The sequence below is a fragment of the Sphingomonas sp. S-NIH.Pt15_0812 genome, from assembly GCF_003951315.1.
Lineage (GTDB): Bacteria > Pseudomonadota > Alphaproteobacteria > Sphingomonadales > Sphingomonadaceae > Sphingomonas.
Map to the genome: position 1 here is coordinate 1 of NZ_QLJH01000017.1, position 54,333 is coordinate 54,333.

Annotated in this window: 58 protein-coding genes and 3 tRNA genes (1 of these 61 only partly in view); 21 read left to right on the forward strand and 40 right to left on the reverse strand. The window is 69.1% G+C overall.

The features are described from left to right. Positions 1-23: 23 nt before the first annotated feature. On the reverse strand, positions 24-866 hold the full coding sequence (locus BRX43_RS12225; RefSeq protein ID WP_125995250.1) for an RNA pseudouridine synthase: 843 nt from the start codon (positions 864-866) through the stop codon (positions 24-26). Positions 867-969: 103 nt separating this feature from the next. On the opposite strand from BRX43_RS12225, the gene BRX43_RS12230 reads away from it, so the two are divergent. Together BRX43_RS12230 and BRX43_RS12235 are read left to right on the forward strand one after the other, a co-directional pair. After that, positions 970-1,401 (forward strand): response regulator, encoded by a 432-nt coding sequence (locus BRX43_RS12230; RefSeq protein ID WP_125995398.1) that lies wholly within the window; start codon positions 970-972, stop codon positions 1,399-1,401. Between the two features lie 74 nt (positions 1,402-1,475). Beyond that, the gene (locus tag BRX43_RS12235; RefSeq protein ID WP_125995252.1) at positions 1,476-2,822 is read left to right on the forward strand and encodes an MFS transporter; all 1,347 of its coding nucleotides are present in this window, start codon (positions 1,476-1,478) and stop codon (positions 2,820-2,822) included. Positions 2,823-2,852: 30 nt separating this feature from the next. On the opposite strand, the gene BRX43_RS12240 is transcribed toward BRX43_RS12235, so the two are convergent. Then, on the reverse strand, positions 2,853-3,815 hold the full coding sequence (locus tag BRX43_RS12240; RefSeq protein ID WP_125995254.1) for a nitronate monooxygenase family protein: 963 nt from the start codon (positions 3,813-3,815) through the stop codon (positions 2,853-2,855). Positions 3,816-3,912: 97 nt separating this feature from the next. Here BRX43_RS12240 and BRX43_RS12245 point away from each other — a divergent pair, with 97 nt between their 5' ends. Next, positions 3,913-6,498 (forward strand): M1 family metallopeptidase, encoded by a 2,586-nt coding sequence (locus BRX43_RS12245; protein ID WP_125995256.1) that lies wholly within the window; start codon positions 3,913-3,915, stop codon positions 6,496-6,498. A gap of 27 nt (positions 6,499-6,525) precedes the next feature. On the opposite strand, the gene BRX43_RS12250 is transcribed toward BRX43_RS12245, so the two are convergent. Continuing rightward, positions 6,526-7,050, reverse strand: a complete 525-nt coding sequence (locus tag BRX43_RS12250) for a gamma carbonic anhydrase family protein (RefSeq protein ID WP_125995258.1) — start codon at positions 7,048-7,050, stop codon at positions 6,526-6,528. A gap of 134 nt (positions 7,051-7,184) precedes the next feature. Here BRX43_RS12250 and BRX43_RS12255 point away from each other — a divergent pair, with 134 nt between their 5' ends. After that, a complete protein-coding gene (locus tag BRX43_RS12255; protein ID WP_125995260.1) occupies positions 7,185-7,619 on the forward strand; it encodes a DUF3291 domain-containing protein in 435 nt (144 codons plus the stop codon). Positions 7,620-7,691: 72 nt separating this feature from the next. On the opposite strand, the gene BRX43_RS12260 is transcribed toward BRX43_RS12255, so the two are convergent. Both BRX43_RS12260 and BRX43_RS12265 read right to left on the reverse strand, forming a co-directional pair. Then, complete coding sequence (locus BRX43_RS12260; RefSeq protein WP_125995262.1) at positions 7,692-8,759, reverse strand: NAD(P)-dependent alcohol dehydrogenase; 1,068 nt, start codon at positions 8,757-8,759, stop codon at positions 7,692-7,694. 74 nt (positions 8,760-8,833) lie between these two features. Next, positions 8,834-9,262 carry an organic hydroperoxide resistance protein gene (locus BRX43_RS12265; RefSeq protein WP_125995264.1) on the reverse strand — a complete coding sequence of 143 codons (429 nt, stop codon included), beginning with the start codon at positions 9,260-9,262 and terminating at the stop codon, positions 8,834-8,836. 103 nt (positions 9,263-9,365) lie between these two features. Between BRX43_RS12265 and BRX43_RS12270 the strand changes: the two genes are divergently transcribed. Then, a complete protein-coding gene (locus BRX43_RS12270) occupies positions 9,366-9,815 on the forward strand; it encodes a MarR family transcriptional regulator (RefSeq protein WP_125995265.1) in 450 nt (149 codons plus the stop codon). A 22-nt stretch (positions 9,816-9,837) separates the two neighbouring features. Here BRX43_RS12270 and BRX43_RS12275 read toward each other — a convergent pair whose 3' ends face one another. From BRX43_RS12275 to BRX43_RS12310, 8 genes are all read right to left on the reverse strand, one after another. Next, a complete protein-coding gene (locus BRX43_RS12275) occupies positions 9,838-10,518 on the reverse strand; it encodes a response regulator transcription factor (protein WP_125995267.1) in 681 nt (226 codons plus the stop codon). A 7-nt stretch (positions 10,519-10,525) separates the two neighbouring features. Then, the gene (locus BRX43_RS12280) at positions 10,526-13,198 is read right to left on the reverse strand and encodes a sensor histidine kinase KdpD (RefSeq protein ID WP_125995270.1); all 2,673 of its coding nucleotides are present in this window, start codon (positions 13,196-13,198) and stop codon (positions 10,526-10,528) included. Positions 13,199-13,210: 12 nt separating this feature from the next. After that, the gene (gene kdpC / locus BRX43_RS12285) at positions 13,211-13,786 is read right to left on the reverse strand and encodes a potassium-transporting ATPase subunit KdpC (protein WP_125995272.1); all 576 of its coding nucleotides are present in this window, start codon (positions 13,784-13,786) and stop codon (positions 13,211-13,213) included. Positions 13,787-13,797: 11 nt separating this feature from the next. Further along, a complete protein-coding gene (kdpB, locus tag BRX43_RS12290) occupies positions 13,798-15,834 on the reverse strand; it encodes a potassium-transporting ATPase subunit KdpB (protein WP_125995274.1) in 2,037 nt (678 codons plus the stop codon). 14 nt (positions 15,835-15,848) lie between these two features. Then, positions 15,849-17,552: a potassium-transporting ATPase subunit KdpA gene (gene kdpA / locus BRX43_RS12295; RefSeq protein ID WP_125995276.1), complete on the reverse strand. Its 1,704-nt coding sequence runs from the start codon at positions 17,550-17,552 to the stop codon at positions 15,849-15,851. Between the two features lie 13 nt (positions 17,553-17,565). Continuing rightward, positions 17,566-17,655, reverse strand: coding sequence for a K(+)-transporting ATPase subunit F (gene kdpF / locus BRX43_RS12300; RefSeq protein ID WP_038665721.1), 90 nt, complete (start codon positions 17,653-17,655; stop codon positions 17,566-17,568). A gap of 117 nt (positions 17,656-17,772) precedes the next feature. Further along, positions 17,773-18,639: a TorF family putative porin gene (locus BRX43_RS12305; RefSeq protein ID WP_125995278.1), complete on the reverse strand. Its 867-nt coding sequence runs from the start codon at positions 18,637-18,639 to the stop codon at positions 17,773-17,775. 137 nt (positions 18,640-18,776) lie between these two features. Further along, complete coding sequence (locus BRX43_RS12310; protein WP_125995280.1) at positions 18,777-19,292, reverse strand: hypothetical protein; 516 nt, start codon at positions 19,290-19,292, stop codon at positions 18,777-18,779. Between the two features lie 82 nt (positions 19,293-19,374). Between BRX43_RS12310 and BRX43_RS12315 the strand changes: the two genes are divergently transcribed. After that, positions 19,375-19,451 (forward strand) — tRNA-Arg (locus tag BRX43_RS12315). 20 nt (positions 19,452-19,471) lie between these two features. Here BRX43_RS12315 and BRX43_RS12320 read toward each other — a convergent pair. From BRX43_RS12320 to BRX43_RS12380, 13 genes are all read right to left on the reverse strand, one after another. Further along, positions 19,472-19,882 carry a DUF2809 domain-containing protein gene (locus BRX43_RS12320; RefSeq protein WP_125995282.1) on the reverse strand — a complete coding sequence of 137 codons (411 nt, stop codon included), beginning with the start codon at positions 19,880-19,882 and terminating at the stop codon, positions 19,472-19,474. Then, the gene (locus BRX43_RS12325) at positions 19,875-21,428 is read right to left on the reverse strand and encodes a HAMP domain-containing sensor histidine kinase (RefSeq protein WP_125995284.1); all 1,554 of its coding nucleotides are present in this window, start codon (positions 21,426-21,428) and stop codon (positions 19,875-19,877) included. The genes BRX43_RS12320 and BRX43_RS12325 overlap by 8 nt, the downstream gene beginning before the upstream one ends. Then, a complete protein-coding gene (locus BRX43_RS12330) occupies positions 21,425-22,129 on the reverse strand; it encodes a response regulator transcription factor (protein ID WP_164523596.1) in 705 nt (234 codons plus the stop codon). Before BRX43_RS12330 ends, BRX43_RS12325 begins: the two co-directional genes overlap by 4 nt. Positions 22,130-22,161: 32 nt before the next feature. Then, a complete protein-coding gene (locus BRX43_RS12335) occupies positions 22,162-23,649 on the reverse strand; it encodes a DUF4173 domain-containing protein (protein WP_125995286.1) in 1,488 nt (495 codons plus the stop codon). 186 nt (positions 23,650-23,835) lie between these two features. Further along, positions 23,836-24,216: a hypothetical protein gene (locus BRX43_RS12340; protein WP_125995288.1), complete on the reverse strand. Its 381-nt coding sequence runs from the start codon at positions 24,214-24,216 to the stop codon at positions 23,836-23,838. A 199-nt stretch (positions 24,217-24,415) separates the two neighbouring features. Continuing rightward, a complete protein-coding gene (locus BRX43_RS12345) occupies positions 24,416-24,655 on the reverse strand; it encodes a hypothetical protein (RefSeq protein ID WP_206433199.1) in 240 nt (79 codons plus the stop codon). A 76-nt stretch (positions 24,656-24,731) separates the two neighbouring features. Next, positions 24,732-24,807: transfer RNA gene (locus BRX43_RS12350), tRNA-Lys, on the reverse strand. Positions 24,808-24,856: 49 nt separating this feature from the next. Continuing rightward, positions 24,857-24,932: transfer RNA gene (locus tag BRX43_RS12355), tRNA-Lys, on the reverse strand. A 92-nt stretch (positions 24,933-25,024) separates the two neighbouring features. Beyond that, entirely contained in the window at positions 25,025-26,134 is a 1,110-nt protein-coding gene (rodA, locus tag BRX43_RS12360) for a rod shape-determining protein RodA (RefSeq protein WP_125995292.1), read from the reverse strand. After that, on the reverse strand, positions 26,131-28,221 hold the full coding sequence (gene mrdA, locus BRX43_RS12365) for a penicillin-binding protein 2 (protein WP_125995294.1): 2,091 nt from the start codon (positions 28,219-28,221) through the stop codon (positions 26,131-26,133). The genes rodA and mrdA overlap by 4 nt, the downstream gene beginning before the upstream one ends. A 10-nt stretch (positions 28,222-28,231) precedes the next feature. Further along, positions 28,232-28,744 (reverse strand): rod shape-determining protein MreD, encoded by a 513-nt coding sequence (mreD, locus tag BRX43_RS12370; RefSeq protein WP_125995297.1) that lies wholly within the window; start codon positions 28,742-28,744, stop codon positions 28,232-28,234. Between the two features lie 39 nt (positions 28,745-28,783). Next, positions 28,784-29,590, reverse strand: a complete 807-nt coding sequence (gene mreC / locus BRX43_RS12375) for a rod shape-determining protein MreC (RefSeq protein WP_241214928.1) — start codon at positions 29,588-29,590, stop codon at positions 28,784-28,786. A gap of 116 nt (positions 29,591-29,706) precedes the next feature. Next, positions 29,707-30,750, reverse strand: a complete 1,044-nt coding sequence (locus BRX43_RS12380) for a rod shape-determining protein (RefSeq protein ID WP_125995299.1) — start codon at positions 30,748-30,750, stop codon at positions 29,707-29,709. Positions 30,751-30,891: 141 nt separating this feature from the next. Here BRX43_RS12380 and mutL point away from each other — a divergent pair, with 141 nt between their 5' ends. Together mutL and BRX43_RS20315 are read left to right on the forward strand one after the other, a co-directional pair. Continuing rightward, entirely contained in the window at positions 30,892-32,670 is a 1,779-nt protein-coding gene (gene mutL / locus BRX43_RS12385) for a DNA mismatch repair endonuclease MutL (protein WP_125995301.1), read from the forward strand. Positions 32,671-32,813: 143 nt separating this feature from the next. After that, complete coding sequence (locus BRX43_RS20315; protein ID WP_164523597.1) at positions 32,814-32,984, forward strand: hypothetical protein; 171 nt, start codon at positions 32,814-32,816, stop codon at positions 32,982-32,984. Between the two features lie 181 nt (positions 32,985-33,165). Here BRX43_RS20315 and rplI read toward each other — a convergent pair whose 3' ends face one another. From rplI to rpsF, 3 genes are read right to left on the reverse strand one after another with little or no spacing between them, the layout of a single operon-like run. After that, positions 33,166-33,753: a 50S ribosomal protein L9 gene (gene rplI, locus BRX43_RS12390; RefSeq protein WP_125995303.1), complete on the reverse strand. Its 588-nt coding sequence runs from the start codon at positions 33,751-33,753 to the stop codon at positions 33,166-33,168. Positions 33,754-33,765: 12 nt separating this feature from the next. Beyond that, positions 33,766-33,990, reverse strand: a complete 225-nt coding sequence (gene rpsR, locus BRX43_RS12395; RefSeq protein ID WP_007403456.1) for a 30S ribosomal protein S18 — start codon at positions 33,988-33,990, stop codon at positions 33,766-33,768. Then, positions 33,990-34,391, reverse strand: a complete 402-nt coding sequence (gene rpsF, locus BRX43_RS12400; protein ID WP_125995404.1) for a 30S ribosomal protein S6 — start codon at positions 34,389-34,391, stop codon at positions 33,990-33,992. Before rpsF ends, rpsR begins: the two co-directional genes overlap by 1 nt. A 196-nt stretch (positions 34,392-34,587) precedes the next feature. On the opposite strand from rpsF, the gene fabD reads away from it, so the two are divergent. The 9 genes from fabD (at position 34,588) to BRX43_RS12445 (ending at position 41,861) form a co-directional block, all read left to right on the forward strand. Next, positions 34,588-35,547, forward strand: a complete 960-nt coding sequence (gene fabD / locus BRX43_RS12405; RefSeq protein WP_125995305.1) for an ACP S-malonyltransferase — start codon at positions 34,588-34,590, stop codon at positions 35,545-35,547. Between the two features lie 292 nt (positions 35,548-35,839). Continuing rightward, positions 35,840-36,577: a 3-oxoacyl-[acyl-carrier-protein] reductase gene (gene fabG / locus BRX43_RS12410; RefSeq protein ID WP_125995307.1), complete on the forward strand. Its 738-nt coding sequence runs from the start codon at positions 35,840-35,842 to the stop codon at positions 36,575-36,577. Between the two features lie 116 nt (positions 36,578-36,693). Next, on the forward strand, positions 36,694-36,930 hold the full coding sequence (locus tag BRX43_RS12415; protein ID WP_125995309.1) for an acyl carrier protein: 237 nt from the start codon (positions 36,694-36,696) through the stop codon (positions 36,928-36,930). 116 nt (positions 36,931-37,046) lie between these two features. Further along, positions 37,047-38,306, forward strand: a complete 1,260-nt coding sequence (gene fabF, locus BRX43_RS12420; RefSeq protein WP_125995311.1) for a beta-ketoacyl-ACP synthase II — start codon at positions 37,047-37,049, stop codon at positions 38,304-38,306. Positions 38,307-38,343: 37 nt separating this feature from the next. After that, a complete protein-coding gene (gene mltG / locus BRX43_RS12425) occupies positions 38,344-39,309 on the forward strand; it encodes an endolytic transglycosylase MltG (RefSeq protein WP_125995313.1) in 966 nt (321 codons plus the stop codon). A gap of 134 nt (positions 39,310-39,443) precedes the next feature. After that, a complete protein-coding gene (locus BRX43_RS12430; RefSeq protein ID WP_125995315.1) occupies positions 39,444-39,782 on the forward strand; it encodes an iron-sulfur cluster assembly accessory protein in 339 nt (112 codons plus the stop codon). Positions 39,783-39,792: 10 nt separating this feature from the next. Further along, a complete protein-coding gene (xth, locus tag BRX43_RS12435) occupies positions 39,793-40,563 on the forward strand; it encodes an exodeoxyribonuclease III (RefSeq protein WP_125995317.1) in 771 nt (256 codons plus the stop codon). Positions 40,564-40,676: 113 nt separating this feature from the next. Beyond that, the gene (locus BRX43_RS20865) at positions 40,677-41,381 is read left to right on the forward strand and encodes a transporter (RefSeq protein ID WP_241214934.1); all 705 of its coding nucleotides are present in this window, start codon (positions 40,677-40,679) and stop codon (positions 41,379-41,381) included. A 174-nt stretch (positions 41,382-41,555) separates the two neighbouring features. Further along, complete coding sequence (locus BRX43_RS12445) at positions 41,556-41,861, forward strand: hypothetical protein (RefSeq protein WP_125995321.1); 306 nt, start codon at positions 41,556-41,558, stop codon at positions 41,859-41,861. 52 nt (positions 41,862-41,913) lie between these two features. Here the strand turns inward: BRX43_RS12445 and BRX43_RS12450 are convergent, their stop codons facing one another. Continuing rightward, positions 41,914-43,062 carry an N-acetyltransferase gene (locus tag BRX43_RS12450; RefSeq protein ID WP_125995323.1) on the reverse strand — a complete coding sequence of 383 codons (1,149 nt, stop codon included), beginning with the start codon at positions 43,060-43,062 and terminating at the stop codon, positions 41,914-41,916. A 124-nt stretch (positions 43,063-43,186) separates the two neighbouring features. Between BRX43_RS12450 and BRX43_RS12455 the strand changes: the two genes are divergently transcribed. Then, positions 43,187-44,266, forward strand: coding sequence for a fatty acid desaturase (locus BRX43_RS12455; protein ID WP_241214929.1), 1,080 nt, complete (start codon positions 43,187-43,189; stop codon positions 44,264-44,266). 13 nt (positions 44,267-44,279) lie between these two features. Here the strand turns inward: BRX43_RS12455 and BRX43_RS12460 are convergent, their stop codons facing one another. Further along, positions 44,280-45,653: a leucyl aminopeptidase family protein gene (locus BRX43_RS12460; RefSeq protein ID WP_125995327.1), complete on the reverse strand. Its 1,374-nt coding sequence runs from the start codon at positions 45,651-45,653 to the stop codon at positions 44,280-44,282. A 121-nt stretch (positions 45,654-45,774) separates the two neighbouring features. On the opposite strand from BRX43_RS12460, the gene BRX43_RS12465 reads away from it, so the two are divergent. Then, entirely contained in the window at positions 45,775-45,918 is a 144-nt protein-coding gene (locus BRX43_RS12465) for a lmo0937 family membrane protein (RefSeq protein ID WP_125995329.1), read from the forward strand. Between the two features lie 21 nt (positions 45,919-45,939). On the opposite strand, the gene BRX43_RS12470 is transcribed toward BRX43_RS12465, so the two are convergent. The 8 genes from BRX43_RS12470 to BRX43_RS12505 all read right to left on the reverse strand — a co-directional run bounded on the left by BRX43_RS12470 (position 45,940) and on the right by BRX43_RS12505 (position 52,216). Beyond that, complete coding sequence (locus BRX43_RS12470) at positions 45,940-46,839, reverse strand: SDR family NAD(P)-dependent oxidoreductase (RefSeq protein ID WP_125995331.1); 900 nt, start codon at positions 46,837-46,839, stop codon at positions 45,940-45,942. A gap of 90 nt (positions 46,840-46,929) precedes the next feature. Next, positions 46,930-47,355, reverse strand: a complete 426-nt coding sequence (locus BRX43_RS12475; protein ID WP_125995333.1) for a hypothetical protein — start codon at positions 47,353-47,355, stop codon at positions 46,930-46,932. 128 nt (positions 47,356-47,483) lie between these two features. Further along, the gene (gene lexA / locus BRX43_RS12480) at positions 47,484-48,155 is read right to left on the reverse strand and encodes a transcriptional repressor LexA (protein ID WP_125995334.1); all 672 of its coding nucleotides are present in this window, start codon (positions 48,153-48,155) and stop codon (positions 47,484-47,486) included. Between the two features lie 54 nt (positions 48,156-48,209). Beyond that, complete coding sequence (locus BRX43_RS12485; protein WP_125995336.1) at positions 48,210-49,391, reverse strand: molybdopterin molybdotransferase MoeA; 1,182 nt, start codon at positions 49,389-49,391, stop codon at positions 48,210-48,212. Continuing rightward, positions 49,388-49,858 carry a cyclic pyranopterin monophosphate synthase MoaC gene (gene moaC, locus BRX43_RS12490; RefSeq protein ID WP_125995338.1) on the reverse strand — a complete coding sequence of 157 codons (471 nt, stop codon included), beginning with the start codon at positions 49,856-49,858 and terminating at the stop codon, positions 49,388-49,390. Before moaC ends, BRX43_RS12485 begins: the two co-directional genes overlap by 4 nt. Beyond that, positions 49,855-50,631, reverse strand: coding sequence for an indole-3-glycerol phosphate synthase TrpC (trpC, locus tag BRX43_RS12495; RefSeq protein WP_125995340.1), 777 nt, complete (start codon positions 50,629-50,631; stop codon positions 49,855-49,857). Before trpC ends, moaC begins: the two co-directional genes overlap by 4 nt. Continuing rightward, on the reverse strand, positions 50,628-51,623 hold the full coding sequence (trpD, locus tag BRX43_RS12500) for an anthranilate phosphoribosyltransferase (protein WP_125995342.1): 996 nt from the start codon (positions 51,621-51,623) through the stop codon (positions 50,628-50,630). Before trpD ends, trpC begins: the two co-directional genes overlap by 4 nt. Beyond that, entirely contained in the window at positions 51,620-52,216 is a 597-nt protein-coding gene (locus tag BRX43_RS12505; protein WP_125995344.1) for an aminodeoxychorismate/anthranilate synthase component II, read from the reverse strand. The genes trpD and BRX43_RS12505 overlap by 4 nt, the downstream gene beginning before the upstream one ends. A gap of 94 nt (positions 52,217-52,310) precedes the next feature. Between BRX43_RS12505 and BRX43_RS12510 the strand changes: the two genes are divergently transcribed. Next, the gene (locus BRX43_RS12510) at positions 52,311-52,733 is read left to right on the forward strand and encodes a hypothetical protein (RefSeq protein ID WP_241214930.1); all 423 of its coding nucleotides are present in this window, start codon (positions 52,311-52,313) and stop codon (positions 52,731-52,733) included. A gap of 32 nt (positions 52,734-52,765) precedes the next feature. Here BRX43_RS12510 and BRX43_RS12515 read toward each other — a convergent pair whose 3' ends face one another. Beyond that, positions 52,766-53,032 carry an acyl carrier protein gene (locus BRX43_RS12515; RefSeq protein ID WP_241214931.1) on the reverse strand — a complete coding sequence of 89 codons (267 nt, stop codon included), beginning with the start codon at positions 53,030-53,032 and terminating at the stop codon, positions 52,766-52,768. Positions 53,033-53,124: 92 nt separating this feature from the next. On the opposite strand from BRX43_RS12515, the gene BRX43_RS12520 reads away from it, so the two are divergent. Continuing rightward, positions 53,125-54,333: the 5' portion of an acyl-CoA ligase (AMP-forming), exosortase A system-associated gene (locus tag BRX43_RS12520; RefSeq protein WP_125995348.1), read on the forward strand. The gene runs 288 nt beyond the window's last position; the window shows 1,209 of its 1,497 coding nt (coding positions 1-1,209); it begins with the start codon at positions 53,125-53,127; its stop codon lies off the right edge, out of view.

The window sequence follows — 54,333 nt, forward strand, 5'->3', positions numbered from 1 at the left end:
ACCTGGTCGCCTTCGCCAAGACGCTAACCGGGCCCCGGCGCGGCGATCTTGGGGGCGGGGCGCGCCTCGACCGTCACCAGCGTCGCCAGGTCCGCGCCCTTGCCGCGCCGGGGCCCGGTTAGCGTCTTGGCGAAGGCGACCAGGTCGTGCTGCTTCACCTCGCCTACCGCGCCGGGCGGCAGGTCGCCGAGGATGAAGGGGCCGTAGCGGGTGCGGATCAGCCGGCCGACCTGGAGACCGAGATGCTCCAGCACGCGCCGGACCTCACGGTTCTTGCCCTCGGTCAGCGTCATCTCGATCCAGACATTGGCGCCGGTCCGCCGCTCCAGATTGGCGTCGATCGAGCCATAGCGGACACCGTCGATCTCGATGCCGTGGATCAGCTCCTCCAGCATCGCCTGGGTCACGTCGCCATAGGCGCGGGCGCGATAGGTGCGCTCGACCCCGGTCGCGGGCAATTCGAGCTGGCGCTTCAGCCCGCCATCGGTGGTGAGCAGCAACAGCCCCTCGGTATTCAGGTCGAGCCGGCCGACCGGCATGGTCCGCGGCAGGTCGCCGGGCAGCCGGTCATAGATGGTCGGGCGGCCGACCGGGTCCCATTCGGTCACCAGCAGCCCGACCGGCTTGTGATAGAGGAACAGCCGGGCCGCCTCGGGCGGGGCGACGGGCTCGCCGTCGACGGTCACGCCCTTCAGGCTGGTCAGGATGGTGGCGGGCGTGTCGAGCAGCGTGCCATGGAGCGCGATCCGCCCCTCGGCGATCATCTTCTCGATATCGCGGCGCGAGGCGATGCCGGCGCGGGCGAGCAGCTTGGCGATGCGGTCGCCCTTGGGGCGATCGCCCCCGGACTTGGTCTCTTCGGTCATGCAGGGCCGAATACATCTGAATGACCGCCGGAGCGAAAAAAACTTTGCGACTTGCACGGGCCGGACGCGTTATGATCCCCAGGCGAAACGAATGGGCGACCTGATGCTATTCGGGAGGAAGAAAAGACAGATCGTCAAGCTGTTGGTCGTCGAGGACGAACCACTGGTGGCGTTCGATGCCGAGCATGTCCTGTCGGATGCCGATTACGAGATCGTCGCCACCGTCGACAAGGTGGCGGACGCGATGGCGTTGCTGGCGGACGGGGTGGAGATCGACCTGGTGCTGGTCGACGTCAACTTGGCGGACGGGTCGGGGGTCGATGTCGCCCGCGCAGCACAGGCGCGCGAGGTGCCGGTGCTGTTCGTCACCGGAGCCTGCCCGCCCGAGGCGATCGAATTGGCGGCCGGATGCCTGTCCAAGCCCTATGCGCAGCGGGACCTGCTCGGTGCGATCACCGCGATCGAGGACGGGATGCAGGGCAAGCCGCCCCGCCGTCTGCCGCCCGGCTTCCGCTTGTTCGTTCAGGCCGCCTGATCTTCCTTCCGCCTGATTACCCTCTATGATCGCTCGTTTCGGGTGCCTCGACGTCGCGGGGCCGGGGAGCGTTGATGACGGATCGGGTACAGGGTGGCTGGTGGCAGGGGATACGCCCTTATTTCGAACGCGAACCGGTCGCCGCCTTCGCGCTCGGCATCTCCTCGGGCTTTCCCTATGCGATGATCGGCGCGACGCTGACTACGCGGCTGGCGCAGGACGGCATCGACAAGGCGACGATCACCGCCTTCACGCTCGGCTTCCTGGTCTATAATCTCAAGCCGTTCTGGGCCTGGGTAGTGGACGGCGTTCGGCTGCCGCTGATCGGCCGGCTGGGCCAGCGCGTGTCGTGGCTGGTCTTCGCCGGCATGCTGGTGATGGCGGCGGTGGCCAATCTGGCCTTTGTCGATCCCCGGCTGTCGCTCGGCGCGACGGTGGTCGCGGCGGTGCTGGTCGGCTTCGCGGGCGCGACCTTCGATATCGTCATCGACGCTTACCGGATCGAGACGCTGAAACCCTATCAGCTCGGCGTCGGCTCGGGAATGACGCAATATGGCTGGCGCATCGGCTCGGTGCTGGCGGGGTCGCTGGCGCTGGTGCTGGCGGCACGGATCGGCTGGGGCGGAGCCTATCTGGCCTGCGCCGTCTTCGCGCTGCCGGCGATGCTGACCGGGCTGCTGCTCGGCGAACCGGAGCGGCACCGCGAGCCGACCGCCCGGCGCGGGGTGGGCGAGGTCGTCGCCTCCATCGTCGGGCCGTTCGCGGAATTCTTCCGCCGGCAGGGTGCGGTGGTGATCCTGGCCTTCATCCTGATCCACAAGATCGGCGACACGCTGGGGCAGCTGGTGCTGCGGCTGCTGCTCAACGACCTGGGGTTCTCGAACGACGAGATCGCGATCTATGACATCGGGATCGGCTTCTGGGCCTATCTGATCGGCATCTTCATCGGCGGCGCGATCTATGCGCGGTTGGGGCTTAAGCGGTCGGTCTTGATCAGCCTTCTGCTCATGGCCGTGTCCAACGCCAGCTTCGCCTGGCTGGCGGCGAGCGGCCACAGCAACTGGGGACTGGCCGGCGCGATCGGCTTCGAGAATATCGCCAGCGGCATCGGCGGCGTGACGGTCATCGCCTATTTCTCGGCGCTCTGCGACCTGCGCTACACCGCCTCGCAATATGCATTGATCTCGGCGGCGGCGAGCGTCGTCGGCAAGGCGCTCACCGCCACCACGGCGGGCGGGCTGGTCGAGCGGATCGGCTATGTCGACTTCTATCTGCTGACCACCGTCATCGCGCTGCCCGGCGTGGTGCTGTTCTGGTGGATGAGCCGCAGCGGGCTGATCGACCGGTCGATCGGCTCCGCCGGCACCGCCGGGCCGGGTGACGCGCGGAATACCGGGCAGGGCGACGTCATCGACGTGTGACGTCGCCCGCCGGGTCGGGAGCGGCCGGGGTCAGCCCAGCCGCAACCGCGCCCGCGCCGCGTCATATTCGCGCTTCAGCCGGGCGATGCGGTCGCCGACCGGCTCGACCCGGTCGACCGCGCCGATGCCCTGGCCGGAACCCCAGATATCCTTCCACGCCTTGGCCTTGGAGCCGCTGTCGCCGCCGAAGTTCATCGTCTTGAAATCGCCCTCGGGCAGCGCGTCGGGGTCCAGGCCGGCGGCGACGATCGACTGGCGCAGGTAATTGCCGTGGACGCCGGTGAACAGGTTCGAATAGACGATGTCGCGCGCCCGGCCGTCGACGATCCCCTGTTTATAGGCGGGGTCGGCATTCGCCTCGGTCGTGGCGATGAAGGGCGAGCCGATATAGCCGAAATCCGCCCCCATCGCCTGCGCCGCCAGCACCGCGCCGCCGGTCGCGATCGATCCGGACAGCGCGAGCGGGCCGTCGAACCATTGGCGGATCTCCGCGATCAGCGCGAAGGGGGAGAGGCGACCGGCATGGCCGCCCGCGCCGGTCGCCACCGCGATCAGCCCGTCCGCGCCCTTGTCGACCGCCTTGTGCGCGAAGGTGTCGTCGATCACGTCGTGGAGCGTGATCCCGCCCCAGCCATGGACGGCGGTGTTCAGATCCTCGCGCGCGCCGAGCGAGGTGATGACGATCGGCACCTTCCATTTGGCGCAGGTCTCCAGGTCCGCCTCCAGCCGGTCGTTGGAGCGATGCACGATCTGGTTGACCGCAAACGGGGCGGAGGGCGCGTCCGGATGGTCGCGGTCATGCGCCGCGAGCTCCTCGGTGATGCGGTGCAGCCATTCGTCGAGCATCGCCTGCGGCCGGGCGTTCAGCGCCGGGAAGGAGCCGACGATCCCCGCCTTGCACTGGGCGATCACCAGTTCCGGGCCGGAGATGATGAACATGGGCGAGGCGATCACCGGCAGTCGCAGCCGGTCGAAGATGGCGGGTAGCGTCATGGGGCGGGAGCCTAACGACGCCAAGGCCGCTGTCCAGCGCTTGCGAAGCCCGGTTGGCCGCCGCATAGGTCAGCCGTCCTGACGTCCGGAGTTCCCGATGAAGCTTGCCGTAGCGTTGCTGCTGTCCCTGACCGTTTCCGCGCCCGCCATGGCGGCGGGACAATTGTCGAAGAATGTCGTGCCCTTGCTCTATGACATCGACGTTCGGCCCAATGCGAAGGCGATGACCTTCTCCGGCCGCGAATCGGTGACGGTCGATGTGAAGGCGCCGACGACCACGCTGACCCTCAACGCCGCCGAGATCGAAGTGAGCCAGGCGACGTTCGACGGCACGCCGGTGAAGGTCGCCTCCGACGCGCAGGCGCAGACGCTGACCGTGACGCTGCCCCAGGCCGCCAGCGTCGGCCAGCACCGGCTGACCTTCGTCTGGACGGGCAAGATCAACACCTCGGCCGCCGGCCTGTTCGCGATCGACTACAGCAATCCGGACGGCAGCCAGTCGCGGGTGCTGGCGACCCAGTTCGAGGCGCCCGACGCCCGCCGCTTCGCGCCGATGTGGGACGAGCCGGCGTTCAAGGCCAAGTTCCGCCTGACCACCAGCGCGCCGGCCGGGCAGACCGCCTTCTCCAACATGCCCGCCGCCTCGGTGACGAAGCAGGCGGACGGCAGCCAGCTCTATCGCTTCGGCGAGACGCCGGTCATGTCCAGCTATCTGCTGTTCCTGGGCATGGGCGACGTCGAGCGCAAGACGGTCACCTCGGGCAACACCCAGATCGGCGTCATCACCCGCCGCGGCGTCGTCGACCAGGGCGACTATGCGCTGGCCTCGGCCACCCGGCTGCTGACCTATTACAACGACTATTTCGGCCAGCTCTACCCGCTGCCCAAGATGGACATGATCGCCGGCCCCGGCTCCAGCCAGTTCTTCGGCGCGATGGAGAATTGGGGCGCGATCTTCTATTTCGAGCCCGAACTGCTGTTCGACCCGGCGCGCACCACCGAAAGCGGCCGCCAGCGCATCCACACCGTCGTCGCGCACGAGATGGCGCACCAGTGGTTCGGCGACCTCGTCACCATGGCCTGGTGGGACGATCTGTGGCTGAACGAGGGTTTCGCCTCCTGGATGGAGGGCAAGGCGACCAACGACCTGAACCCCAGCTGGAAGGCGGCGGATGCCGCGATCGCCTTCGAACGGGAAAGCGCGATGGCGATCGACGCGACCCAGGCGACGCATCCCATCATCCGCCATGTCGAGACGGTGGACCAGATCAGCGACGCGTTCGACGGCATCACCTATGCCAAGGGGCAGGCGGTGATCGGGATGCTGGAAAGCTGGCTGGGCGAGGGGCCGTTCCGCGACGGCATCCGCCGCTACATGGCCAAGTACAAGTACGGCAACACCGTCACCGACCAGCTCTGGAGCGAGCTGTCGGCAGCGACCGGCAAGAACGTCGCCGAGGTGGCGCGCGACTATACGTTGCAGGGCGGCGTGCCGCTGGTCACCATGACCGGGGCGCGCTGCACGGGCGGCAACACGGTGGTCACGCTGACCCAGGGCCGTTTCGGCCTGGATGATGCGTCGCGCAAGGCGCAGACCTGGCACGTGCCGATCAAGCTGGCGACGCTGGGCGGCGGCACGACCGATGCGATCGTGACGGGCGCGTCGCCCAGCTCGGTGACGGTCAAGGGCTGCGGCACGCTGGTGCTGAACCAGGGCAAGGGGTCGTACACGCGCGTCCAGTATGACGATGCGGCTCATGCCGCGATCGTGCGCGACTATACCCGCCTGACGCTCGGCGACCGGCTGGGCACGCTGGGCGACGATTATGCGCTGGCGGCCGGCGGCTATCAGGACCTGTCGCGCTATTTCGCGGTGCAGGACCGGGTGGGCGTCACCGCCGATCCGCTCGAATGGTCGCTGGTCGCCACCAAGCTCGCCGCGCTGACCGGCCTCTACCAGAATACGCCGCTGGAAGCGAAGCTGCAGGCCCGGCAGGCGGCGCTGTTCAACCCTGTGCTGGCCCGGATCGGGTTCGAGGCCAAGCCGGGTGAGTCGGCCCTGGTCTCCAACCTGCGCGAGACGCTGATCGGCCGGCTCGGCTATCTGGGCGATGCGCAAGTCGCGGCGCGGGCGCGGCAATATGTCGGCCAGCTCGCGGCCAATCCGACCGCGATCCCGCCGGCAATCCGCACGCCCATATTGGCGACCTTCGCCACCAATGCGACGCCGGCCGAATGGGACCAGCTGTTCGCGCTGATGCAGGCGGAGCGTTCGCCGGTCGCCAAGAATCGGTTCGTGTCGCTGCTCGGTGCGGCGCGCGACGAGGCGTTGGCGAAGCGGGCGCTGGAGCTGCTGAAGGGCAAGGCGCTGACCGACCCGCAAAAGGCCAGCCTGTTGCGCGCGATCTCGAACACGCATCCCGACCTAGCGTTCGACTGGGCGGTGGCAAATCGCGATCTGGTCAACGGCTTTGTCGAGCAGAGTTCGCAGGCACGCTATATCCCGTCGCTGGGCGGCGGATCGAACGATCCGGCGATGCCGGGCAAGATCAAGGCCTATGCCTCGCAATTCCTGCCCGAATCCGCGCGCAACGTGGCGGAACAGACGGTGTCGCTGATCGCGGTGCGCAAGGCGGTGGCCGATCGCCTGCGCCCGGCGACCGAGCGTTGGCTGGCGCGCTGAGCCCAGCCTGGCAGATGCTGGTTCGGGTCAGTCGATCCGGACCAGCGTCTCGGCATAGGTACGGCCGCGCACCGCATAATGGGCGGCGGACCGGCGCAGCCCCTCCAGGGCGGCATCGTCCAGCGTCCGCACCGCCCGCGCCGGACTGCCGACGATCAGGCTACGCGGCGGAAAGGCCTTGCCCTCGGTGACCAGCGCGCCCGCGCCGACCAGACAGTCTTCGCCGATCACCGCATGGTTGAGTATGATCGCGCCCATGCCGATCAGCGCCCGCGCGCCGATCGTGCAGCCATGCAGGATGGCGTGATGGCCGATGGTGCAATCCTCCGCCACGCTCAGCGGCGCGCCGGGATCGGAATGGAGCATCGCGCCATCCTGCACATTGCTGCGCGCGCCGATCGTGATCGCCGTATTGTCCGCGCGGATCACCGCGCCGAACCAGATGCTGGCCTCCGCCCCCAGCACCACGTCGCCGATCAGCTCGGCGGAGGGGGCGACCCAGGCGGTCGGCGAAAGGGTGGGGCGGCGGTCGCCAAGGGCATAGAGGGCCATGGTCGATAGCGTGACATGGTGGCGGGGGACCTGTCGAGCGGCATCCGCTCCGCTCGCCGCTGCCTGCTCCATCTATCGGAATTGCTGGCGGATTCCTCCTTGTCGCCATCGGCGGAAGGGATCAGGCTGATGCCATGGCCTTTGTCAGCATCACCCGCCTGCGCATCCGCAGCGTTCGCTTCATGCCGGGTTTCGCCGTGCATACGCTCCGCTCGCTGCACCAAGCGCGGCGGGCCGAGGGGCTGCTCGGCGGATCGCTGCTGGCGGATGCGCGGCTGGTGTTCTGGACGTCGACGATCTGGACGGACCAGGCAGCGATGCGTCGGTACATGACGAACGGCGTGCATCTGAAGGCGATGCCGCATCTGCTGCACTGGTGCGACGAGGCGAGCATCGTCCATTGGACGACGAATGATATCCACGCTCCGTCATGGCAGGAGGCGGACCGGCGGATGCGGAGCGAGGGGCGTCCGTCCAAGGTCCGCCACCCGAGCGCCGATCATCAGGCCTTGCGCTTCGTTCCGCCCCGGCCCCGGCCCGGCGGCCCGATCCGGCCGGTCCGCCCCTGAGCACCGGGTGGCCGAAGGCCCCCCGGCACCATGGCCATCCGCCCATGGTGCCGGGGGGGGGGGGGAGAGTAATCAGGCAGATGTGTCCAACGTCGCCATGTCGATGACGAAGCGATATTTCACGTCGCTCTTCACCATCCGTTCATAGGCGGTGTTGATCTCGGCCATGTCGATCATCTCGACATCGGCGGTCAGGCCATGCTCGACGCAGAAGTCGAGCATCTCCTGCGTCTCTGCGATGCCGCCGATCAGCGAGCCGGCGATCGCGCGGCGTTTGAACACTAGGTCGCCGACCGAGGGGGAGGGGTGCGGCGTTTCCGGCACGCCGACCAGAGTCATGGTGCCGTCGCGCTTCAACAGCCGCAGGAACGGATCGAGATCGTGCGCGGCGGCGACCGTGTTCAGGATGAAGTCGAAGCTGTTGGCGTGCTCCGCCATCGCGTCCGCATCGCGGGACACGATCAGGTCCTTGGCCCCCAGGCGCTTCGCATCGTCGCGCTTGTTGGGCGAGGTCGAGAAGACATAGACCTCCGCGCCCATCGCGGCGGCTATCTTCACGCCCATATGACCGAGCCCGCCCAGGCCGACGATGCCGACCTTCTGGCCCGGCCCGACCTTCCAATGCTTGAGCGGCGAATAGGTGGTGATGCCGGCGCAGAGCAGCGGCGCGACCGCCGCCAGATCCTGTTCCGCATGGCCGACGCGCAGCACGAAGTCCTGGTCGACGATGATATGGTCGGAATAGCCGCCGAACGTATGGCCGCCCATCACCGGCTCCGGCCCGTTATAGGTGCCGACGAAGCCCGTCGTCTCACAATATTGCTCCTCGCCCTCGCGGCAGGAGGGGCATTCGCCGCAGCTGTCGACCATGCAGCCGACGCCGACCGTGTCGCCGACCTGGAAGCGCGTGACGGCGGAGCCGATCGCGGTCACCGTGCCGACGATCTCATGCCCGGGCACGCAGGGATAGAGCGTGCCGGCCCATTCGCCACGCGCGGTGTGCAGGTCGGAATGGCAGACGCCGCAAAAGCGGATATCGATCGCCACGTCGTTCGGCTGCGGATCGCGTCGCTCGAACGAGAAGGGGGCGAGGGGCATGTCGCCGGACTGGGCGGCATAGCCATGGGCAGTGCTGGTCATCGAAACCTCGGTCAATAAACGAAAAGGGGCGGCACCCGCGAAACGGGTGCCGCCCCTGCACGAACGCGCGAAGCTTAGGCGAGGCTCAGGCCCACATCCACATTATCGCGCGTCGCGTTCGAGTAGGGGCAGATCTGGTGCGCGGTCTCGACCAGCTTCTCCGCCTGATCGCGCTCGATCCCCGGCAGGTCGACGACCAGATCGGCGGTGATGCCGAAGCCGCCGGCCGCGCGGGGACCGATGCCGACCGTCGCGGTCACCGAGGTGTCGTCGGGCACCTTCACCTTCAGCTGCTGGCCGGCGACCTTCAGCGCGCCGATGAAACAGGCCGAATAGCCGGCGGCGAAGAGCTGTTCCGGATTGGTGCCGTCGCCGCCCGCGCCGCCCAGCTCCTTGGGCGTCGACAGCTTCGCCGTGAAGCGGCCATCCTCGCTCTTCGCAGAACCTTCGCGGCCGCCCGTGGCAGTGGCGGCAGTGCTATATTTCACATCGATCGACGGCATCGTCATTCCTTCACGCTGAAATTCTTATCGTGATATATATACGGGAACGGCAATCGTCCAGACGCATTTGAGTACCAGTGGCAAAAAGGTGTAACATACTCGAATGACCGCTCGATTGTCCCATCCCGTACCGCTGGACGACCAGCTCTGCTTCGCCCTCTACGGCGCCTCGATGGCGATGACGCGCGCGTATAAACCGCTGCTCGACAAGCTGGGCATCACCTATCCCCAATATCTCGTGCTGCACGCCTTGTGGGAGGAGGACGGGCGCACGATCGGCCAGCTCGCCGAACGTCTGGCGCTCGAATCCAGCACGATCACGCCGCTGGTCAAGCGGCTGGAGGCCGCCGGCATCGTCACCCGCTCGCGCGACCCCAAGGACGAGCGCCATGTCCATGTCCTGCTGTCACCACCAGGCGAGGCGTTGAAGGCGGATGCCGAATGCCTGGCGGAGACGATCTTCGCGCGCACCGGCCTGTCGCTGGCGGACATGCAGGCACTCAACCGTCAGGTGCAGACGCTGCAACGCGCGCTGTCCAGGGCGGAGGCCTGACCGGCCGCCGGGCCCCGACCGCTCAACCCTCGGCGAGCAGGCGGTAGCCGACCCCCAGTTCGTTGGCGATCAGCGACCCGACCGGGCCCGGCGCCTCCAGCTTCTGGCGTAGGTTGCGCACGACGATGCGGAGATATTCGATTCGTGCGTCCTCCTCGCCCCGCCACGCGGCGGCGAGGATGCGGTCGTGCAACACCACCCGCCCGGCATGATGGGCGAGCTGCGCCAGCACGTCATATTCCTTGCGGGTCAGATGCACCTCCGCCCCGTTCCGCGTGACGATGCGGCGGTCGAGGTCGATCGTCACGGCGTCGCGCCGCACCAGCCGGGGTGCGACCGGATCGCGGTGGCGCAGCGCGACGCGCAGCCGGGCGAGCAGTTCCTCGCTGTCGAACGGCTTGGTGACGTAATCCGCCGCGCCCAGGTCCAGCGCCGCGACCTTCTGGTCGGTCGATTCGCGGGCGGACACGACCAGGATCGCGACATCGCCCGACCGGCGCAGCAACGGCACCAGTTCCAGCCCGTCGCGATCGGGCAGGCCGAGGTCGAGCAGCACCGCATCCGGGGTCTCGGTGCGGAACTGATCCAGCGCCTCGCGCCCGTTGCGCGCCTCGACCACACGATAGCCGGCGCGCTCCAGCGTGTTGCGGAGCAGGCGGCGGATCGGCTGGTCGTCATCGACGACGAGAATGGTGGCGGGCATCACGGTCTCATATCGCGTTGGGCGGTGTCCGCACCACCAAGGCGGGCGGAAAGGACAGGCTGAACCGCGCGCCGCCGCCGTCCGGTCGGTTGTCCGCTTCTATGCCGATTTCCATCGCCTCGGCAAAGGCCTTGACGATGGCGAGGCCGAGACCCGTGCCGCCGACCGCGCGGTCGCCGCCCTCGAACCGGCGGAACGTCTCGAACACCTCCGTCTCGCGACCGGGCGGCAGGCCGGGGCCCTGGTCGAGGATCGACAGGCAGAGCCGGCCGAACCGGTGCGTCCCCTCGATCACGATCGGGGTGCCCGGATCGCCATAGCGCCCGGCATTGTCGAGCAGGTTGAGCAGGCAATGGTGGAGCAGATGCGGGTCGGCGCGGACCAGGGGCAGGTCGGGCGGCACGTCGAGCCGCAAGGGATGGCCCTCCAGCGCGCGGCGCGCGTCATGCGCCGCGCTCGCGACCGCGTCGCTCAGGTCGATCGCGTCGATCTGGAGCTTGAGCGCGCCCGCCTCCACGCGCGCCATGTCGAGCAGGTTCGCGACGAAGCGGTTGAGGCGCAGCGCCTCGGTCTCCACGGTCACCAGAAGCGGATCGTCATGGCGATGGCGCAGCTCGGCGGTGGCGGCCAGCACGGCGGTCAGCGGCGTGCGCAGATCGTGGCTGACCGAGGAGAGCAGCGCGCCGCGCAGCCGGTCGCGGGTGCGGATCGCCTCGAGGTCGCGCATCTCCCCCTCCAGTCGATAGCGTTCGAGGACCAGCGCGGCCTGGTCGAGCAGGCTGACCAGCAGCGGCATCCGGTCGGGCCGGATCGGATCGCCCGCCTGCGGATCGGACAGGCCCAGCACCGCCAGCACCCGCTCGCCCGCGACCAACGGCAGGAACAGCCATTCGGAAGCGGCGAGCGTGCCCGATCCCTTGCCGGCGGCGGCGCGCGTGTCGTGCGCCCAGGTCGCGGCGGCGAGGTCCATCGTGTCGAGATTGTACTCGCTGTCGCTGGCCGCCTGCACGACCATGCCGCGCCCCTCGGCGGGGGCGAGCAGCACGGCGCGCCCGTCGAACAGCCGCGCGATCTCCGCACAGATCGTCCGCCGCACCGGCTCGACCGCGCCAAGCGCGGTGAGTTCGCGCAGGAAGCCGGCCAGCGTCGCATTGGCATTGGCGCTGGCGGCGGCGAGATCGGCCTGCGCGCGCACACGGGCGGTCAACTGGCTGGTGACGATGGCGACGCCCATCAGGACCAGCACCGAGACGACATTCTCCGGATTGCTGATCGACAGCGTCCCGGTCGGCGGCAGGAAGAAGAAGTTGTACGCCAGGCACGAGGCGAGGCCGCCATAGAGGCCGGTGCGGAGCCCGAACAGGCTGGCCGCCGCCATGACCGGCAACAGATAGAGCAAGGCGATATTGCCGAGCGCCAGCACCTGGAACAACAGGGTGCCGAGCGCGGTGACGCCCGCGACCATCAGCGTCGTCCAGACATAGCCGGCGCGCGATCCCCAGGACGCCGCCGTGACCGGGCGGGCGACGCGGGCGGCGCGCGGCGTATCGGCGAGCGGCATGACATGGACGGTGACGCCGGGCAGCTCGCGCACCAGCCGGTCGACGACCGATCCGTGCAGCAGTTCGAACCAGCGGCTGCGCACCGTCTTGCCGACGATCAGCTGGGTGGCGCGCGCCTCGACCAGATGCGCCTTCAGCCCCTCCACCACCTGGACGGCGGGAACGGTGGCGATGCGGCCGCCGAGCCTGGTCGCCAGGTTGAGCGTCGTGGCCAGCCGGCGATGATCGTCCGCGCCGAAATTCTGCTGGCGGGGCGTCTCGATGAACAGCGCAGTCCATGGGGCGTGGAGCGCATCGGCCAGCCGCTTGGCGAAGCGGACCAGTCCTTCCGCACCGGGCAGTTCGTTGATCGCGACCACGATCCGCTCGCCGCCGGCCCAGGTGCCGCCGACGCCCAGGCTGCGGACATGGTCCAGCATCTGCGCGTCGACCGCCTGCGCGGCCCGGCGCAGCGCCAGTTCGCGGAGCGCCGACAGGTTGGACTTGGAGAAGAAATGGCCGAGCGCCCGCGTCGCCTCCTCGGGCAGATAGACCTTGCCCGCCTTCAACCGTTCGATCAGCTCGTCGGGCGGGATGTCGACCACCTCGATCTCGGCGGCTTCCAGCACCCGGTCGGGCACCGTCTCGCGCACGCGGACGCGCGTGAAGCTGGCGACGACGTCGTTGAGGCTCTCGACATGCTGGATGTTGACGGTGGAGTAGACGTCGATCCCCGCCGCCAGCAGCTCCTCGACATCCTGATAGCGTTTGGGGTGCCGGCTGCCCGGCGCATTGGTGTGGGCCAGTTCGTCGACCAGCACCAGCCGGGGGTGGCGGGCCAGGACCGCGTCCAGGTCCATCTCGTGCAGCAGGTGCGCGTCATGCGTGACGGCGCGGCGGGGAACGATCTCCTGCCCGCGGGTCAGCGCCTCGGTCTCGGCGCGGCCATGCGTCTCGACCACGCCGATCACCACGTCGACGCCGTCGCGCCGCCGGGCCGCCCCCTCGGACAGCATCTCGAACGTCTTGCCGACGCCGGGAGCGGCACCCAGGAAGATCTTCAGCCGGCCGCGCCCCTCCGCCTGGGCCTGGCGGAGGAGCGCGTCGGGATCGGGGCGAGCGGGATCGCTGTCCGGCATCGGCGATGAGGATCAGCTGCGGGCGGCGGCGTCGAGCGCGCGGTTAAGCGCCAGGACGTTCACGCGCGGGTCGCCGAGCAGCGGCCGCACTGTGATCGACGCGACGAGCGTGCGGACCCGGTCGAGCGGCAGACGGCGCGCGGCGGCGATGCGCGGCGCCTGCGCCAACGCGGCGGCCGGCGACAGGTCCGGGTCGAGGCCGGAACCGCTCGCCGTGACCAGATCGGCGGGCAGGGGACCGGTGATCCCGGCGGCGCGGGCGGCGGCGACATCCGCCTTCACCCGGTCGGCCAGCGCCTGCGACGTCGGTCCGAGGTTGGAGCCGGACGAAGCCATGCCGTCATAGCCCTTGCCCGCCGCCGAGGGGCGGGTGCGGAAATAGCGGTCACTGGTGAAGGCCTGCCCGACCACGGTCGACCCGATCACCTGTCCGGCCGCGTCGCGCACGAGGCTGCCGTTCGCCTGGGCGGGGAACAGCAGCTGGCCGATCCCCGTCATCGCCAATGGATAGGCGAGGCCGAGCAGCGCGGCGAACAGGAGCGCCAGCACGATCGCCGGACGCAGTGCGGTGGTGAAATCCTTGCCCATGAGATATGTCCTTACGCGAGGCCGAGGCCGCCGACCACGAGGTCGATGATTTTGATGCCGACGAACGGCGCGACCAGCCCGCCCAGGCCATAGACCGCCAGGTTGCGCGCGAGCAGCGGTCCGGCCGCCATCGGTCGATAGGTCACGCCCTTCAGCGCCAGCGGCACCAGCAGCGGGATGATCAGCGCATTGAAGATGATCGCCGACAGGATCGCCGATTGCGGCGTCGCCAGCCCCATGACGTTGAGCACCCCCAGCCCCGGATAGAGCGCGACGAACATCGCCGGGATGATCGCGAAATATTTCGCCACGTCATTGGCGACCGAGAAAGTGGTCAGCGCGCCGCGCGTCATCAGCAACTGCTTGCCCAGGCCGACGACCTCGATCAGCTTGGTCGGGTCGCTGTCCAGGTCGACCATGTTGCCCGCCTCGCGCGCGGCCTGGGTGCCGGTGTTCATCGCCACGCCGACATCGGCCTGGGCCAGAGCGGGCGCGTCGTTGGTGCCGTCGCCGCACATCGCGACCAGCCGGCCGCCGGTCTGCTCCTGCCGGATCAGCGCCAGCTTGTCCTCCGGCGTCGCCTGCGCCAGGAAGTCGTCGACCCCGGCCTCCGCGGCGATGGCGGCGGCGGTCAGCGGATTGTCGCCGGTGATCATCACCGTGCGGATGCCCATCTGGCGCAGCTCGCCGAAGCGCTCGCGGATGCCGGCCTTCACCACATCCTTCAGGAAGATCGCGCCGAGCAGCCGGCCGTCCCGCGCCACCGCCAGCGGCGTGCCGCCGGCCCGTGCGATCTCGTCGGTGATGCGGCGGAGTTCGGTCGCCGTCGCCGTCTCGCTGAGGCCCGGATGCGCGCGCAGGATCGAGTCCACCGCGCCCTTCTGGATCAGCATGTCGCCGATCGCCACGCCCGAGGTGCGGGTCTGCGCGGTGAAGGGGATGACCTCCGCCCCCGCCGGCAGCACGGCGATGGTGACGCCGAAATCCTGCCGGGCGAGCACGACGATCGAGCGGCCCTCGGGCGTCTCGTCGGCCAGGCTGGCGAGCAAGGCCGCCTCCGCCAGGTCCTGTGCCGGGGTGCCGCCGACGGGGCGGAACTCGCTCGCCTGCCGGTCGCCGATGGTGATCGTGCCGGTCTTGTCGAGCAGCAGCACGTCGACATCGCCCGCCGCCTCCACCGCCCGGCCCGACTTGGCGAGGACGTTGAAGCGGACCAGCCGGTCCATGCCGGCGATACCGATCGCCGACAGCAGCGCCGCGATCGTGGTCGGGATCAGCGTGATCAGCAGCGCGGCCAGGATCGCGACCGGGATCGATCCGCCGGCATAGGTGGCGAAGCCGGGGATGGTGGCGACCGCGATCAGGAAGATGATGGTCAGCCCGACCAGCAGCAGCGTCAGCGCGATCTCGTTGGGCGTCTTCTGCCGCTCGGCCCCCTCGACCAGTGCGATCATCCGGTCGAGGAAGCCTTTGCCCGGCTCCACCGTCACCTTGACGCGAATCTCGTCGGAGATGACGCGCGTGCCCGCCGTCACCGCCGACCGGTCGCCACCCGCCTCGCGGATCACCGGCGCGCTCTCGCCGGTGATCGCGGCTTCGTTGACCGAGGCGACGCCGGCCACGACCTCGCCGTCCGACGGGATCAGGTCGTTGGTCTCGACCAGCACCACGTCGCCGATGCGCAGCTGGCTGGCGGGTACGTCGTCCCAGTCGCGGCTATCGCCCTTCAGCCGCTTGGCGGTCAGTTCCGCCTTGGCGGCGCGGAGCGATGCGGCCTGCGCCTTGCCGCGCCCCTCCGCCAGCGCCTCGGCGAAGGTGCCGAACAGCACCGTCAGCCACAGCCAGACGACCAGTTGCAGCTTGAAGCCGAGGGTCAGGCCGTCATGGCCGATGACCAGCAGCACGGTCATCAGCGCGGCGACCGCCGCGGTCACGAACATCACCGGGTTGCGGATCAGGTCGCGCGGGGAGAGTTTCAGGAACGACGCCCGGATCGCCGGCACGACGAGGTCGGCCGTGAACAGGCTCTTTGCTTGGGATTTCGCCACCTTGGGCCCCCTGGTCAGAATGTATGCCCGCCGAGCATCGCGAGATGGTCGGCGATGGGACCGAGCGCGAGGCTCGGCAGGAAGGTGAGGCCGCCCAGGATCAGGATGATCCCGACCAGCAGCCCGACCCACAGCCCGCCCGTGGTCGGGAAGGAGCCGGCGCTCTCGGGCACCTGGCGCTTGGCGGCGAGCGATCCGGCGATCGCCAGCATCGGCACGATCACGAAGAAGCGGCCGATCCACATCGCCACGCCCAGCAGCCCGTCATAGAAGGGCGTGCTCGCGGTCAGCCCGGCAAAGGCGGAGCCGTTGTTCGCCACCGCCGAGGTGAAGGCGTAGAGGATCTCCGAGAACCCGTGCGGTCCCTTGTTGAGCGGTCCGGCGAGCCCGGCGGGCAGGACGGAGGCGAGCGCGGTCATCCCCAGGATGACGAGCGGCAGCACCGCGATCGCCAGCACCGCCAGCTTCACCTCGCGCGATTCGATCTTCTTGCCGACATATTCGGGCGTGCGACCGACCATCAGCCCGGCGACGAACACCGCCAGGATCGCGAAGAGCAGGAAGCCGTAGATGCCGGCGCCCACGCCGCCGATCACGACCTCGCCCAACTGCATGTTGAACAGCGGGACGAGGCCACCGAGCGCGGTGAAGCTGTCGTGCATCGCATTGACCGCGCCGCACGAGGCGGCGGTGGTGATGGTGGCGAACAGCGCCGACCCAGCGATGCCGAAGCGGACTTCCTTGCCCTCCATATTGCCGCCCGCGACGCCCAGTTGATGCAGGATCGGGTTGCCCGCCGCTTCCGCCCAATAGGCGACGGACGTGCCGGCCAGGAACAGGATCAGCATCGCGGCCAGGATCGCCCAGCCCTGGCGCGGATTGCCCACCGCCTTGCCGAAGGTCCAGGTCAGGCCGGTGCCGATCAGGAAGATCGACAGCATCTGGAGAAGGTTGGTCAGCGCGGTCGGGTTCTCGAACGGGTGCGCGCTGTTGGCGTTGAAGAAGCCGCCACCATTGGTGCCCAGCATCTTGATCGCCTCCTGGCTGGCGACGGGGCCGAGCGCCAGCGTCTGGCGCGCGCCCTCCAGCGTCTGCACCGAGACGCTGCCCGCCAGCGTCTGCGGCACGCCCTGCGCGATCAGCACCAGCGTATAGACGAGGCAGATCGGCAGCAGCAGGTAGAGGGTGATGCGGATGATATCGGCCCAGAAATTGCCGACCGTCTTCGCCTGCGCCCGGCCGAAGCCGCGGAACAGCGCGAAGGCGAGGGCGATGCCGGTCGCCGCCGACAGGAAGTTGTGGATGGTCAGCGCCAGCATCTGGCTGAGGTTCGACATGGTCGACTCGCCGGCATAGCTTTGCCAGTTGGTGTTGGCGGTGAAGCTGATCGCGGTGTTGAACGCCAGATGCTCGCCCACCGCCGGCAGCCCGTTGGGGTTGAGCGGCAGCACCGCCTGCAACCGCAGCAGCGCATAGGTGAGGAGCATCAGCACCGCGTTGAAGAACAGCATGTGCATCGCATAGCGACGCCAGCCCTGCTCCTTGGCGGGATCGATCCCGGCGGCGGCATAGAGGCCGCGCTCGACGGGCGAGAGGATCAGGTGGAGCGGCGTGCGCCGCCCCTCGTACAGCGCGAAGAGCCACAGGCCCATCGGCTTGGCGGTCGCGACCAGGATCGCGACGAAGGCCAGGATCAGGAACCAGCCCTGCATGGTCATGGAACCGCTCCCTTCAGAAGCGCTCGGGGCGGATGAGGACCGCCACGAGATAGAGGAGGAGGCCGAGTGCGGTCAGCGCCGCCAGCCAGAGATCGAGGGTCATGGTCGCATGGCTCCTCAGGCGTGGTCGCACAGGCGGACATAGGCGAAGGTCAGCGGCGCCAGCCCCGCCATGATCGCGACCCAGATCAGGTCCTGCATGGTTGCTCTCCCTTGGACGTCAGAAGGCGGCGGTCAGCGAGGCGAGCAGCGTGCCGCCGGCGATGTTGCCGGTGCCGTCCTGTCCCTTGCTGAAGCTCGGCCGCAGATAGGCCGCGTCGCGATTGGAAATGTCGGTGCCGACATAGGCGAGGCCGAGCGTCAGCCGCTGCACCGCGATGTCCGCGCCCAGCGACCAGTCCCAATAATGGCCGGTCGGCGAGACGGCGGTGGCATTGGGCCCCAGGCCATTCTGGCCCCAGCTATGGCCGATATGCGCTTTGGCGGTGACCGGCGTGCCGGCGACCGCGACCGCGCCGTCGCCCCAGAGGTAGAGATTGTCCCCCTTCGCGCCCGGCCGGCTATAGGCGCCGGCGGCCGCCTCCGCGCCATTCGCATACCATTTGCCGATCGCCTGCTGGCGCGGCGCATAGGCGATGCCGGCGGTCAGCGTGGCGGGACCGGCGGTGCCGGTCAGCTTGCCATAGGGTTCGGCGAAATCGGTCTTGGCCGCGCCGCCCGGATAGACATACCAGGTCAGCCCGACATCCAGCGTCGCGTTGCCGGCCAGCGCGGTCTTGTAGCCGCCGATCAGGTCCAGCTCCATGTTCGCGCCGCCGAACGTGCCCCAGCCGGCCAGGTTCGATGCCCAGGTGCCGATATAGAGGCCGCTGTCATGGGCGATGGTCAGTCCCGCCTGCACCGCCATCTGCCGGTCGCTCTGCGACACGCCGCGGAAGCGATAGTCGGACACGATCGCCGCCGACCCGCTGACGCTGATCGCGGGCGGCGGGGCGGTGGGGGTGGCGGGATCGGTGGTCGTCTGCGCCGCCGCAGCCGTCGTCAGGGTCGCGGCGGCGAAGGCCACCGCGCAGGAAAGTCGTTTCATGACACGCCCCAAAGGGCGACGCGTGCTGCGCCGCCTACATCAAGGCCGAGCAATTAGGTCCGACGGGCGTAGCAATTCGAGAGCGATTCCGGGGAAGCGCATAGTGCTGGCATATAGTGCGCGCCGCGCTGGCTAGGTCAGGCAGCGGGCAACGACGCCGACAGGCGCCGGATCACCGCATCCTGCCGCGCCGCCTCCGCCGCCGCATCGCGTTGCAGGGCGGTGAGGGCCGGATAGTCCGGGGCGAGCGTCGCGGCCCGATCGGCGCCGCGCCCCTCCGCGTCGCTGGCGATGGCGGTGGCCTGTGCGCGCCAGTCGTCGAGTTGCGCCAGCGCGGTCTGCGCCTCCAGCCAGGCGTCGCTGCCCACCGCCGCCCCGCGCGCGGCGGCGGCGGCGCGCTCGGCGCGGGCGGCATCGCGATCGAAGCCGGCGCGCACCGTCTGCAGCTGCGCGGTCTGCGTGGCGATCATGCGGTCGAGCGCTGGATCGGGGCGCACCGGCGCGCGGGGCGGCGCGGCCGGCTCATCGAAGCCGCGCGCCTCCACCGGCCGCTTGGCGAGCGAGGGATAGCCATTGTCGCGCTCACCCGCACAGGCGGCCAGGCCCAGCGGCAGCAGGAGGGCGGGCAGGGCGGCGCGAGCGAGCGGGTTCATCCCCCAGCCGTAGAAGCCCCGATTTTTTGACGCAACGCCCTTGCGCGCCCGACGAACCCTGCTAAGAGCGCAACTCCAATGCGCGCCCGTAGCTCAGCTGGATAGAGCATCAGACTACGAATCTGAGGGTCGGACGTTCGAATCGTTCCGGGCGCGCCACTTTCCCCTTCCGTTGCAGATTATTCTCCGGATCGGGACATAGCGGCGAGATACCGATCGATCGCCACGGCCGGGCCGATGGCGACTGCATAGGCCAGCACATCTCCGATCGCGAACACCCGGCCGAGCAGCAGCGCGCCCATGCGGGTTTCCCTAAAGACGTCGAGTGCGGGGCTGTGATAGCGTTGCGACAGCTCGATGGCGGTCGTCACGACGATCGCGGCGAGGCCGGCGCGATCCCGCGGCCACCGGGGGCGGGCGGTGGAGACGATCCAATAGATCATCATCGCCCACAAGATCGAACCGCCATGCTTGATGATCGCGGGCTGCAGGCCGAGCGGCAGCGTCCGGATGGCAAGACCGGCCGCCAGCGTGCCCAGGATCAGGATGGCGGACAGCCATGACGGGCGCGGCGAGCTGGGCCTAGTCATGGCGGGATGCCGGCAAGTCGATCCGGAAGGTCGCGCCCGGGGCGATGTCGCGATCCACCGCGATCGTGCCGCCTTGCGCCTCCAGCAGGGATCGGGCGATCGGTAGTCCCAGGCCGGTGCCGCCCTGGGTCCGGCGGCTGGTGAAGAAGGGTTCGAACACGCGATCCCGGTCGCCCGGCGGGATGCCGGGACCGTTGTCGCTGACCGTCAGGATCACCGTGTCGGCGCCATCCTCGCCCGTGATCCGCACGCCCGTCGCGCCCGCCTGGCGGCTGTTCTCGATCAGGCTCGACAGCACGGCCTCGACCGCGCCTTGCGGGACCGCGACCCGCTGCAAGATAGTGGGCATGTCCAGGGCGATGCCGATCCCAACCTGCGCATCCGCGACCCGCCGCACGGCGTCGCGCGGATCGGTCGTCACGCCATCGGCGCTCGCTTCCATGTCGGCGCGCGCCAGGTCGAGCAGTCGGCTGACCAGCTGCGTCAGTCGCGCGCCATCGGCGGCGATGTTGGCGAGGAAGCGGTCGCGGTCTGCCGAAGCCATGTCGGGATGGTCCTGCAACAGCTCGACCGCGCCGCGGATGCTGGCGAGCGGCGTCTTGAACTCGTGGCTGACGGCGTGGGCGAAATCGCGGAGGTAGCGCGAGCGACGCTCGATCGCGGCGGCCATGCTGCCGAAGTCGCGATAAAGCGCCTGGATCTCGATCGCGGCCGTGGTCGGCGCATCGGGCACCGCGCCGCCACCGCTGGCGACCGCCCGCGTGGCGGTGCCCAGCGCCTCGACCGGCCGGACGATCCCGCGCGACAGCAGGCCGCTGAGCACCACCAGCGTCCCGAAGATCAGCACCACGCCCAGCGCGATCTTGCCCCGGTCGGCCTGCAGCCCCGCGAGCAGCGCGCGCGGCGGGCGGGAGAGCAGCAGTGCGCCCACGACGCGTCCATCGGCGATAACCGGAGTGGCGAGGTCGATGCGCAGATCGGCGGCGCGGCTCAGCCATTCGAGCATGCCGGATTGCTGGTAGCCGGCATTGCGACGCAGGACGATGGCCGGCTGTCCGTCCAGGGCGGCGCGCACCTCCGGCAGGTTACCGATCGCCCGACCCGCCTGCGGTCCGGTGAGCAATAGGCCGCGTCGATCGAGCAGCAGCATATCGGCCCCCGTCGCGGCCGCCGTCACGCGCAGGACGGGTGTCAGCGTCTGGCTCCACCTGCGGGTGGCCGGGCCCGGTTGGCGGGGTGTGGCGACGGAAGCGGGGCGGGCGGGCAGGATCGGCGTCAGCCGCAGATCGATGGAGGGCACCCGCGCGCGCGGCACGGCGATGGTCCCGCCGCTGCCCCAGGCCAGTGCGGCCGTCGCCGACAGGGCGGTGGCCTGCGCGACCAACTCCACCTCGGTCTGGCGCACCAGCGCATTTTCGTAGACGCGCAGGAACAGAGCACCGAACCCCGGCAACGCCGCGACGAAGGTGAAGGTCAGGAGCAGGATCGTGCGCAGCCGCAGCCGGGGCCAGTGCCGGCGGACGACGCGCTTGAACGGCTCGATCATTCCGTCCCGCAGGCGCCGAGGCGGTAGCCGATGCCGGCGCGGGTCTCGATCACGTCCTCCGCGCCGACCCGTGCGAACTTGGCGCGCAGGTTGCGGACATGGCTGTCGATCGTGCGGTCCGTAATCGCGAAGCCCGGCCCGTGCAGCCGGTCGATGATCGCGTCGCGGCTGAACACCTTGGACGGCATCGTCGCCAGCGTGCGCAAGATGCCGAACTCGGTGACGGTCAGCGCGACGACCTGCCCCGCCCAATCCGCCTGCCAGCCATCGGTGTCGAGCGACAGTCGCCCGCAGCGCAACGGGCTGGCGGTCGCGTCCGCCACGGCGGGCGGGCGGGCGGCGACCCGGCGCAGGATCGCCATCACCCGCGCCACCACCTCGCGCGGGGAAAAGGGTTTGGTGACATAATCGTCCGCACCCAGTTCGATGCCGAGTACGCGGTCGAGTTCGTCGTCGCGGCTCGACAGGAACAGGATCGGCACGTCGCTGGTCGCGCGCAGGCGGCGGCAGACCTCGATCCCGTCCATGCGCGGCATGTTGATGTCGAGCACGATCAGGTCGGGCGCGGCGCTGGTCGCCGCTGCCAGCGCCGCCTCGCCGTCGCCCGCCTCGATCGTGTCGAGCCCGGCCTTGGTGAGCGCGAAGACCAGCAACTGGCGGATATGGGGATCGTCGTCGGCGATCAGGATGGTGCGTGGCATGGGGCAGGGGATCATCATCATCCGGTCTCCGGTCAAGGCCGTGGCGGGGCGGACAGGTCGATGATCCGGCCGTCGCAGTCGCGCCGGCTGTCCTTGGGGAGAAGCCCGGCGCCGGCCGGACGGGCCCCGATTTGCGTGCGCGCCTGCGCCAGACGACGGGCGCCCCGGGGCGTCCAGCCGGTCCAGTCCGCCTGTCGGCCCGCCAGGTCATCGATGATCCGGCCCCGCACATGGCGCACCCTGTCGCGGGTGGTCGGGTCCATTGGCCGGCGTTCCAGCTCGATCAGGGGCAGCAAGGCGCCGTCGCCGACCTGCGACAGGTAGCAGAGGTCGATATCTGCCGGGGCCTGGTGCCGGACGTTCCATGCCGCCGCGACCGCGCCCAGATCGAGAAAGGCGCAGGGTGTCAGCACCACCAGCGCCGCCGCCGCGTTCCGGTTGACCAGCCAGGTTGCGCTGCGACCCTTCAGAATGCGCCAGCCGATCGTCGCCAGCCCCAGCGCGATCAGTGCCATCCAGGCCAGCGCCGCGATCCGCCAGCCGGTGAGCATCGATGCCTCGATATAGTCGATCGTCCGCCAGACGCTCGACGCCACCAGGATCATATTCTGCGCGACCCACAACAGCACCATGCGCCGCGCCCAGGGATGACGCTCGCTGGCGCTGCCCGGCCGCAGCATCGCCAGCGCCACCACGCCGGCAAGCAAGGCGGTGACGATCAGTGGATAGGCGCCGCGATGGACATATTCCGCCTGGGTCAGGCCGGCGGGCAGGGGGCCGCCGCCCCACAGCACCGCGATGTCGATCAGGTTCTGGACCGCGAACAGCGCGTTGAAGATCGCCAGCGCGATCAGCACCGACGGCAGCGAGGTGCCGGGCAGGACAGGTTCCGGATCGGGCAGGCGCCCGGCGATGCACAGCACGGCGGGATGCGGGCGCAGGCTGGGCCAGAGGCCGAAACCGACGGCGATCCAGGTGACGATCTGCCAGGGTGACGGCACATGCACCGCCGCGAGGGCATGGGCGATCACCGGGTTGGCTGCCGCGAACAGGGCCAGAAACAGGCCGCCGCCGAGCAGCGGCAAGGCCAGTATCGCTAGCGTGGCGCGTACGCCGCGCCGCTCGCCACCCGTCCGACGCAGGCTCTGGCGGAGATCGGCGAGCGGCTGGACGCCGCTGCTCGCGGCATGGAGCCCGAGCCGTGCCGCCCAATGCCAGGCGTCGTCAAAACCTATGGTGCGCGGCATCAGCGCGGCAAGCGAGAGCGCGCACCAGAACAGCGTCCAGCCCAGCGCACCGGGATCGTCGACCAGGGAAAGGAGGAACAGCATGGCCGCAGCCATCGCGATCCAAGCGCGGCGGTCGCGCCGCACGTCGGTCCGCGCGGCGACCAGTCCGATCAGCCACAGGCCGGCGAACAGGCCGGTCACGGACCCCGCCGGACCCCCGGGGAACATCCAGTCGAAGGCGGTGACGAGCGCGATCGCGACGCCTATTTTGACGAGAAAAGTGAACGGCACGCCATGCTCCTTCGGTCGGGAGCCTGTCGTCTAGGCGGCGGTCATGCGGCCTTTGGCTGGCATCATGGGGTGTTCGGTGGAGATGATGTGCAGATCGCGTGCATCCGTGCAAAATGGTCGGACCGGATCGTCATCGCTTCGCTCGGCTTGCAACGACCGATCGGGTCACATCGATGTCATCTTGCTCTAGCGCGTCCAATGCTTCTCCTGTGCGACCTCCTCGCCCGCGCGGTCCAGCACGTCCCCGGCGATGATGGTCCTGACGAAACGCATCGCTTCCGCATCGCCGCCGGCCGAGCGTTGACCGGAATGCCGCGCCGTGCCGGGCGCGCCGTAGCGAAGCTGCCAGCCACCATTGTCGCGACAGGCCATGCCGGCGACATGCCGGGCCGAGAAGCTGCGGCAAAAACCACCCTGCCTGTCCCGGAACGACAGGGCGACGCACACGCTGCCCGGTTTGCCCGACAAATGCCGGTTGAACGCGGTGGCGATCAGGCTGTCCCCAACCGCGCGCGGCATTGTCCAGCGGAAGGGCTGACGCAGGGCCGTCGACGGTGCGCGCTTCACCTGTGTATCGGCGAGCGAGTAAGTGGTCGCGGACAGGGGCGGGGACGCGGACGGAGCCTCTTAGTCCCGTGCGATCGGATTGAAGGGGTCGGCGGAATGCGCCCTCAGCCGGCGATGGCGATCCGCCGTCGCGGCCAGCACCTGGGCCGTCGCCACCGCAGCGGCGACCTGCGCCGCCACCCCGTCATCGAGTTCACCATCAGGCTAGGCGGTTAGGGTTGCGTCGTCGATCGGTTCGGCCATGGTCCACGTCTCCAGCATCGGCACCTGTCGCCCACCCCCATGCCTGGCTGGTCAGCGTGCCGAGCGGTACGTCCGGCATCGCCGTCGCCTCGCCATAAGCGGGCCTGTCGATCATCGCCAGCGTCGCCGCCGCGCTGACTGTCGAGCATGCGGGCTCTATCGCGATCGGATCGTCGAGCCAGATGCGTGGCTCCACACCGCGGTCCATACCGGCCGATAGGGCATGCAGAACCGATTAAGGTTTTGCGGCACAAAGATGTTCTTTGGGATGGTGGTGGACGCACTTGGGCTCGAACCAAGGACCCGCTGATTAAGAGTCAGCTGCTCTACCAACTGAGCTATGCGTCCGTACCGTGGCGAGGATCTCGCCGGCAGCATACCCTGGAGAGGGCAGGAATGGTGGACGCACTTGGGCTCGAACCAAGGACCCGCTGATTAAGAGTCAGCTGCTCTACCAACTGAGCTATGCGTCCATTCCGTGGCGGCTGATCGGGCGTTGGTGCGCCCCCGCGTCGGGAGTGGCGCTGTTACCATCCGCGCCGCGAAGCGCAAGCCCCTTTTTCGGTCAGAACCCGCTTTTCTTGCGCGTCTGGCGATCGATCGACATCAGGATGCCGAGGCACAAAAGGACGGTCATCTGCGCCGAGCTGCCGAAGCTGACCAGGGGCAGGGGGATGCCGACCACCGGGGCCAGGCCCATGACCATCATCAGGTTGATCGCGACATAGAAGAAGATCGTCGTCGCCAGCCCCGCCGCGGTCAGCCGGGCGAAGCGGCCCTCGGCCCGCTGCCCGACCTCGATCCCCCAGCGGATCACCAGCAGGAAGGCGAGGATCAGCAGGCAGCCGCCGACCAGCCCCCATTCCTCCGCCATCGTCGCGAAGACGAAGTCGGTATGCCCCTCCGGCAGATAATCGAGATGGCTCTGCGTGCCCTGCAGGAAGCCCTTGCCCCAGATGCCGCCCGACCCGATCGCGATCTTCGACTGGCTGATATGGTAGCCGGTGCCGAGCGGGTCGCTTTCGGGATTGAGGAAGATCAGGATGCGGTTGCGCTGGTAGTCGTGGAGCAGGAAAGTGAAGGCCAGCGGCACCGCCACCATCATGCCCAGCGCACCGCCGACGAACAGCCGGGCCGGAATGCCCGACAGGAACATCACCGTCACCCCGCCCATGCAGATCATGAGGCCGGTGCCGAGATCGGGTTGCAGCATCACGAAGGCGGCGGGCAGGCCGATCAGCAGCGCCGCCGGCCAGATCGCCCCGAAGCGGCGTATCTCCGAGGGCGGCAGGATGTCGTAGAAGCGGGCGCAGGCGAGCACGATCGCGGGCTTCATGAACTCGGAAGGCTGGAGCCGGATGAACCCCAGGTCGAGCCAGCGCCGGCTGCCGCCGCTGACCTCGCCCAGCGCCTCCACCGCGATCAGCGCGAGCAGGATGACGCCATAGGTCGGCAGCGCCGCCGCCTTCCACATACGTTCCGGTACGCGCGACAGCGCGATGGCCCCGGCGAGCAGCACGAAGAAGCGGATGCCCTGCGACCAGGCCCAGGGCCGCAGCGACCCGCCCGCCGCCGAATAGAGGACGACCTGGCCGAACAGGCCGATGGCGACGATCAGCGACAGGACGCGCCAGGGGACATGGGACAGCGGTTCGGGTAGCCGGCGCGCGCTCATTCGTCGGTACTCCGTTCGGTGGTGCCGTCCTCGGCGACGCTCGGGCCGGGCGTGTCGGGGGACAAGGCGGCCTGGGTCCGGTTGGCGAGGGCGGTCGCCTCTTCCACCGCCGGTGCGTCGGAGGGGACGACCGCGTCGGTCTTGGTCGCGGCCGCCGCCGGTGGCGGGCTGTGCGCGGCGCGATAGGCGGCTTCGTCGGCGGCCATGCGCGTGGCGATGTCGCCGCCCCATGTCGGCTCCACCTCCGCCAGCGTGGCAAGCGCGCGGTCCCGGTCGAGCAGATAGGTCAGGATGTCGCGACCGATATAGGGGGTGTCGAGCGTGCGGACGGTATGGCCGTTATGCTCCAGCACCACGGCACAGGCATAGCGCGGATTCTCGGCCGGGGCGAAGCAGACCAGCAAGGCGTGGTCGCGCAGCTTGAAGGGGAGCTGCGCGTTCTTCAGCACGCCGACCCGCCGCTCGGCCATGGTGATGCGGCGCACCTGCGCGGTGCCGGTCTTGCCCGCCAGCGACAGGCCGGGCACCAGCAGCCGCGCCGCGCCGCCGGTGCCGCCGCCATTCACCACCTTCCACATCGCCTCGCGCGCGACCTGGAGGTTCTCGGACTGGAAGGGCAGGGCGGGGGCGTCGCGGTGGACCTGGTCGGCCAGGATGCTCGGCACCAATGCCCGGCCCGACGCCATGCGCGCGACCATCACCGCCAGTTGCATCGGGTTGGTCAGCACATAGCCTTGACCGATCGAGGCGTTGAGCGAGTCCGCCACCGTCCAGGGCCGCTTGTACTTGCCCAGCTTCCACGCCGAATCCGGCACGGTGCCGTAGCGCTGGGTGGTGAAGGGCAGGTCGAACTTCTGCCCCAACCCCAATTCGCGGGCGATCGGCGCGACCTTGTCATAGCCCAGCCGCCGGATCATCTCGTAGAAATAGATGTCGCACGACTGCGCCACCGCGTTACGCATGTCGAGCGGGCCATGGCCGCCGCGCTTGTGGCAGTGGAACACGCCGGTGCCGACGCGGAGCGCCCCCGAGCAGAAGACGCGCTCATTGGGGCTGACCCCATTTTCCATCAACGCCAGCGCGTGCATCGGCTTGACCGTGGAGCCGGGCGGATAGAGGCCTTGCGTCACCTTGTTCATCAGGGGGACGTGGTCGTTCTTCGACAGCATCTCCCATTCCAGATGGCTGATGCCGTCGGAGAAGCTGTTGGGATCATAGGCCGGCATCGACACCATGCACAGCATCTCGCCGGTGCGGCAGTCGATCACCACCGCCGACCCGCTATTGGTGCCCAGCCGGCGGGCGGCATATTCCTGCAAGCCGACATCGATCGTCAGCCGGGCGTTGCGGCCGGGCACGTCGGGCCGGGTGGCGAGTTCGGCGACCAGCTTGCCGCGGGCGGTGACTTCCGCCCGGCGCGCGCCCGGCTTGCCGCGCAGCATCGGCTCCAGCGTCTTCTCCAGCCCGTCCTTGCCCAGTTTGAAGCCGGGGGTGACGAGCAGCGCGTCATGCGTGGCGCGATATTGCTCGGCGGTGGGCGCGCCGACATAGCCGGTCAGATGCGCCACCGCCGCGCCCGCCGGATAATGGCGCGCGAAGCCGCGCGTCGGCTGCACGCCGGGCAGTTCGGGCAGGCGGACGCTGACGGCGGCGAACCGGTCCCAGTCCAGTTTCTCGGCGATCTGCACCGGCTGGAACCCGGCGGCGCGGTCCAGGTCGATGCGGATGCGCTCCAGATCCTCCGGCGTCAGTTGCAGGAGTTTGGTGAGCAGCGCCAGCACCCGCTCGCGCTCCGGCTTGGGCAGGCGGTCGGGCAGGATGTCGACGCGGAAATCGGTGCGGTTGTTGGCGACCGGCAGGCCGTGGCGGTCGATGATCCAGCCACGCCGGGGCGGGACCAGGGTCGCGTTGACGCGGTTCGACTCGGACAGGAGATTGTACTTGGCGTTCTGCGCCACCGACAGCCAGGCCATGCGCCCGGCGAGCAGCAGCCCGACGCCCGCCTGCGCGCCGCCGAGCAGCCAGGCGCGGCGCGAGAAGCTGTAGGCCTGGGTAGCCTCGGTGACGATGCGACCGGTACGCTTCATGCCGCGTCCTCTATACCATGCCGCGCTTGCGATCGATCCAGGCGACGAAGCGCGTCGCGATCGGGAAGAGCAGGATCGTCGCCGCCGCCTGCGCCAGCATCGCGCCATCGACCCGCGCCCCGATCGGCAGCGCCAGCACCCGCCCCATGATGATCGCGAACAGGGTCGCGCCGGCCGCGATCAGCCAGTCCTGCCAGAAATCGCGGAACACCAGCCGGCTTTCGATCAGGTCGATCGCCAGGAAGATCACCGACCAGATCAGCACCGCCGAGCCGAGCGGCTGGCCACTGACCAGATCGTCGAACAACCCCAGCGGCGCCGCCGCCCAGGGTCGCAGCGCGAAGCGGGCGAGCAGCCGCCACGCCAGCAGCATCACCAGGCCCAGGGGCGGCAGGATCGGCACCGTCGCGACCAGCGGCAGCGCGGTACAGGCCGATCCGCCGACGACGGTCAGCCACGGGATCATCCGCGCGCGGCCGGGCGTCAGCTTGGGTTCGAAAGGATTGGCATCCGCCTGGCTCATCGCGGGCGGCTCCATGGGCGCGGGCGCATGAACAGGGCCTTATGGCTGCGGCGTGACCGCCTGCGCGGGACGCGCGGGCGGCAGCGGCACGAAGACGCGGCTGACGATCGCGAAATCGAGCCGGTCGGGCTGGGCGAGCGGGTGCGCCAGCACCGTGTCTATCCCGGCCCGCGCGACGCGGGCCACCGGGATGCCGGGAACATAGAGTCCGCCGGTGCCGGAGGTGACGAACAGCTCGCCCGCGCCGAAGCGGACATTGGTGGTGTCGACCGAACGGATGTCGAGTGCGCCATCGCCACGCCCGACCGCCAGCGCCGGCATCCCGTCGCGGGTGCGCCGCACCGGCACGATGCTGGCCGCGTCGGACAGCAGCAGGACGCGCGCCGCGTTCGGGCCGGTCTCGACCACCCGGCCGACCAGTCCATCGGGACCGCGCACCGGCATGCCCGGCTGCACGCCCGACAGGCGGCCGGCATCGAGCAGGGCGAAACGGCGGCCGCTGGAGGCCGTGGAACTGACCAGCCGTGCGGCGGTCACCACCTGTTCGTCGCGGTCGCGCAGGTCCAGCAACCGGCGGAGCCGACGATTGTCATAGGCGATGGTGCGCGCGCGCATCAGCAACGGACGGCTGACCGCCAGTTCGGCCTTCATCCGCTCATTTTCGGCATGGGCGAAAATCCAGCCGTTGATCGCCTCGGGTATGGTGGCCGCCGCCTCGCGGATCGACATCATCGCCGAGGAGGCGGGCACGGTGACGGTCGCCACCCCCATGCGCAAGCCGGCGAACAGCGGCGGGTTGAACTGGCTGACGACCAGCAGCACCGCGCCCACGACCAGTCCGGCCACGGCAAGGACGTAGCCCATAAACTGGCCATATTGACGACGCCGTGAAAAACCAGTGCGGCGATCGCGAACGGGCGCCACCATGCGCCGCTACTCCCCAGGCAGGTCGATCAGTCGGATCAGCTGTTCTGCAATACGCCGCGGAACATCGGGTCTTCCAGTGCGCGGCCGGTGCCGAGCGCGACGCAGGTCAGCGGATCCTCCGCGACCGTCACAGGCAGGCCGGTCTCGTCGCGCAGCACCTCGTCCAGCCCCTGGAGCAGCGCGCCGCCGCCGGTCAGCACGATGCCCTGGTCGACGATGTCCGCCGCCAATTCGGGCGCGGTGTTCTCCAGCGCGACGCGCACGCCCTCGACGATCGTCGCGACCGGTTCGGACAGCGCCTCGGCGATCTGGCCCTGGTTGATCTGGATTTCCTTGGGCACGCCGTTGACCAGATCGCGCCCCTTGATGTGGATGATCGTGCCGATGCCGTCGACCGGCGGCTTGGCGCAGCCGACCTCCTGCTTGATCCGCTCGGCGGTGGCTTCGCCGATCAGCAGATTGTGGTTGCGGCGGACGTAGCTGACGATCGCCTCGTCCATCTTGTCGCCGCCGACGCGGACCGAGGTGGTATAGGCCAGGCCGCGTAGGGACAGCACCGCGACCTCGGTCGTGCCGCCGCCGATATCGACGACCATCGACCCGATCGGCTCGGTCACCGGCATCCCCGCGCCGATCGCGGCGGCCATCGGCTCCTCGATCAGGAACACCTGGCTGGCGCCGGCATTGGAGGCGGCGTCGCGGATCGCGCGGCGCTCCACCTTGGTCGAGCCCGACGGCACGCAGATCACGATCTCCGGCCAGCGCAGCGGACCGCGACGGCCGCCATGCACCTTGCGGATGAAATGCTTGATCATCTCTTCGGCCACGTCGATGTCGGCGATCACGCCGTCGCGTAGCGGGCGGATCGCCTCGATCGTGCCGGGGGTCTTGCCCATCATCAGCTTGGCGTCGTCGCCGACCGCCTTCACCTTCTTGACGCCGTTCAGCGTCTCGACCGCCACCACCGACGGTTCGTTCAGCACGATGCCGCGGCCACGGACATAGACCAGCGTGTTCGCGGTGCCGAGGTCGATCGCCATATCGTGCGACATGAACTTGAAGAGGCGGGGCAGGTGCATCGGTCAGGGTTCCAGGTGAAACACGGAGTCGGTCGGGGGGCGAACCATCCCGCGCCGCCCGTCGCGCCTTACCCAGAAGGTGCAGGTTCGTCACGTCGTGCGGGGTCGCGGGATGCCGTCGCTTGGGCTACAGCCTTGCGCGTGTCAATACGCCGTCTCCCCTCGCATCTGGTCAATCGTATCGCCGCCGGTGAAGTGGTCGAAAGACCCGCCAGCGCGTTGAAGGAGCTTGTCGAGAACGCGCTTGATGCAGGGGCGAATCGTATCGCCGTCCGGCTGGGCGAGGGCGGCCTGTCGCGCATCGAGGTGGTCGATGACGGTGGCGGCATGGCCCCCGACGGCATGGCGCTGGCGCTGGAGCGGCACTGCACCTCCAAGCTGCCCGACGAGCGGATCGAGGCGGTCGAGACGCTGGGCTTCCGGGGCGAGGCGCTGCCTTCCATCGCCAGCGTCGCGCGGCTGACGCTGGAGAGCCGGCCGGTCGGCGCGGACGGCTGGCGGCGCGTGGTCGACAATGGCGAACTGGCGGAGGAGGGGCCGGCGGCGCTGCCGCCCGGCACGCGCGTGCTGGTCGAGCAACTGTTCGCGCGCGTGCCGGCGCGGCGCAAGTTCCTGCGCTCGTCGCGCGCCGAATATGCCGCCTGTCTGGACGTGGTCCGGCGGCTGGCGATGGCGCGGCCGGAGGTCGGCTTCTCGGTCGAGCATGACGGCCGCCGCGTGCTGACGGTGGCCCCGGCCGAGGATCGCCCGACCCGCGTCGCCGCGCTGACCGACCGGCAGCTCGCCGACAATGCGGTGACGATCGACTGGGTGCGCGAGGATCTGGTGCTGGGCGGCGTCGCCGGCCTGCCGACCTTCCACCGGGGCGTGGCGGACCATCAATATCTGTTCGTCAACGGCCGGCCGGTGCGCGACCGGCTGCTGATCGGCGCGATCCGCGGCGCCTATGCGGAGATGATGCCGCGCGACCGTCATGCCGTCGTCGCCCTGTTCCTCGACCTGCCGACCGATCAGGTCGACGTGAACGTCCACCCGGCCAAGACCGAGGTCCGGTTCCGCGATCCGGCGCTGGTGCGCGGCCTGATCGTGTCGGGCCTGCGTCGCGCGCTGGACGAAGCCGGCCATCGCAGCGTCCAGCGGCCCACCGAGGCGGCGCTGGGGCTGTGGCGACCCGAGTTTGTCCCGTCGCCGGCCGTCGCGGAACATGGCAGCTTCTTCGCGCCCGGTCCGGCGACTTCCCCGCCCGGCATGTCAGGGGTGCGGGATCGCCCGTCCTATTTCGACGCGCCACCCCAGGCACGGGCCGAGCCCGCCTGGTCGCCGCCGCCGCAGACGGCGTCGCATCCGCTCGGCGTCGCGCGCGGCCAGATCGCCAAGACCTATGTCGTGGCGGAGGCGGAGGACGGGTTGGTGCTGGTCGACCAGCACGCGGCGCATGAACGGCTGGTGCTGGAGCGGATGCGCGCCGCGCTGGCGGGCGGCCGCATCGCCAGTCAGGCGCTGTTGCTGCCCGAGGTGGTCGAGCTGGAGGAGCCGGCCTGCGACCGGCTGGAGGCGCGGGTCGACGAACTGGCCGAGCTGGGGTTGGAGCTGGAACGGTTCGGCGCGCGCGCGATGCTGGTGCGGGCGACGCCAGCCCTGCTCGGCCAGTCCGACCCGGCCGGGCTGATCGCCGACCTGGCCGACGAACTCGCCGCCTATGACGAGGCGCTGTCGCTCCGCGAGCGGCTCGATCATGTGGCGGCGACCATGGCCTGCCATGGATCGGTTCGCGCGGGGCGGTCGCTGTCGGTGGCGGAGATGAACGCGCTGCTCCGCGAAATGGAGGCGACTCCGCATAGCGGCCAGTGCAACCATGGCCGGCCGACCTGGGTGAAGCTGCAAATGGCCGATGTGGAGAAGCTGTTCGGGCGGAAGTGAGCGCGCGCAGACTGCGGGCTTAGACGAAGGCGATCGGCATCAACGGGATTGTCACGTGCCGATCAAGGCTCTGGTGAGCCTGGAGCCGGATGACATTGACCCGGACACGTCATTGCGAGCGCAGCGAAGCAAACCACGGCCGCATGCGTGAAACCATGGATTGCTTCGCTGCGCTCGCAATGACGGTTTGGTTCAACCCGATGTCATTCAGCTCTAGCCGCATGATCGTCGCGGAAGCGGGACGGCGGCGCGGCCGCGTTCAGCAACGGGCAACCTTTGCTGCGATCGGCGCGTTCATGGCTCCAAGTTTCTGATATCGCACGGACATTGCCATGAAGATGATCATGCCCCTGGTTCTTGCCCTGATCCCGCTAGCGGCGGTTATCAGCGCCTGCGTATCCTGCCCCTGATCGAGCAGCGATCCCCAGATACGAAAAAGGCCGCCCGGATATGTTCCGGGCGGCCTTTTTCCTGGCCGAAGCGGCGCGGAGGGGATCAGCCCTCGGCCTGCTCCGACTGGACCTCGGCGGTCGCGCCCGGCTCGGCGTTCGGATCGTAATCCTCGGTGAAGCCGGCCTCGTCACGCTCGAACATCGACGACATGACGTCGACGCCCTGCGCCTGCATCTCGGCCTCTTCGGGCGAGCGGGCGACGTTGACCTTGACGGCCACCGACACCTCGGGGTGCAGCGCGACGCGCACTTCGTACAGGCCGATCGCCTTGATCGGCTTGTCGAGCACGACCTGGCTCTTGGTGACCTTGTGGCCGTCCGCGTTCAGCGACTCGACCAGATCGCGCACCGCGACCGAACCGTAGAGCTGACCGGTGTTCGAGGCCTGGCGGATCAGCGTGATCTGCGCGTCCTTGAACGAGCCGGCGTCCTTCTCGGCCTCGCCGCGACGGGCGGCGTTGTCGGATTCGATGCGAGCGCGGTTGGCCTCGAAGACCTTGCGGTTGGCTTCGTTGGCGCGCAGCGCCTTCTTGCGCGGCAGCAGGAAGTTACGGGCGAAGCCGTCCTTGACCTTGACCACGTCGCCGATGGCGCCGAGCTTCTCGACGCGTTCCAGCAGAATAACGTCCATGTGGCGGACTCCTTACTTCACGACGTAGGGCAGGAGGCCCAGATGACGCGCGCGCTTGATCGCCTGGGCGAGTTCGCGCTGCTTCTTGGCGCTCACCGAGGTGATGCGCGACGGAACGATCTTGCCACGCTCGGACACGAAGCCCTGAAGCAGACGGACGTCCTTATAGTCGATCCGCGGCGCGTCCTTCGCGGAGAAGGGGCAGCTCTTGCGGCGACGGAAAAACGGGCGAGCCATTATGCGGCCTCCTCTTCACGGTCACGACGGGGGCGATCGCCACGATCACCACGCTCGGCGCGGCGCTCACGATCGCGCTCCTGCTTGCGCATCATCACCGACGGACCCTGCTCCGCCTCGTCGACCTTGACGGTCATGTAGCGGATGATGTCCTCGTTGATCTGGGTCTGGCGCTCCAGCTCGGCCACGACATGGCCGGGGGCGTCGATCTCGAGCATCACGTAATGCGCCTTGCGGTTCTTGGCGATGCGATACGCCAGGCTGCGCAGGCCCCAGGTCTCGGTCTTGGTGACCTTGCCCTGATTGTCCTCGATGATCTTGGTGGCGGTTTCCGCCAGCGCGTCCACTTGCGCCTGTGCCAGGTCCTGGCGCGCAAGGAACACGTGCTCGTACAGAGCCATGTCACTTCCTTCGTTGGCCGATCGTTGACGCCGCCCCATGCGGACGCCCCTCCGGCTGTCTTCCAATGCGTATTCGGGCAGCAAGGCCGCGCCTTCCGCCTGAAGCATCCGGGCCTATGGCCGAAACGCAGGCGCTTGTCGAGAGGGTCCGGCTCGCCTAACCCCCCGCGCCTTGCGATCAGCATAAGAGGTTACGATGCGCGCGTTCATCTTTCCCGGTCAGGGTAGCCAGTCGGTCGGCATGGGCCAGGCGCTCCGCGATGCCAGCCCCGCCGCGCGCGAGGTGTTCGGCGAGGTGGACGAGGCGCTGGGCCAGCATCTCTTCCGCCTGATGGCCGAGGGGCCGGCGGACGAACTGATGCTGACCGAGAATGCCCAGCCCGCGATCATGGCCAACGCCATCGCCACGCTGCGCGTCCTCCAGAAGGAAGGCAATGTCCGCCTGGCCGACAAGGCGGCCTATGTCGCCGGCCATTCGCTGGGCGAATATAGCGCCTTGTGCGCGGCCGAGGCGTTCGACCTCGCCACGACCTCCAGGCTGCTTAAGCGGCGCGGGCAGGCGATGCAGGCGGCGGTGCCGGTGGGCGAGGGGGCGATGGCGGCGCTGCTCGGCGCGGACCTGGACAAGGCGCGCACCATCGCCGGCGCGGCGGTCGATTCGATCCTGGCGGAGGGCGGGCCGACCTATGTCTGCACCGTCGCCAACGACAACGACCCCTCGCAGGTCGTGATCTCCGGGCATAGCCCCGCGATCGAGCGCGCGGTGGCTCTGGCCAAGGAACTAGGCGCGAAGCGGGGCGTGCTGCTGCCCGTCTCGGCCCCGTTCCACTGCCCGCTGATGCAGCCCGCCGCCGATGCGATGGACGCCGCGCTGGCCGATGCGCGCATCGCCGCGCCGCTGGTGCCGGTCTTCGCCAATGTCGACGCCGCCGCGATCGGCAATCCGGGCCAGATCCGCGTCGCCCTGGTCGAGCAGGTGACCGGCATGGTCCGCTGGCGCGAATCGGTGCTGGCGATGGTCGAGGCGGGCGTGACCGAGTTCGTCGAATTCGGCGGCAAGGTGCTGGCCCCCATGGTCAAGCGCATCGCGCCGGACGCGAATGCGGTCAGCGTGGTGACGATGGACGATATCGAGGGCCTGCTGAAGACGCTGTGATGCTGCGCGCGGAGGGAAGATGAAGGACATCGACGCCGTCCATGGTGACGTTCCGGATCTTTCCTCACCTGTCCACCGGCAGCCAGGATCGGGGAGCAGACGTCCATCGAGAAGCCGTTGCCTGCGCATGGCGAGCAGCGTCTGGCCTAATTTGCGGCGTATCGAGCAGCTTGTCGGGCTGCTCATCAATTTCGGGGCGAGACCTTGAAGGAAGGTGTGCGACATGTCGTCGATGACCCTTGTTCTTCCGCGTCTCCGCGCCGCTGCGTGAATCTTATGAGGGAATAATTCCATGTTCGACCTGACAGGCATGACCGCGCTGGTGACCGGCGCTTCGGGGGGGATCGGCTCGGCGATCGCGCGGGGGCTGGCGGCGCAGGGCGCGCGGCTCGCCGTGTCGGGGTCGAATGCCGACAAGCTGGAGGCGTTCCGCGCCTCGCTCGGCGGCGATCATGTCGCCTTGCCCTGCGACCTGTCGGACGGGGCCGCGGTCGACGCGCTGGTGCCGCAGGCGGTGGCAGCGCTCGGCAAGCTCGACATCCTGGTCAACAATGCCGGCGTCACCCGCGACAACCTCGCGATGCGGATGAAAGACGAGGAGTGGGACCAGGTGATCCGCGTCAACCTGGAGGCCGCGTTCCGCCTGATCCGCGCCGCCGCCAAGCCGATGATGAAGGCGCGCTTCGGTCGCGTCGTCTCGATCACCTCGGTCGTCGGGCAGACCGGCAATCCCGGTCAGGCCAATTATGCGGCGTCCAAGGCCGGGCTGGTCGGCATGTCCAAGGCGCTGGCGCAGGAACTGGCCAGCCGCAACATCACCGTCAATTGCGTCGCCCCCGGCTTCATCCGCTCGGCGATGACGGATATCCTGCCCGAGGCGCAGAAGGCGGCGCTCACCCAGCGCATTCCCGCCGGCGACCTAGGCACGGGTGACGACATCGCCGCCGCCGTCGTCTATCTCGCCAGCCGCGAGGCCGGATATGTCACCGGCCAGACCATCCATGTGAATGGCGGCATGGCGATGGTCTGATCCGGCCCGTGGCGTGAACCGAGTGGAATGCACGGTGGACGGGGCCTTGCCACGGCTCCCCCTGCGTTCTACGTGCGTTCAGGAATTGATAACCCCGTAAGTGAAGAGGGAATACCATGAGCGAGACCGCCGACCGCGTGAAGAAGATCGTCGTCGAGCATCTCGGCGTCGAAGCCGACAAGGTGACCGAGCAGGCGAGCTTCATCGACGATCTCGGCGCCGACAGCCTCGACATCGTCGAGCTCGTCATGGCGTTCGAGGAAGAGTTCGGCGTCGAGATCCCGGACGATGCCGCCGAGAAGATCACGACCGTGCAGGACGCGATCACCTATATCGACGAGCACAAGTCCTAATCGGACACGCCTTTTCCGGCCGGAATTGAGCGGCTCCCCGCACCGGGCTAAGGAGCGGGGAGCCGTTTTCGTCACTAGGTGCCGGAAACATCGGGATCAGCAGTGTGGAGAGTGGGATGCGGCGTGTCGTCGTAACCGGATTGGGCCTTGTGACGCCGCTGGGCGGCGATGTCGAAACGACCTGGGCCAATATCATCGCGGGCAAGTCGGGCGCGGGCCCGATCACGATCTTCGATGCATCGAACCAGAAATGCCGCATCGCCTGCGAGGTGAAGCCGGCCGACCATCCCTACGGCTTCGATCCAAACAAGCGCGTCGACCACAAGGTGCAGCGCCAGGTCGATCCGTTCATCGTCTATGGCATCGACGCCGCCGGACAGGCGCTGGAGGATGCCGGCCTGCTGGAAATGACCGAGGCGGAGCGGTTCCGCGCCGGCTGTTCGATCGGCTCGGGCATCGGCGGCCTGCCGGGCATCGCCAGCGAATCGCTGATCTGCGAGAACAAGGGACCGACCCGCGTCTCGCCGCATTTCGTGCATGGCCGGCTCATCAACCTGATCTCGGGCCAGGTTTCGATCAAATACGGGCTGATGGGGCCGAACCACGCGGTCGTCACCGCCTGTTCGACCGGCGCGCATTCGATCGGCGACGCCGCGCGGATGATCGCGATGGACGATGCCGACGTCATGCTGGCCGGTGGCGCGGAAAGCGCGATCTGCCCGCTCGGCATCGCCGGCTTCGCCCAGGCGCGGGCGCTGTCGATGGGCTTCAACGACGCGCCGGAAAAGGCGAGCCGTCCCTATGACGTCGATCGCGACGGTTTCGTGATGGGCGAGGGCGCGGGCGTCGTCGTGCTGGAGGAATATGAGCGGGCCAAGGCGCGCGGCGCCAAGATCTATGCCGAGGTGATCGGCTATGGCCTGTCGGGCGACGCCTATCACGTCACCGCGCCGCATCCCGAGGGCTCGGGCGCGTTCCGGTCGATGGAAATGGCGATGCGCAAGAGCGGCCTGGCGCTGTCGGACATCGATTACATCAATGCCCACGGCACCTCGACCCCGCTCGGCGACGAGCTGGAGCTGGGCGCGGTGCGGCGGCTGTTCGGCGATGCGATCGGCACGCTGTCCATGTCGTCGACCAAGTCGGCGATCGGGCATCTGCTGGGGGGTGCGGGCGCGGTCGAGTCGATCTTCTGCATCCTGGCGATGCGCGACCAGATCGTGCCGCCGACGCTCAACCTCGACAATCCGAGCGAGGGCTGCGCCGGCGTCGACCTGGTGCCGCATGTCGCCAAGAAGCGGTCGGTGAAGGCGGTGCTGAACAATTCGTTCGGCTTCGGCGGCACCAATGCGTCGCTGGTGATGCGCGCGCTCTGAACGGCCGGGCGGCGGACAAGGGGCCCTGGGGGAAGTGATGCGGAAACTGGGGTGCCTCGTCCTGCTGATCGCCGGACTGGTCATCGGCGCGATCGTCGCCGCGAACATGTGGGCGGGGGCGGGACCGGCGGACAAGCCGGTCAGCGTCGTCGTGCCGGCCGGGGCCAGCCTGGCCCGCGCCGCGACCGCGCTGGAACAGGCGGGCGCGGTCCGTTCCGCCCATCGCTTCCGCCTGCTCGCCCGCGTCTTCGGCGGCGGCGGATCGGTCAAGGCGGGCGAATATGAAATCCCCGCCCATGCCAGCGCCAAGCAGATCCTCGACCTGCTGGAAGAGGGCAAGGTCCGCCAGCGGCTGGTCGTGGTGCCGGAGGGGCTGCCCTCGGTCATGGTCCATGACGCGCTGATGAAGGCGGACGGTCTGACCGGCCGCGTGCCGGTGCCGGCCGAGGGCTCGGTGCTGCCCGATGGCTATGCCTATCAGCGTGGCGATACGCGCGCCTCGGTACTGGCGCGGATGCAGTCGGCGATGCGCGACTATCTGGCGCAGGCCTGGGGAAAGCGGTCGAAGAACAGCGCGGTGACCAGCCCCGAACAGGCGATCATCCTCGCCTCGATCGTCGAGAAGGAGACGGGCAAGCCGGCCGAGCGGCGCACCGTCGCGGCGGTCTATGGCAATCGGCTGCGGCTGCACATGCCGCTCCAGGCCGATCCGACCGTCATCTATCCGATCACCAGGGGGCGTCCGCTCGGGCGCCGGATCAAGCAGTCCGAATTGCACGCGCGTAACGGCTATAACACCTATGCCAGCGCCGGCCTGCCGGTCGGGCCGATCGCCAATCCGGGCCGCGCCTCGATCGACGCGGTGCTGGACCCGGCGGACAGCCAGGCGCTCTATTTCGTCGCGGACGGGACGGGCGGCCATGTCTTCGCCGACACCCTGCCGGAACATAATGCCAATGTCCGCAAGTGGTACGCGATCCGCAAGGCGCGCGGGGAGATGTAGTCGGGGGGGCTCCCGCGTTGATGTGGCAGCTTTTCCCCGGATGGGGATCGGTGGAGAAGCCGCCATCCGATCCCCCCTCTCGCTTCACCCGACGCGTCCTTGCCGCAAGCCGCGCCACCGCCTATCTGCGACGCATGGCCACGCTCGTTTCCGAGGTCGCATTGACCCCCGCCGCCGCCGCCCGCGTGGCGGCCATTGCCGCTCGCCAGAACAAGCCGGCCTTGCTCCGTCTGTCGGTCGAGGGGGGCGGCTGTTCGGGCTTCCAGTATAAGTTCGGACTGGCGGATGCACCCGAGGCGGACGACAGCGTCGCGGAGACGGATGGCGTCCGGCTGCTGGTCGATCAGGTCAGCCTCGACCTGGTGCGCGGCTGCACCGTCGATTATGTCGAATCGCTGGGCGGCGCGGCGTTTAAGGTCGATAATCCGGTCGCGGCATCGGGATGTGGTTGCGGAACCAGCTTCGCCGTCTAAGACGGATGGCGTGAAGATCGTCACCTACAACGTCAACGGCATCAAGGCGCGGCTACCGCGCGTGCTGGAATATTTGACCGAAGATCAGCCGGATGTGGTCTGCCTTCAGGAGCTGAAGTCGGCCGATGAGGGCTTTCCCGCCGCGGAGATCGAGGCGGCCGGCTATGGCGCGGTCTGGCATGGGCAGAAGGCGTGGAACGGTGTCGCCGTGCTCGCGCGCGGCCAGCAGCCGGTGGAACGCCAGCGTGGCCTGGCCGGTGAGGCGGAGGACGAGCAGAGCCGCTATCTGGAATGCGAGGTCGGCGGCGTGATCGTCGCCTCGCTCTACCTGCCCAATGGCAACCCGCAGCCTGGTCCGAAATTCGACTATAAGCTGCGCTGGATGGAGCGGCTGGCCGCGCGCGCGCGCGATTTGCTGGCGGAGGAGCGGCCGGCGGTGCTGGCGGGCGATTACAATGTCATTCCGAACGACGACGACACCTATTCCGTGCCCGCCATGGCCAGCGACGCACTGATGCAGCCGGAAAGCCGGGCGGCCTATCGCCGGCTGCTGGCGCAGGGCTGGACCGATTCGCTGCGCACCCGCGCGCCCAAGGGCGGGGTCTGGACCTTCTGGGACTATCAGGCCGGTTCGTGGCAGCGCGACGCCGGGTTCCGCATCGATCATCTACTGCTCAGCCCGCAGGCCGCCGACCGGTTGGCCGATGCCGGCGTCGACAAGAGCTATCGCGGGCGCGACAAGGCGAGCGATCACGCCCCCACCTGGGTTCGACTCCGCTGAACCGCCACCTTGCCGGGCTGGGGCTGGGGCTGGGGCTGGGGCTGGGCCTGCTGGCGCTGCCCGCCGCCGCCTGGGGACAGGATGCGCCGCGCTTCTGCCCGACCCGCCCGTCGCTGGAGGGATCGGCCTGCACGACCGAGCCGGGGCGGGTCCATGTCGAATTCTCCGTCGCGGACTGGGAGCGCGACGACCAGCCGGACAGTCGTACCGATACCTGGCTCGGCGCGGACTTCGTAGCGCGTCTGGGCGTCGGTCCGTCGACCGAGGTGCAACTGGGCTGGTCGCCGGTCGGCTATGTCCGGGAGCGCGACAAGCCCGACGACAGCGTGACCAGGCAATTGCGGTCGGGCGACATGCGTCTGGCGGTGCGACAGAATTTCCGCAACCCGGACGGCAAGGGACTGTCCTTCGGCGCGGAGCCCTTCGTCACGCTGCCGGTCGGGCGATCGCCGGTCGGGGCCGGTACCTGGGGGGCGGGGCTGGTGCTGCCGGTCACCTATGACCTGACCGATTCGCTCAATATCGGCGTCACCGGCGAGGCGGACGCGCGGCCGAACGAGGATGGCGACGGCCGGCATTTCCGCGCCAGCGGGGTCGTGGCGGCGTCGATCGAACTGACCGAGCGATTGAACGCGACGATCGAGGCGGAATGGCTTCGCGACCGCGATCCGGTCGATCCGTCCAGCCAGGCCTTGGCGGGGCTGGGCCTGCAATGGGAGCTGACGCCGACCCGCGCGCTTTATGGCGAGGCGGTGGCCGGGCTGAACCACCAGTCGCCCGACATGCATCTTTACATGGGCATGGCCGCGCTGTTCTGACCGTCTGGCAGGATGCGCCGAAACATGGTGGGTTCCGCTGCGCCGGCTTGGCGGATTGTACAGGCGCGCTTCCAGAAATGGCGGAAAACCGTCACTCCAGTGTTTGGCATGAGTAATGCACTAACACAGTTGCCGCCGGGGAATGATCCACAGGGGCGGCAGGGAGACGATACCATGTTCAGCCTGATCCTCGCCGCCGCCATTGCCGCCGCCGCCAGCCCGTCGCCCGCCGCGCCGATGCCGGACATCGCCAATGCCCGCCTGTCCTCCACGCCGGTCCTGCCGGCATCCAAATGGGCACCACCGCATGATCGCCAGCGCGTCATCGATGCGCTGCGCCGCCCGCTGAGCGAGCAGATGACCGGCGCCAAGGGCCCCTATTATTGCTTCCTCGACGATATCAGCAAGAAGGGCGAAACCCGCCGCGTCTGCCGCAAGCGCGCGGACTGGAACCGGCTCGGCCTCGAACCCGTGCTGTGAGGAACGTCGGTGGCGGTCGGCCGGTCCCGACCGCCACGCCGGCGGCGACGCGTCAGAGCGTCTTGCCGTAGACGTTGTAGACCTTGTTGACGCGGCTCTGGATCGTCTCGGCGATCGAGCGCATCCCCTGATTATCCTCCAGGATCCAGCCGATCTCACCCCGGCTCGCGCCGTAATGCGTCACCGAGGCGCGGCGGATATATTCGATCATCATGAAGGCCAGCTGGCTGGCCATGCGCGACGATTGCAGCTCCTTGACCACGCCCATCAGCGGCACGCGCATCGTCCGCACCTTGGGCTTGCGTAGCCACAGCAGCAGCTTGGCCCAGCCGAACGGCAGCAGCGAGCCATGAAGGGGCGCGATCGCCTCGTTCAGGTCGGGCAGGGTGATCATGAACGCCACCGGCTTGCCGTCCAGTTCGGCGATTCGGATCAGGTCGTTGAAGACGATCGGCTTCAGCTTGACGCCGACATCCTTGATCTCGGGCGGGGTGAGGGGGACGAAGCCCCAATTGTCCGACCATGCATCGTTGAGGATGCCGAGGATGATCGCGGCTTCCTCGTCGAACTTCGCCTTGTTGACCTCGCGCACCCGGATGCGCGGATTGGCCTCGCCCGACTTGATGATGCGCTGGACGATCTTGGGAAATTCCTGCGTGATGTCGAGTTCATAGGTCATGAGCTGCTTGACCACGCCGTACCCGGCGGCCTCGATCCAGCCGCGATATTCGGGGCGGGCATGACCCATCATGATCGTCGGCGGATGGTCGAACCCCTCGACCAGCACGCCTGGTTCCTCCCAGACCGACTGCGAGATCGGGCCGAGCGCGCGGGTCATGCCCTGGGCGCGCAGCCACTCCTCCGCCTTGGCGAGCAGCGCCTGGAACACGTCCTGCCGCTCGGCATCCATCAGTCCCCATTGGCCGACGCCGGGGCCGAAACCCTGATCGGCCGGCATGGTCAGCGCCAGCGTGTCGATATGCGCGGAGATGCGACCGACCACGCGACCATTCTCTTCCGCCAGGAACAGCTGCGCCTTGGCATGGCTGTACCAGCCATTCTTCGCCGGGGTGATCAGGCCCAGTGCCTCGCCCTTCAGCGGCGGCACCCAATTGGGATCATTCCGGTAGAGGCGAAACGGAAAGTCCACGAAGGTCTGGCGGTCGCGCTTCGTCTCAACGGGTCTGATCGTGATTGTCATCAATGGTCCTCCGGCCGTCTGGCCAGTAAACGGCGGAGACGATCATGGCGAGTGAGGATTCCGTAATCTGCTCCGGCTGGGAAAGCCACGCTGTCGCCATTATCTAAGGGCAATGGATCATGCCATGAACAGCATCACGCTCGATCGTGCCGGCTCGACCAGTCGTGCGAAGACCATCCGCGTCGCCGACGACAAGGCGATGTTGCGCGCGGCCGCCGAATTGACCCGCACCCATTCGCAGGCCAAGCCCGGTATCTACTGGGCCGATCTGATCGCCTCGGTCGTGCTGGGCTATGGCGCACTGGCCGTCGCGATCCTCTCGACCTCGACGGCGCTGACGATCGGCGCGGGCGTGGTGGCGATGCTCGGCCTGTATCGCGCGATGAGCTTCATCCATGAGGTGTCGCACATGAAGCATAGCGTCCTGCCGGGTTTCCGGGCGGGCTGGAACGCGCTGGTCGGCGTGCCGATGCTCATCCCGTCCTTCATGTATGAGGGCGTGCACAATCTCCACCATGCCAAGACGCGCTACGGCACGGTCGAGGACCCGGAATATCTGCCGCTGGCATTGATGAAGCCATGGACGCTCCCGCTGTTCGTCATCGTGTCGGCGCTGGCGCCCGTGGCCTTGCTGGTGCGGTTCGCGATCCTGTCGCCGCTGTCGCTGCTGTCGCCCGCGCTGCGTCGGGTGGTGGTGGAGCGCTATTCGGCGCTGGCGATCAATCCGCAGTTCCGCCGCCGGATGCCGGAGGGCGACGCGCTGCGGCTTTGGAACCGGATCGAGACGCTGGCCAGCCTGTGGGCGATCGGCCTGATCGCGCTGGCGGCGACGGGCGTGCTGTCGCTGCGCAGCTTCGCGATCATCCTGGCGGTCGCCTCGGCGGTCGCGGTGCTCAACCAGGTCCGCACGCTGGTGGCGCATCTCTGGGAGAATGAGGGCGAGCCGATGAGCGTGACCGCGCAATATCTGGACAGCGTCAACGTGCCCCCGCCGGCGCTGCTGCCCGCGCTCTGGGCCCCGGTCGGGCTGCGCTATCACGCGCTCCACCATCTGCTGCCGAGCGTGCCCTATCACGCGCTGGGCGCGGCGCATCGCGAACTGACCGCGATGGTCGATGCGGACTCGCCCTATCACAAGGCGAGCTACAAGGGACTGCCGGGCCTGGTCGCCAAGATCGGCCGGAGCACCATGGTCCGCCGCTGAGCCGAACGGCGCGCTACTTCGCGTAGCGCGCCTTCAGCACCCGATAGCAGGCGCGCAGGGCGAAGGCGTCGCCGCCCTTGGGCCGTCCGGGCTTCGGTGTTGGCCGCCAGGCGAAGACGTCCATATGCGCCCATGCCGTGTCCTTTGGCACGAAGCGGCGCAGGAACAAGGCGGCGGTGACCGCGCCGGCAAATCCGCCATCGGGCGCGTTGACCAGGTCCGCCACGTCCGACTTCAACATGTCGTCATAGCCGTCCCATAGCGGCAGCCGCCACAGGGGGTCGCCCAGCGCCGTACCGGCGTCGAGCAGGTCCTGTGCCAGCGCATCGTCATCGGTGAACAGCGGCGGCAGATCCGGGCCGAGGGCGACCCGCGCCGCACCGGTCAGGGTCGCGAAATTGAGAATCAGCTCCGGCTTCTCCTCGCCGGCCCGGGTCAGCGCGTCGCCCAGGATCAGCCGCCCCTCGGCATCGGTATTGGTGTTTTCCACGGTCAAGCCGGCGCGACTGCGCAACACGTCGCCGGGGCGGAAGGAGTCGCCCGACACCGCATTCTCCACCGCCGGGATCAGCAGGTGCAGCCGGACGGGCAGGGCGGCGGCCATCACCAGTTCGGCCAGCGCCAGGGCATGGGCCGCGCCGCCCATGTCCTTCTTCATCAGCCGCATCCCCGCCGACGGCTTGAGGTCGAGACCGCCGGTGTCGAAACAGACCCCCTTGCCGACGATCGCCAGGCGCGGCGCGGCGGGATCACCCCATTGCAGTTCGATCAGGCGCGGGGCGCGGTCGCGGGCGGCGGCGCGGCCGACCGCATGGATCATCGGATAGCCTTGTGCGATCTCGTCACCGCGCCGCACGGTCACCACGGCGCCGTGACGTTTGGCCAGCGCCTCCGCCTCCGCCTCCAGGTCCGCAGGGCCGAGATCGCCGGCCGGCGTGTTGACCAGATCGCGGACCCAGGCGGTGGCGGCGGCCACCCGCAGCGTTTCCGCGTGCGTGCCGACATCCTGGGTCAGCAGGATGCGCGGCCCTTCGCCCTGCGCCGGGCGATAGCGGTCGAAGCGATATTGCCCCAGCAGCCAGCCGAGCGGATCGCCGGTTCCTTGGGTGATGCGATAGGTGCCCGCCGGCAGACCTTCGGCCAGACGGGCGAGCGCCCATGGCCCCGCTTCGGCGGGAGGCACGGCAACGACCCGCCAGTTCGCGTCGTCCCCGGTCATGATCGCATGGCTGCCGGGCTTGCCGGTGAAGCGCTGGGCGGCGAGTTGCGCGCGCGTGGCGACGGACTGGTCGCCCAGCCAGACCTCGTGATCCTCGGCAGGGATCACCTCGATCGCATGGGCGGGTTGGCCCCGGTCGGGCAGCAGCAGGTCGTCAAAGCGGTTCATGCCTACAACCAACCAGATGCGGCGGGATCGTGCAACCGCACGTTCCACCCCCGGAACGTTCGCTCGGTCACATACGTTATCGCAATACCGGGAGTTTCCAACGCTTTAGGAGCTAAGCGCCATGTTGTGGACGATCGTCGTCATTCTTGTCATCCTGTGGCTGCTCGGCTTCAGTCTCCATATCGCGGGCGGGCTGATCCATATCCTGCTCGTCATCGCGCTGATCGTCGGCCTGGTCCAGCTGTTCACCGGCCGCCGGGTCTAGCGGCTGCCACGCAGGTGGGGCTTATCGCCCCATCAGCGTGCGACCGATCAGCATCGCCTGCTCCGCGCCCGAGGCGGGAACGGTTTCCGCCGACCGGTCGGTGATCCGGTCCCAGGCGGCGGCCACTCCCTCGGGCGTGAGATCCTCGCCTTTCAAAGCGACACCGGGTGTCAGCGTGATATGCGCGGTCTGCACCACGCCCGCGCCGGCACCGACGATCTGGTTGGTCGGTGCCTCCTTCGAGACGAGGTAGAGCGCCGCCGGCACGATCTTCTCCGGCGCGAACAGGTCGAACAAATCGGCCGGGAACAGGCCCTCCGTCATGCGCGTGCCGGCGGTCGGTGCGAGCGTGTTGACGCGGATATCGTTCTTCGCCCCTTCGATCGCCAGCGTTCGGGTCAGGCCGGCGATGCCGAGCTTGGCCGCGCCGTAATTGGCCTGTCCGAAATTGCCGAACAGCCCGCTCGACGACGAGGTCATGAGGATCCGTCCGTAATTCTGCGCTCGGAAGATGTCCCAGCAGGCCTTGGTGACGAAGGCCGAGCCGAGCAGGTGGACGCGCACCACGAACTCGAAGTCAGCCGGCGTCATCTTGGCGAAGCTCTTGTCGCGCAGGACACCGGCATTGTTAATGAGGACATGGACGCCGCCCCACCGGTCGCATGCCCGCGCGACCATCGCCGCCATCTGGTCCGCATCGGCGACGCTGCCGCCATCGGCCATCGCCTCGCCCCCCGCCGCGACGATCTCCGCCACCACGGCGGCGGCGGCATCGGACTGGCCGGTGCCGTCCGACCCGCCCCCCAAGTCGTTGACCACCACCTTGGCGCCGCGCCGGGCCAGTTCGAGCGCATAAGCACGGCCCAGGCCGCCGCCCGCCCCCGTGACGACGGCAACCTGATCGTCGAACCGAATGGACATGGAAAAGGGCGCTCCCGCATCGTGGAGCGCCCTTTCTAGAAGCCGGGGAGCAGCGGTGGCAACCGCTGCGCCCAATCGACCGTCTTGATCTTACTTGCCGCCCCGCTGGCGGCACTTGTCATACTGACCCTTCTTGCAGATCGGGTAGCTGGCAAGCGGGGCCGGTGCCGGGAAGGCCTGCGACGGTGCGACCGACGGCACCACGCCGCCATTCACGGTCGCGCCCGGAGGGGCGGCAGGACCGGCGGGCTGATAGCCGCCGACCGGATCGCCGGTGCTCATGCCGCCGGGAGCGGCCGTGGGTGCGGCGGGCGGCGTCGCGCCCGGGGGCGGGGTCTGCTGCTGCATCGCCGGATCGGCGGGCATGGCCGGATCGGCAGGGGCGGCCGGATCGGCTGGCGGGGTCTGCGCCGCCGGGTCCTGCATCGGAGCCTGGGTCTGGGGGGCGGCCTGCATATCCTGCGCCATCACCGGCGCGGCGATCATCGCCGTGGCGGCGAGAAGAAAGAACTTCATCGGGATTTCTCCTGCGATTGCGAGCGCGAAAAACGTTCGCGTCGCCCCCTAACGTCCCGCTACGGACTTGGTTTCGCAAGCGAACCGGGTGGCGGCTCCGACCGGATACCCGCCACCCGCTCCCCCATTCAGTCGTAGCGGCGCAGGATGCCCGCCAGCTTGCCCTGGATCCGCACCTGCTGCGGGGCGTAGCGCTGGGGATCATAGGCGCGATTGGCCGGGTCGAGCCGCACCATCGCGCCCTCCCGCCGGAAATATTTCAGCGTCGCCTCCACATCCTCGATCAGCGCGACGACGATCTCGCCATCGCGGGCGATCTCCTGCCGGCGGACCAGCGCGTAGTCGCCATCGAGGATGCCGGCCTCGACCATCGAGTCACCGGCCACTTCCAGCGCATAGTGATCGCCGGTGCCGAGCAGGGCGGCCGGCACCGACAACATCGTCGATCCCTCGAACGCCTCGATCGGGACGCCGGCCGCGATCCGGCCGTGCAGGGGGATCTCGACCACGTCATTGGCGGGGGCGGCCGGCGTCGCCTTGGCCGCCGGCGTCGGCGCAGCGGCGGAGGTTTCCACCTTTTCCGGCCGTTCCGGCATCCGCAGCACCTCCAGCGCGCGGGCCCGGTTGGGCAGGCGGCGGATGAAATTGCGCTCCTCCAGCGCCGAAATCAGCCGGTGCACGCCCGATTTCGACTTGAGGTCGAGCGCGTCCTTCATCTCCTCGAAGGACGGAGAAACACCCGTCTCCGCAAGGCGATCGTTAATGAAACAGATCAGTTCGTGCTGCTTGCGCGTGAGCATGGCTCTCTCCGTCCGGAACAGACACGGAACCGATACGGAACAATTTGCTTGCGGTCAAGCGATGACGAGGATTTCCGCCGATTCGCCCGCTCTGGCGGCAGGCGCATGCGCGGGACGCAGGATCAGGCAGGTCGATCGGGCCAGGGTCAGCAGCATCGAACTGTCCTGGATCGTCGAGGCATAGGCGCGCCCATCCTCGAGCCGCGCCCGCAGATAATCGGTGCGGCCGCCATTGGCGGGCAGGTCTTCGCCGAGCAGCGCATGGGTCGTGACCGGCAGCGGATCGGCCGCGCCGGCGAGATGCGCGATCAGCGGCCGGACGAACAGCGTCGCGGTGACGAAGGCGGAGACGGGATTGCCGGGCAGCCCCAGCACCAGCGCCTGGCCCAGACGCCCCGCCATCATCGGCTTGCCGGGGCGAAGCGCGATGCGCCAGAAGTCGATTTCGCCGCCCGCCGCCAGCAGCGCCGGCCGCACCAGGTCGTGGTCGCCGACCGATGCGCCGCCGGTCGTCACCAGCAGGTCCGCCTCGACCGATCGGAACGCCTCGGTCAGCACGTCCAGCCGGTCGGGCAGGATGCCGAGATCGACGATCTCCACCGGCAGGTCGGCCAGCATCGCCGCCAGCATCACGCCGTTCGATTCCGGCAGCTGCGCGCCGCTGATCGGCCCGCCCGTCGGCACCAGCTCGTCGCCCGTCGCCGCCAGCGCGACGCGGACCGCGCGCCGCACGGGCAGGCTGCCTTGGCCACCGGTCGCCGCCACCGCGATCCGCGCCGGGGTCAGCCGCTCGCCCGCCGCGATCAGCCGGTCGCCGTCATGGAAGTCGAGCCCGCGCGCGCGCACGTTGCGGCCACGATGCGCCGGACCTTCGCCACCCAGCATCAGGCGCTCGCCCTCGCGCGCCGCCTCTTCCTGCACCAGCACCGTGTCGGCGCCATCGGGCAGGGCGGCGCCGGTGAAGATGCGCACCGCCTCGTCCGTTGCGACCGTCCCGGCGAACGGCCGGCCCGCCGCGCTTTCGCCGGTCACGCGCCAGGGGCCGGGCAGGTCGGCGAAGCGGATCGCATAGCCGTCCATCGCCGACAGGTCGGCCACCGGCTGCGTCCGGCGCGCGGCGATATCGGCCGCGGCCCAGCGGCCGGCGGCCTGCCGGATCGGCAGCATCTCCGTCGGGACGGGGTCGGCCAGCGCGAACAGCCGCGCCTGCGCCTCGGCTACGGGGACCAGCGTCATGCCAGCGTCCAGTCGCCGGACTTGCCACCGGATTTCGCGACGACGCGCAAGCCCTCGATCACCATCGCCTTGTCGACCGCCTTGACCATGTCATAGACGGTGAGCAACGCGACCGAGGCGGCGGTCAGCGCCTCCATCTCCACGCCGGTCTGGCCTTGCGTCTTGCAGGTCGCGCGGACGGTCACGCCGCTGCCGGTCACCGCCAGATCGATCGCGACCCGGCTGAGCGGCAGGGGGTGGCAGAGGGGGATCAGGTCGGCGGTTCGCTTCGCCGCCATGATCCCGGCGACCCGCGCCACCGCCAGCACGTCGCCCTTCCTGGCCGAGGCGTCGCGAACCAGCGCCAGCGCCTCGGATGACAGGCGGATGTGTCCCTCCGCCACCGCTTCGCGCGCGGTCGCCGGCTTGTCGCCGACATCGACCATGCGCGCCGCGCCCTGGTCGTCGAGATGAGTGAGGCCGGTCATGCCACCAGCGCGCGCGTCGCCGCCTCCACATCGTCCTGCCGCATCAGCGATTCGCCGATCAGGAAGCAGTGGACGCCATGCTCCGCCATCGCGTCGAGATCGGCGCGGCTGTTCAGACCGCTTTCGGCGACGAAGGTGCAGTCGGCCGGGGCCAGGGCCTTCAGCCGGTAGGAACGGGATACGTCGACCGAGAAGTCGCGCAGGTCGCGATTGTTGCAGCCGATCAGCCGCGAGCGGAGGCGGAGCGCCCGCTCCAGCCCGGCCTCGTCATGCACCTCGACCAGGCAGTCCATGCCCAGCTCCATCGCCGCCGCCTCGATCTCGGCAAGCTGGCCATCCTCCAGCGCCGCGACGATCAGCAGGATCGCGTCCGCCCCGATCGCCCGCGATTCGGCGGCCTGCCAGGGATCGGCCATGAAGTCCTTGCGGATCACCGGCAGCGTCACCGCCGCCCGCGCCGCGATCAGATACTCGTCGGCGCCCTGGAAGAATTGCTCGTCGGTCAGCACCGACAGGCAGGCGGCGCCGGCTGCCTGATAGGCGCGGGCATGGGCCGGCGCGTCGAAATCGGCGCGGATCAGGCCTTTGGACGGGCTGGCCTTCTTCACCTCGGCGATCAGCGCGTGACCCGGCTTGGCGTCGAGCGCGGCGCGGAAGCCGCGCGGAGGCTCGGCGGCGGCGATCCGCCGGGCGAGATCGGCATCGCTGGTGCGCGCCTTGCGGGTGGCGATCTCGCCGCGCTTATGCGCCATGATCGTGTCGAGGATGGTCATGAATAGGCGATCCAGGCAGTCAGGAGACGATGCGCCGCGCCGCTGTCGAGCGCCTCGGCGGCGATCGGCACGGCATCGGCCAGGGTGGCGGCCCGCTCGGCCAGCACCAGGGCGGCGGCGGCATTGAGCAGCACCGCGTCGCGATAGGGGCCGGCCTCGCCGTGCAAGAGGGCGTTCAGCGCCCCGGCGTTGTGGCGCGCGTCGCCGCCCCGGATCGAGTCGATCGGATGGCGGCTCAGGCCGGCATCCTCCGGCGTGACGCGCGAGGGCATCGATGCGCGGCCGACCGATACCATGATGCTGGCGCCGGCCCCGGACAGTTCGTCCAGCCCCTCCTCGCCCGAGACGACCAACGCCGCCTCGGTGCCGAGCTGTTCCAGCGCCTCCGCATAGAGGGTGGCGTAATCGGGCCGGGCGATGCCGATGAGCTGGCGGCTGACATGCGCCGGATTGGCGAGCGGGCCCATCAGGTTGAAGATGGTGCGCCGGCCGATCCGGCGGCGGATCGGCGTGATCCGCGCCATCGCCGGGTGATGATTGGCGGCGAAGAGGAAGCAGATGCCGAGATCGGACAGGCTGCGCTCGGCGGTCGCGCCGGCCACCGCCATGTCGAGGCCCAGCGCCTCCAGCGTGTCCGCCGCGCCCGCCTTGGACGAGGCCGCCCGGTTGCCATGCTTGGCGACGGGCACGCCGCAGGCCGCGACGACCAGCGCCACCGCCGTCGAGACGTTGAGCGTATGATGGCCGTCGCCGCCGGTTCCGCACACGTCGATCGCGCCGGGCGGGGCGTCGATCGGGATCAGCCGCTGGCGGAGCGCGCGCGCCGCCTCGGCGATCTCGAGCGAGGTTTCGCCGCGTTCGGCGAGCGCGGTCAGGAACCAGGCGACCTGCTCGTCATCGGCGCGACCGTCGAGCAGGTCGGCAAAGGCCAGCGCCGCACTCTCGCGCGCCAGCGGGCTCGCGGGATCGGGCAGCAGGGCGGTGCTGGTCATGCGGCCGTCACCCGATCCTCGTCCACCGCGATGCCGGCGTCGCGCAGGAAATTGGCGAGCATCGCATGGCCATGTTCGGTGGCGATGCTCTCCGGATGGAACTGCACGCCGTGGATGGGCAGGTCGCGGTGGCGGAAGCCCATCACCACGCCGTCCTCGGTGCGGGCATTGACCGACAGCGATTCGGGAATGTCGTTGACGATCAGCGAGTGATAGCGCGTCGCCGTGAAGGGCGAGGGGAGGCCGGCGAACAGTCCGGTCCCGTCGTGCAGCACCGGCGACGTCTTGCCGTGCATCAGCCCGCCGCGCTCCACCCGGCCGCCGAAGTGCTGGCCGATCGCCTGATGGCCCAGGCATACGCCGAGCAGCGGCCGCCGTTCGGCGGCGCATGCCTCGACCAGGTCGAGGGACACGCCCGCCTCATTGGGGGTGCAGGGACCGGGCGAGATCAGGAACGCTTCCGCTCCCGAGGACAGCGCCTGGCCTGCGGAGATGGCGTCGTTGCGCACCACCTCCACCACCGTCCCCAGCTCTTGGAGATAATGGACCAGGTTCCAGGTGAAGCTGTCGTAATTGTCGACGACGAGGATCATGAGCGCTGCCATAGCGGCCATACACATTCCCGCAAACCCACGGGAGCTATGTGGGGTGGCAATCGTTCTATCCCGGCCTCAAGGAGTCGCGTGCATGTCCCGCCTGAACCCAAGTCTGTTCCTTTCCCTCGCGGCCGGTGCGCTGACGCTGTTGCCCGTCGTCGCGCAAGCGCAGGCGGCCGAGGGCAAGCCACCGCAGCGCGTGCGCAGCGTCACCCTTCAGGGAAATCAGGCCTGTCCGACCTCGACCGGCGACGAGATCGTCGTCTGCACGCGCAACGACGAGCCGTATCGCATCCCCAAGGGCTTGCGCGACAGCGGCCCGATCGCGGCGCAGAACCAGAGCTGGGTGAACCGCGCCGCGCAGATCGACGATGTCAGCCGCACGGCCGGCGGCCTGCCCGACACCTGTTCGCCGGTCGGCTCCGGCGGCCAGACCGGCTGTTCGATGATGTGGAACCGCAATTGGGCCGCCGAGCGGCGGGCGATCCAGCAGCAGGAGCAAGCCGGCCGCTGAACCCGATCGACCGGGACGGCGATCCGTTCCGGTCAGCCCGGCATCCGGGCGGCGACGAAGTCGGTCAGCGCCCCGAACGTCTCCAGCATGTCGCCATCGACCTCGTCATCCTCGATCAGGATGCCGAGCCGGTCCTCCAGCTCGGTCAGCACGCCGGCCACCGCCATCGAATCGAGCTCGGGCAGCGCGCCGAACAGCGGCGTGTCCGCGTCGAAGGCGGCGACCCGCTCCGCCGACAGGCCCAGAGTGTCGCCCAGCACCTGCCGCACCGCTTGATCGGCCGTCTGCTTCGTCGCCACGCCGTCCTTCTCCCCGTTCCATATTCGAATGATTGGGGCCGCATTAGGCGGCGGGGGTGAAATCGGCAACGGCCCCGCGCTATGAGGGTGACGTGACCGACCTCGACCCGATCGCCCGTCCATTGGACCATCTGCCCGCCCGTGGCGCGTCCGATGCCCCCGCCCTGACCGACCGGGCGGGATCGCTGAGCTTCCGCGAACTCGACCATGCTATCGGTGCGCTCGCGGCCTGGCTGGCGGCGCGCGCGGGGTCCGGCGACCGGGTGGCGAGCTGGCTGCCCAAGACCCGGGTCGCCTGTATCCTGCCGCTGGCGGCGGCGCGAGCGGGGCTGGTGCACGTGCCGGTCAACCCGGCGCTGCGGCGGGCGCAGGTCGCGCATGTCCTGGCCGATAGCGGCGCGACGTTGTTGATCAGCCAGCCCGCGCGGCTCGCCACGCTGGCCCCCGAAGACCTGCCGCCGGTGATGGGCACGGCCGTGGAGGCGGATTGCCCGATGGACGGACCGGGCCTGACCGCATCGATGGCGGACCCGGCGGCGCTGGCGGCGATCCTCTACACCTCCGGCTCAACCGGGCGGCCCAAGGGGGTGATGCTGTCCCACGCCAATCTGTGGCTGGGGGCCATCTCGGTCGCCCATTATCTGCGCCTGACCCCGGCCGACCGGGTGCTGGCGGTGCTGCCCCTGTCGTTCGACTATGGCCAGAACCAGTTGCTGTCGACTTGGGCCGCCGGGGCCAGCGTCGTGCCGCTCGACTATCTGGCGGCACGCGACGTGGTGAAGGCGGTCGTACGTTTCGACGCGACGACGCTGGCCGGGGTGCCGCCGCTCTGGGTGCAGCTTCTGGAGGCGGACTGGCCGGCGGGGACGGCGGCGAGCCTGCGGCGGCTGACCAATTCGGGCGGTGCCCTGACCCCGCGCATGGTGCGGGCACTGCGCGATCGTTTTCCTCGGGCCGACCTCTATCCCATGTACGGCCTGACCGAGGCGTTCCGCTCCACCTATCTCGACCCCGCGCTGGTCGACGCGCATCCCGACTCGATCGGCCGCGCCATTCCCTTCGCCGCCGTCGCGCCGGTCCGCGCGGATGGTCGTCGCGCCGCCCCCGGCGAGCCGGGCGAGCTGGTCCATGCCGGGCCGCTGGTCGCGCAAGGCTATTGGCAGGATGCGGAGCGGACCGCGCATCGCTTCCGCCCGGCGCCGCCCTGGCTGGGCGAGGGGATGGCGGTCTGGTCGGGCGACACGGTGGTCGAGGATGCGATGGGGCTGCTGCGCTTCGTCGGTCGCGACGACGAGATGATC

What these genes read in the sequence shown, in the direction of transcription:
- BRX43_RS12225 (WP_125995250.1), bottom strand. Translation starts at nt 866, where the DNA reads ATGACCGAAGAGACCAAGTCCGGGGGCGATCGCCCCAAGGGCGACCGC.
- BRX43_RS12505 (WP_125995344.1), bottom strand. Translation starts at nt 52,216, where the DNA reads ATGATCCTCGTCGTCGACAATTACGACAGCTTCACCTGGAACCTGGTC.
- rplI (WP_125995303.1), bottom strand. Translation starts at nt 33,753, where the DNA reads ATGGACGTTATTCTGCTGGAACGCGTCGAGAAGCTCGGCGCCATCGGC.
- kdpC (WP_125995272.1), bottom strand. Translation starts at nt 13,786, where the DNA reads ATGGGCAAGGATTTCACCACCGCACTGCGTCCGGCGATCGTGCTGGCG.
- mreD (WP_125995297.1), bottom strand. Translation starts at nt 28,744, where the DNA reads ATGAGCCAGGCGGATGCCAATCCTTTCGAACCCAAGCTGACGCCCGGC.
- rpsR (WP_007403456.1), bottom strand. Translation starts at nt 33,990, where the DNA reads ATGGCTCGCCCGTTTTTCCGTCGCCGCAAGAGCTGCCCCTTCTCCGCG.
- BRX43_RS12510 (WP_241214930.1), top strand. Translation starts at nt 52,311, where the DNA reads ATGTCCCGCCTGAACCCAAGTCTGTTCCTTTCCCTCGCGGCCGGTGCG.
- lexA (WP_125995334.1), bottom strand. Translation starts at nt 48,155, where the DNA reads ATGCTCACGCGCAAGCAGCACGAACTGATCTGTTTCATTAACGATCGC.
- BRX43_RS12320 (WP_125995282.1), bottom strand. Translation starts at nt 19,882, where the DNA reads ATGACTAGGCCCAGCTCGCCGCGCCCGTCATGGCTGTCCGCCATCCTG.
- kdpF (WP_038665721.1), bottom strand. Translation starts at nt 17,655, where the DNA reads ATGACCCTCGATCTCTGGCTGGCGGCGCTGACCGCACTCGGCCTCCTC.
- BRX43_RS12255 (WP_125995260.1), top strand. Translation starts at nt 7,185, where the DNA reads ATGGCCTTTGTCAGCATCACCCGCCTGCGCATCCGCAGCGTTCGCTTC.
- BRX43_RS12445 (WP_125995321.1), top strand. Translation starts at nt 41,556, where the DNA reads ATGTTCAGCCTGATCCTCGCCGCCGCCATTGCCGCCGCCGCCAGCCCG.
- BRX43_RS12485 (WP_125995336.1), bottom strand. Translation starts at nt 49,391, where the DNA reads ATGACGCTGGTCCCCGTAGCCGAGGCGCAGGCGCGGCTGTTCGCGCTG.
- fabD (WP_125995305.1), top strand. Translation starts at nt 34,588, where the DNA reads ATGCGCGCGTTCATCTTTCCCGGTCAGGGTAGCCAGTCGGTCGGCATG.
- rpsF (WP_125995404.1), bottom strand. Translation starts at nt 34,391, where the DNA reads ATGGCTCTGTACGAGCACGTGTTCCTTGCGCGCCAGGACCTGGCACAG.
- fabG (WP_125995307.1), top strand. Translation starts at nt 35,840, where the DNA reads ATGTTCGACCTGACAGGCATGACCGCGCTGGTGACCGGCGCTTCGGGG.
- BRX43_RS12415 (WP_125995309.1), top strand. Translation starts at nt 36,694, where the DNA reads ATGAGCGAGACCGCCGACCGCGTGAAGAAGATCGTCGTCGAGCATCTC.
- BRX43_RS12460 (WP_125995327.1), bottom strand. Translation starts at nt 45,653, where the DNA reads ATGAACCGCTTTGACGACCTGCTGCTGCCCGACCGGGGCCAACCCGCC.
- trpD (WP_125995342.1), bottom strand. Translation starts at nt 51,623, where the DNA reads ATGACCAGCACCGCCCTGCTGCCCGATCCCGCGAGCCCGCTGGCGCGC.
- moaC (WP_125995338.1), bottom strand. Translation starts at nt 49,858, where the DNA reads ATGACCGGCCTCACTCATCTCGACGACCAGGGCGCGGCGCGCATGGTC.
- BRX43_RS12230 (WP_125995398.1), top strand. Translation starts at nt 970, where the DNA reads ATGCTATTCGGGAGGAAGAAAAGACAGATCGTCAAGCTGTTGGTCGTC.
- BRX43_RS12450 (WP_125995323.1), bottom strand. Translation starts at nt 43,062, where the DNA reads ATGACAATCACGATCAGACCCGTTGAGACGAAGCGCGACCGCCAGACC.
- BRX43_RS12325 (WP_125995284.1), bottom strand. Translation starts at nt 21,428, where the DNA reads ATGATCGAGCCGTTCAAGCGCGTCGTCCGCCGGCACTGGCCCCGGCTG.
- BRX43_RS12455 (WP_241214929.1), top strand. Translation starts at nt 43,187, where the DNA reads ATGAACAGCATCACGCTCGATCGTGCCGGCTCGACCAGTCGTGCGAAG.
- mltG (WP_125995313.1), top strand. Translation starts at nt 38,344, where the DNA reads ATGCGGAAACTGGGGTGCCTCGTCCTGCTGATCGCCGGACTGGTCATC.
- BRX43_RS20315 (WP_164523597.1), top strand. Translation starts at nt 32,814, where the DNA reads ATGCGTGAAACCATGGATTGCTTCGCTGCGCTCGCAATGACGGTTTGG.
- BRX43_RS12310 (WP_125995280.1), bottom strand. Translation starts at nt 19,292, where the DNA reads ATGAACCCGCTCGCTCGCGCCGCCCTGCCCGCCCTCCTGCTGCCGCTG.
- trpC (WP_125995340.1), bottom strand. Translation starts at nt 50,631, where the DNA reads ATGACCATCCTCGACACGATCATGGCGCATAAGCGCGGCGAGATCGCC.
- BRX43_RS12470 (WP_125995331.1), bottom strand. Translation starts at nt 46,839, where the DNA reads ATGTCCATTCGGTTCGACGATCAGGTTGCCGTCGTCACGGGGGCGGGC.
- BRX43_RS12275 (WP_125995267.1), bottom strand. Translation starts at nt 10,518, where the DNA reads ATGCCCGCCACCATTCTCGTCGTCGATGACGACCAGCCGATCCGCCGC.
- BRX43_RS12465 (WP_125995329.1), top strand. Translation starts at nt 45,775, where the DNA reads ATGTTGTGGACGATCGTCGTCATTCTTGTCATCCTGTGGCTGCTCGGC.
- BRX43_RS12280 (WP_125995270.1), bottom strand. Translation starts at nt 13,198, where the DNA reads ATGCCGGACAGCGATCCCGCTCGCCCCGATCCCGACGCGCTCCTCCGC.
- BRX43_RS12245 (WP_125995256.1), top strand. Translation starts at nt 3,913, where the DNA reads ATGAAGCTTGCCGTAGCGTTGCTGCTGTCCCTGACCGTTTCCGCGCCC.
- BRX43_RS12265 (WP_125995264.1), bottom strand. Translation starts at nt 9,262, where the DNA reads ATGCCGTCGATCGATGTGAAATATAGCACTGCCGCCACTGCCACGGGC.
- BRX43_RS12430 (WP_125995315.1), top strand. Translation starts at nt 39,444, where the DNA reads ATGGCCACGCTCGTTTCCGAGGTCGCATTGACCCCCGCCGCCGCCGCC.
- mrdA (WP_125995294.1), bottom strand. Translation starts at nt 28,221, where the DNA reads ATGAAGCGTACCGGTCGCATCGTCACCGAGGCTACCCAGGCCTACAGC.
- BRX43_RS12235 (WP_125995252.1), top strand. Translation starts at nt 1,476, where the DNA reads ATGACGGATCGGGTACAGGGTGGCTGGTGGCAGGGGATACGCCCTTAT.
- BRX43_RS12380 (WP_125995299.1), bottom strand. Translation starts at nt 30,750, where the DNA reads ATGCACCTGCCCCGCCTCTTCAAGTTCATGTCGCACGATATGGCGATC.
- BRX43_RS12475 (WP_125995333.1), bottom strand. Translation starts at nt 47,355, where the DNA reads ATGAAGTTCTTTCTTCTCGCCGCCACGGCGATGATCGCCGCGCCGGTG.
- kdpA (WP_125995276.1), bottom strand. Translation starts at nt 17,552, where the DNA reads ATGACCATGCAGGGCTGGTTCCTGATCCTGGCCTTCGTCGCGATCCTG.
- BRX43_RS12260 (WP_125995262.1), bottom strand. Translation starts at nt 8,759, where the DNA reads ATGACCAGCACTGCCCATGGCTATGCCGCCCAGTCCGGCGACATGCCC.
- BRX43_RS12250 (WP_125995258.1), bottom strand. Translation starts at nt 7,050, where the DNA reads ATGGCCCTCTATGCCCTTGGCGACCGCCGCCCCACCCTTTCGCCGACC.
- BRX43_RS12240 (WP_125995254.1), bottom strand. Translation starts at nt 3,815, where the DNA reads ATGACGCTACCCGCCATCTTCGACCGGCTGCGACTGCCGGTGATCGCC.
- BRX43_RS12330 (WP_164523596.1), bottom strand. Translation starts at nt 22,129, where the DNA reads ATGCCACGCACCATCCTGATCGCCGACGACGATCCCCATATCCGCCAG.
- BRX43_RS12305 (WP_125995278.1), bottom strand. Translation starts at nt 18,639, where the DNA reads ATGAAACGACTTTCCTGCGCGGTGGCCTTCGCCGCCGCGACCCTGACG.
- rodA (WP_125995292.1), bottom strand. Translation starts at nt 26,134, where the DNA reads ATGAGCGCGCGCCGGCTACCCGAACCGCTGTCCCATGTCCCCTGGCGC.
- BRX43_RS12270 (WP_125995265.1), top strand. Translation starts at nt 9,366, where the DNA reads ATGACCGCTCGATTGTCCCATCCCGTACCGCTGGACGACCAGCTCTGC.
- fabF (WP_125995311.1), top strand. Translation starts at nt 37,047, where the DNA reads ATGCGGCGTGTCGTCGTAACCGGATTGGGCCTTGTGACGCCGCTGGGC.